Annotated in this window: 45 protein-coding genes (2 of these 45 running past the window's edge); 21 read left to right on the forward strand and 24 right to left on the reverse strand. The window is 35.0% G+C overall.

The features are described 5' to 3' along the window. From BAZ10_RS12325 to BAZ10_RS12335, 3 genes are all read left to right on the forward strand, one after another. Positions 1 to 46: the 3' end of a hydrogen peroxide-inducible genes activator gene (locus BAZ10_RS12325; protein WP_009086889.1), read on the forward strand. It extends 908 nt beyond the left edge of the window; only the last 46 of its 954 coding nucleotides appear in the window; its start codon lies off the left edge, out of view; its stop codon occupies positions 44 to 46. 202 nt (positions 47 to 248) lie between these two features. Beyond that, entirely contained in the window at positions 249 to 1,529 is a 1,281-nt protein-coding gene (metK, locus tag BAZ10_RS12330; RefSeq protein WP_078772298.1) for a methionine adenosyltransferase, read from the forward strand. A 126-nt stretch (positions 1,530 to 1,655) separates the two neighbouring features. Beyond that, positions 1,656 to 2,252: a superoxide dismutase gene (locus BAZ10_RS12335; protein WP_078772299.1), complete on the forward strand. Its 597-nt coding sequence runs from the start codon at positions 1,656 to 1,658 to the stop codon at positions 2,250 to 2,252. Between the two features lie 46 nt (positions 2,253 to 2,298). On the opposite strand, the gene BAZ10_RS12340 is transcribed toward BAZ10_RS12335, so the two are convergent. Then, positions 2,299 to 3,042 (reverse strand): NUDIX hydrolase, encoded by a 744-nt coding sequence (locus BAZ10_RS12340; RefSeq protein WP_078772300.1) that lies wholly within the window; start codon positions 3,040 to 3,042, stop codon positions 2,299 to 2,301. Positions 3,043 to 3,049: 7 nt separating this feature from the next. Beyond that, the gene (locus tag BAZ10_RS12345) at positions 3,050 to 4,180 is read right to left on the reverse strand and encodes an MFS transporter (protein WP_245803808.1); all 1,131 of its coding nucleotides are present in this window, start codon (positions 4,178 to 4,180) and stop codon (positions 3,050 to 3,052) included. 178 nt (positions 4,181 to 4,358) lie between these two features. Here BAZ10_RS12345 and BAZ10_RS12350 point away from each other — a divergent pair, with 178 nt between their 5' ends. The 4 genes from BAZ10_RS12350 to BAZ10_RS12365 all read left to right on the forward strand — a co-directional run bounded on the left by BAZ10_RS12350 (position 4,359) and on the right by BAZ10_RS12365 (position 13,808). Further along, positions 4,359 to 7,271 carry a SusC/RagA family TonB-linked outer membrane protein gene (locus BAZ10_RS12350; protein ID WP_078772302.1) on the forward strand — a complete coding sequence of 971 codons (2,913 nt, stop codon included), beginning with the start codon at positions 4,359 to 4,361 and terminating at the stop codon, positions 7,269 to 7,271. A gap of 10 nt (positions 7,272 to 7,281) precedes the next feature. Continuing rightward, entirely contained in the window at positions 7,282 to 8,820 is a 1,539-nt protein-coding gene (locus BAZ10_RS12355; protein ID WP_065083185.1) for a RagB/SusD family nutrient uptake outer membrane protein, read from the forward strand. A gap of 523 nt (positions 8,821 to 9,343) precedes the next feature. Continuing rightward, the gene (locus BAZ10_RS12360) at positions 9,344 to 12,262 is read left to right on the forward strand and encodes a SusC/RagA family TonB-linked outer membrane protein (protein ID WP_078772303.1); all 2,919 of its coding nucleotides are present in this window, start codon (positions 9,344 to 9,346) and stop codon (positions 12,260 to 12,262) included. Positions 12,263 to 12,272: 10 nt separating this feature from the next. Further along, positions 12,273 to 13,808 carry a RagB/SusD family nutrient uptake outer membrane protein gene (locus tag BAZ10_RS12365; protein ID WP_078772482.1) on the forward strand — a complete coding sequence of 512 codons (1,536 nt, stop codon included), beginning with the start codon at positions 12,273 to 12,275 and terminating at the stop codon, positions 13,806 to 13,808. A 99-nt stretch (positions 13,809 to 13,907) separates the two neighbouring features. On the opposite strand, the gene BAZ10_RS12370 is transcribed toward BAZ10_RS12365, so the two are convergent. Together BAZ10_RS12370 and BAZ10_RS12375 are read right to left on the reverse strand one after the other, a co-directional pair. Beyond that, a complete protein-coding gene (locus tag BAZ10_RS12370) occupies positions 13,908 to 14,330 on the reverse strand; it encodes a DUF6146 family protein (RefSeq protein ID WP_078772304.1) in 423 nt (140 codons plus the stop codon). 73 nt (positions 14,331 to 14,403) lie between these two features. Further along, the gene (locus BAZ10_RS12375) at positions 14,404 to 15,597 is read right to left on the reverse strand and encodes an endonuclease/exonuclease/phosphatase family protein (RefSeq protein WP_078772305.1); all 1,194 of its coding nucleotides are present in this window, start codon (positions 15,595 to 15,597) and stop codon (positions 14,404 to 14,406) included. 665 nt (positions 15,598 to 16,262) lie between these two features. Here BAZ10_RS12375 and bglX point away from each other — a divergent pair. The 5 genes from bglX (at position 16,263) to BAZ10_RS12395 (ending at position 25,933) form a co-directional block, all read left to right on the forward strand. Continuing rightward, positions 16,263 to 18,584, forward strand: coding sequence for a beta-glucosidase BglX (gene bglX, locus BAZ10_RS12380; RefSeq protein WP_078772306.1), 2,322 nt, complete (start codon positions 16,263 to 16,265; stop codon positions 18,582 to 18,584). Between the two features lie 160 nt (positions 18,585 to 18,744). Then, positions 18,745 to 18,867 (forward strand): glycoside hydrolase family 30 beta sandwich domain-containing protein, encoded by a 123-nt coding sequence (locus BAZ10_RS19485; RefSeq protein ID WP_394363738.1) that lies wholly within the window; start codon positions 18,745 to 18,747, stop codon positions 18,865 to 18,867. Between the two features lie 32 nt (positions 18,868 to 18,899). Further along, complete coding sequence (locus BAZ10_RS12385; protein WP_078772307.1) at positions 18,900 to 21,323, forward strand: beta-glucosidase; 2,424 nt, start codon at positions 18,900 to 18,902, stop codon at positions 21,321 to 21,323. A gap of 330 nt (positions 21,324 to 21,653) precedes the next feature. Continuing rightward, positions 21,654 to 24,500 carry a carboxypeptidase-like regulatory domain-containing protein gene (locus BAZ10_RS12390; protein ID WP_078772308.1) on the forward strand — a complete coding sequence of 949 codons (2,847 nt, stop codon included), beginning with the start codon at positions 21,654 to 21,656 and terminating at the stop codon, positions 24,498 to 24,500. Positions 24,501 to 24,526: 26 nt separating this feature from the next. Further along, the gene (locus tag BAZ10_RS12395; protein ID WP_078772309.1) at positions 24,527 to 25,933 is read left to right on the forward strand and encodes a DUF5689 domain-containing protein; all 1,407 of its coding nucleotides are present in this window, start codon (positions 24,527 to 24,529) and stop codon (positions 25,931 to 25,933) included. Positions 25,934 to 26,410: 477 nt separating this feature from the next. On the opposite strand, the gene BAZ10_RS12400 is transcribed toward BAZ10_RS12395, so the two are convergent. The 10 genes from BAZ10_RS12400 to BAZ10_RS12445 form a co-directional block, all read right to left on the reverse strand. Continuing rightward, on the reverse strand, positions 26,411 to 26,878 hold the full coding sequence (locus BAZ10_RS12400) for a DUF6702 family protein (protein WP_078772310.1): 468 nt from the start codon (positions 26,876 to 26,878) through the stop codon (positions 26,411 to 26,413). 59 nt (positions 26,879 to 26,937) lie between these two features. Beyond that, positions 26,938 to 27,669, reverse strand: a complete 732-nt coding sequence (locus BAZ10_RS12405) for an LOG family protein (protein WP_059325623.1) — start codon at positions 27,667 to 27,669, stop codon at positions 26,938 to 26,940. Between the two features lie 12 nt (positions 27,670 to 27,681). Beyond that, positions 27,682 to 28,395, reverse strand: a complete 714-nt coding sequence (locus tag BAZ10_RS12410) for a nucleotidyltransferase family protein (RefSeq protein WP_078772311.1) — start codon at positions 28,393 to 28,395, stop codon at positions 27,682 to 27,684. 3 nt (positions 28,396 to 28,398) lie between these two features. Further along, the gene (locus tag BAZ10_RS12415) at positions 28,399 to 28,800 is read right to left on the reverse strand and encodes a RapZ C-terminal domain-containing protein (protein WP_078403008.1); all 402 of its coding nucleotides are present in this window, start codon (positions 28,798 to 28,800) and stop codon (positions 28,399 to 28,401) included. Between the two features lie 75 nt (positions 28,801 to 28,875). Continuing rightward, positions 28,876 to 29,259 (reverse strand): GxxExxY protein, encoded by a 384-nt coding sequence (locus BAZ10_RS12420; protein WP_078772312.1) that lies wholly within the window; start codon positions 29,257 to 29,259, stop codon positions 28,876 to 28,878. Positions 29,260 to 29,277: 18 nt separating this feature from the next. Further along, entirely contained in the window at positions 29,278 to 30,297 is a 1,020-nt protein-coding gene (locus BAZ10_RS12425; RefSeq protein ID WP_078772313.1) for an aminoglycoside phosphotransferase family protein, read from the reverse strand. 122 nt (positions 30,298 to 30,419) lie between these two features. After that, the gene (locus tag BAZ10_RS12430; protein ID WP_078772314.1) at positions 30,420 to 31,418 is read right to left on the reverse strand and encodes a cation diffusion facilitator family transporter; all 999 of its coding nucleotides are present in this window, start codon (positions 31,416 to 31,418) and stop codon (positions 30,420 to 30,422) included. Between the two features lie 71 nt (positions 31,419 to 31,489). Continuing rightward, positions 31,490 to 32,479 carry an aspartate-semialdehyde dehydrogenase gene (locus BAZ10_RS12435; RefSeq protein ID WP_024563996.1) on the reverse strand — a complete coding sequence of 330 codons (990 nt, stop codon included), beginning with the start codon at positions 32,477 to 32,479 and terminating at the stop codon, positions 31,490 to 31,492. Between the two features lie 127 nt (positions 32,480 to 32,606). Beyond that, complete coding sequence (locus BAZ10_RS12440) at positions 32,607 to 33,047, reverse strand: hypothetical protein (protein ID WP_078772315.1); 441 nt, start codon at positions 33,045 to 33,047, stop codon at positions 32,607 to 32,609. An 89-nt stretch (positions 33,048 to 33,136) separates the two neighbouring features. Then, positions 33,137 to 35,746 (reverse strand): TonB-dependent receptor, encoded by a 2,610-nt coding sequence (locus BAZ10_RS12445; protein WP_078772316.1) that lies wholly within the window; start codon positions 35,744 to 35,746, stop codon positions 33,137 to 33,139. A 423-nt stretch (positions 35,747 to 36,169) separates the two neighbouring features. On the opposite strand from BAZ10_RS12445, the gene BAZ10_RS12450 reads away from it, so the two are divergent. The 8 genes from BAZ10_RS12450 (at position 36,170) to BAZ10_RS12485 (ending at position 44,271) form a co-directional block, all read left to right on the forward strand. Then, positions 36,170 to 36,466 (forward strand): class I lanthipeptide, encoded by a 297-nt coding sequence (locus BAZ10_RS12450; protein ID WP_078772317.1) that lies wholly within the window; start codon positions 36,170 to 36,172, stop codon positions 36,464 to 36,466. Positions 36,467 to 36,486: 20 nt separating this feature from the next. Then, positions 36,487 to 36,771: a class I lanthipeptide gene (locus BAZ10_RS12455; RefSeq protein WP_078772318.1), complete on the forward strand. Its 285-nt coding sequence runs from the start codon at positions 36,487 to 36,489 to the stop codon at positions 36,769 to 36,771. A gap of 22 nt (positions 36,772 to 36,793) precedes the next feature. Then, on the forward strand, positions 36,794 to 37,051 hold the full coding sequence (locus BAZ10_RS12460; RefSeq protein WP_078772319.1) for a class I lanthipeptide: 258 nt from the start codon (positions 36,794 to 36,796) through the stop codon (positions 37,049 to 37,051). Next, the gene (locus BAZ10_RS12465; protein WP_078772320.1) at positions 37,052 to 37,342 is read left to right on the forward strand and encodes a class I lanthipeptide; all 291 of its coding nucleotides are present in this window, start codon (positions 37,052 to 37,054) and stop codon (positions 37,340 to 37,342) included. It begins immediately after the preceding gene. A 22-nt stretch (positions 37,343 to 37,364) separates the two neighbouring features. Next, positions 37,365 to 37,640 carry a class I lanthipeptide gene (locus BAZ10_RS12470; protein WP_078772321.1) on the forward strand — a complete coding sequence of 92 codons (276 nt, stop codon included), beginning with the start codon at positions 37,365 to 37,367 and terminating at the stop codon, positions 37,638 to 37,640. A gap of 87 nt (positions 37,641 to 37,727) precedes the next feature. Beyond that, positions 37,728 to 38,933, forward strand: a complete 1,206-nt coding sequence (locus BAZ10_RS12475; RefSeq protein WP_078772322.1) for a lanthionine synthetase LanC family protein — start codon at positions 37,728 to 37,730, stop codon at positions 38,931 to 38,933. Between the two features lie 21 nt (positions 38,934 to 38,954). Then, the gene (locus BAZ10_RS12480) at positions 38,955 to 42,050 is read left to right on the forward strand and encodes a lantibiotic dehydratase (protein ID WP_078772323.1); all 3,096 of its coding nucleotides are present in this window, start codon (positions 38,955 to 38,957) and stop codon (positions 42,048 to 42,050) included. A gap of 19 nt (positions 42,051 to 42,069) precedes the next feature. Beyond that, positions 42,070 to 44,271, forward strand: a complete 2,202-nt coding sequence (locus BAZ10_RS12485; RefSeq protein WP_078772324.1) for a peptidase domain-containing ABC transporter — start codon at positions 42,070 to 42,072, stop codon at positions 44,269 to 44,271. Between the two features lie 31 nt (positions 44,272 to 44,302). Here the strand turns inward: BAZ10_RS12485 and BAZ10_RS12490 are convergent, their stop codons facing one another. The 10 genes from BAZ10_RS12490 to BAZ10_RS12535 form a co-directional block, all read right to left on the reverse strand. Further along, positions 44,303 to 45,055: a nucleotidyltransferase domain-containing protein gene (locus BAZ10_RS12490; RefSeq protein WP_078772325.1), complete on the reverse strand. Its 753-nt coding sequence runs from the start codon at positions 45,053 to 45,055 to the stop codon at positions 44,303 to 44,305. 58 nt (positions 45,056 to 45,113) lie between these two features. Continuing rightward, positions 45,114 to 47,753, reverse strand: a complete 2,640-nt coding sequence (locus tag BAZ10_RS12495) for a TonB-dependent receptor (RefSeq protein WP_078772326.1) — start codon at positions 47,751 to 47,753, stop codon at positions 45,114 to 45,116. 88 nt (positions 47,754 to 47,841) lie between these two features. Further along, complete coding sequence (gene nadC, locus BAZ10_RS12500) at positions 47,842 to 48,708, reverse strand: carboxylating nicotinate-nucleotide diphosphorylase (protein WP_059325615.1); 867 nt, start codon at positions 48,706 to 48,708, stop codon at positions 47,842 to 47,844. A 1-nt stretch (position 48,709) separates the two neighbouring features. Beyond that, complete coding sequence (locus BAZ10_RS12505; RefSeq protein ID WP_078772327.1) at positions 48,710 to 49,549, reverse strand: sulfurtransferase; 840 nt, start codon at positions 49,547 to 49,549, stop codon at positions 48,710 to 48,712. Between the two features lies 1 nt (position 49,550). Beyond that, positions 49,551 to 51,128, reverse strand: a complete 1,578-nt coding sequence (gene nadB, locus BAZ10_RS12510; RefSeq protein ID WP_078722462.1) for an L-aspartate oxidase — start codon at positions 51,126 to 51,128, stop codon at positions 49,551 to 49,553. Between the two features lie 50 nt (positions 51,129 to 51,178). After that, positions 51,179 to 51,646 (reverse strand): ribonuclease HI, encoded by a 468-nt coding sequence (rnhA, locus tag BAZ10_RS12515; protein WP_059155964.1) that lies wholly within the window; start codon positions 51,644 to 51,646, stop codon positions 51,179 to 51,181. After that, entirely contained in the window at positions 51,646 to 53,223 is a 1,578-nt protein-coding gene (dnaB, locus tag BAZ10_RS12520) for a replicative DNA helicase (RefSeq protein WP_078772328.1), read from the reverse strand. The genes rnhA and dnaB overlap by 1 nt, the downstream gene beginning before the upstream one ends. A gap of 214 nt (positions 53,224 to 53,437) precedes the next feature. Next, positions 53,438 to 54,673, reverse strand: a complete 1,236-nt coding sequence (locus tag BAZ10_RS12525; RefSeq protein ID WP_078772329.1) for an MFS transporter — start codon at positions 54,671 to 54,673, stop codon at positions 53,438 to 53,440. Between the two features lie 37 nt (positions 54,674 to 54,710). After that, positions 54,711 to 56,225, reverse strand: a complete 1,515-nt coding sequence (locus BAZ10_RS12530; protein WP_078772330.1) for a GH3 auxin-responsive promoter family protein — start codon at positions 56,223 to 56,225, stop codon at positions 54,711 to 54,713. A gap of 227 nt (positions 56,226 to 56,452) precedes the next feature. After that, positions 56,453 to 56,800 carry a hypothetical protein gene (locus BAZ10_RS12535; protein ID WP_059155960.1) on the reverse strand — a complete coding sequence of 116 codons (348 nt, stop codon included), beginning with the start codon at positions 56,798 to 56,800 and terminating at the stop codon, positions 56,453 to 56,455. Between the two features lie 314 nt (positions 56,801 to 57,114). Here BAZ10_RS12535 and mfd point away from each other — a divergent pair, with 314 nt between their 5' ends. Further along, positions 57,115 to 57,671 carry the beginning of a transcription-repair coupling factor gene (mfd, locus tag BAZ10_RS12540; protein ID WP_078772331.1) on the forward strand. The gene runs 2,800 nt beyond the window's last position, so 557 of the gene's 3,357 nt are visible here — the first part of the coding sequence; its start codon is at positions 57,115 to 57,117; its stop codon lies beyond the right edge, outside the window.

A 57,671-nucleotide genomic window follows, 5' to 3' on the forward strand; every position in this document is an offset into this window, starting at 1 on the left:
GTATGATGCCGCACCAGCGGATTTTGTGGGGGTTAAGCCGGAGTAGGCTAAACCTCTACTAACTTAGTATGATAAAAAGCATCTTTTGTTTAATTGTTTTTTAAATAAAAGATGTAAATTTGCAACCAAGTTATTGAGAGGAAAAATTTGTGCTGATTGCAACCTCATTAAAAAAATGCTAAAACGGTATTTCTTGTCTTTTCAATCAGTGCATATTCCAGTATTTTAACATAATAATATATTGTATTATGCCATATTTATTTACATCAGAATCTGTTTCTGAAGGACACCCGGATAAAATTGCAGATCAGATATCCGATGCCCTAATTGATAATTTCTTAGCTTATGATAAAGATTCCAAAGTAGCATGTGAAACTTTGGTAACGACTGGTCAGGTTGTATTAGCCGGAGAAGTAAAATCTTCAGCTTATTTAGATGTACAGCATATCGCCAGAGAAGTAATTAACGGAATTGGTTATACCAAAGGAGAGTACATGTTTAATGGTGATTCTTGTGGTGTAATTTCAGCAATTCACGAGCAGTCTCCGGATATCAATCAGGGAGTTGACAGGAAAGTTACTGATGAGAGCTTTGAGGCTAAAGCGAATGCACAGGGAGCAGGAGATCAGGGTATGATGTTTGGTTATGCAACCAATGAAACGGCTAATTATATGCCTTTAGCACTGGATTTAGCACACTCTATTCTAAGAGAATTATCAGCGATAAGAAGAGAAAGTAAAGAGATTACTTACCTTCGTCCGGATGCTAAAAGCCAGGTGACGATCGAATATTCAGATGATCATAAGCCAATCCGTATAGATTCTATCGTTGTTTCTACACAGCATGATGATTTTGCTTCTGAAGAAGAAATGTTGTCTAAAATCCGTGAGGATATCAAAAATATATTAATTCCGAGAGTTGTTGCAACTCAGCCAGAACATATTCAGGTATTATTCAACGATCAGATCAAATATCACATTAACCCGACAGGTAAATTTGTGATTGGTGGCCCTCATGGTGATACAGGTCTTACAGGAAGAAAAATTATCGTAGATACCTACGGTGGTAAAGGTGCACATGGTGGTGGTGCATTTTCTGGAAAAGATCCTTCTAAAGTTGACAGAAGTGCAGCTTATGCAACTCGTCATATTGCTAAAAATCTTGTTGCTGCAGGAGTTGCAGACGAAGTTTTAGTACAGGTTTCTTATGCAATTGGTGTTGCAGAACCTTGTGGTTTATTCATCAATACTTACGGAACTTCTAAAGTTGGTTTAACTGATGGTGACATCGCTAATAAAGTTTCAAAAGTATTTGACCTTCGTCCGTATGCTATTGAGCAGAACCTGAAACTTAGAAATCCTATTTATCAGGAAACGGCTTCTTACGGCCATATGGGGAAAGAATACTATATAGCAGACAAGACTTTTAACAGAGGATCTGCTAATGAACTTACACTAAAAGATCTTGAATTCTTCACATGGGAAAAGCTCGACAGAGTCGACGATATCAAAAAAGAATTTGGATTATAAATTATATCGAAGCCGTTTCTAGTAAACGGCTTTTTCTATGTTAAAGATTTATAAAATTTAAAAATCAAATTAGCTTTGCCGGGTTTTATTCCTTAATTTTGAGTATTAACTTTAAAATTATTAAAAATGTCATTTGAATTACCAAAACTAGGATATGCTTACGACGCATTAGAACCGACTATCGATGCTCAAACAATGGAAATACACTACACAAAGCACCACCAGGCTTATGTAGATAACCTTAATAAGGCAATTGCAGGAACTGATCTTGAAGGTAAAACTATCGAGGAAGTAATTAAAGAAGGTAGCGACAAACCAGCTGTTAGAAATAACGGTGGTGGTCACTTCAACCATACATTATTCTGGGAGATTTTAACTCCGGGCGGATCAAAAGAGCCGGTAGGAAAAATAAAAGAAGCTATCGAAAATTATGGAGGTCTTGAAAAATTCAAAACTGATTTCGCTGAAGCTGCTAAAACAAGATTTGGTTCAGGATGGGCTTGGTTAATTAAAAATGCAGACGGATCTGTATCTGTTGGATCAACTGCTAATCAGGACAGTCCAATCACTCCGGGAGCTGGCGTTGCAGGTACACCTGTATTGGGTATTGATGTATGGGAGCATGCTTACTACCTAAAATATCAGAACAAGAGACCTGATTATGTAACAGCTTTCTTTGATGTAATCAATTGGGATAAAGTAGAAGAGAATTATAACAAATAAGACTTTTCTTTAACATAAAAAAGGGAACAGATTCTGTTCCCTTTTTTTATTTTTTGAATTTGTAGTAGTACGGAGCTTTGTTTGCTGATCCATCGAATTTCTTTTCCAGTCGTTCCAGAAAATCCAGGCTGAGCATTTTTCTCTGAAAATTATTTCTTCTGAGAGGTTCTCCCAAAATGCATTCGTATAAATTTTGCAGCTCCTTCATGGTAAATTTTTCTGGTAACAGATTGCTTCCGTAGATTTTGTAGTCCAGATTTTTACGTAAAAATTCCATGCCTTTTTCAATAATCTCGCGGTGGTCAAATGCTATTTCCTTAGGAAGATTATGAACATCAAACCATTCACACTTTTCACTAAATGCATCCGGGAATGTAGAAGACAAAGTATAATCTATAAGTGCATAATAGCCGATACTAATGTGTCTCTCAAAAAGCCAGTGATCCTTCGGAAGATTTATCTCCTTGTTTTTTGTGAGCCGGTTATGGATATCCGATTCTGTACGGTTCTTGTTACCAAAAGTATAAAACTGTTCCAGAAATATTTCGTCCAGATGAGTTCTTTCATATAACAGTCTGTAAGCCGCATCATCTACATTTTCATCTCTAAAGATGAATCCACCGGGTAGCGCCCAAATGTCAAGATTGAAGTACTTAAGCATCAGTACCTTCAGGCTTTTATTATGAAAACCAAAAATCACGCAGTCTATCGAAAGCTGTCTGATAAAATCATTAGTTTCGACAAGGGTCTGCAGGTTATTATTGGTTTCATGAGTTTTATTTTTTTCCATATAGTATTTATGAGATTTGTTTTTGTTTGTAATTTAAAAATAGTGCAGATAATGCTATCGTTGGCAAAAATAGTAAAGTAAATGCATATTCTGGTTGGATATGATCCAGAGTAAGTCCAATAACCAAAGAACTTGTACACGATGCCAGAGACGAAAAGACAATAATAAGCCCCAAAAGAGTGCCTCTTTCCTGTTCATTTGGTAAGCTGTAAAGCTGATGGGCATTGATAATAGGGTATAACGGACCAATAAAAAAGCCCATACAGGGAATAAGATATAAAAATATCTGATGTGGTTTTTCGAATATGAGTATACCACTAATACAGGACACAATTATAAAAACTGAGACTAATAAGCCTGCAAAAAGCTTGCTCCAGGAGCGTTTAAGGATCAGCATACCATAAATAATTCTTCCCGCAAGTGCTGAAAAGGCAAATATTACGGTAGTTTGTGTGGCTGCGAACGGATCGGCATTGAAGATAGCCTTAGAATATGTTGGAAGCCAAGTTGTAAAACTTTGCTCAGTTATTATGATAAAAAAGACGATTGCCAGAAATAAGAAAGATTTTTTCATTACCTGCCAACTGCTTAATGCTATTGTGCTTTTCTGATCGGATGTGCTGGTGTATGCTTTCTGCCATACAGATTTTCCGGAGAAAAGAAAGCCTATTGTTAAAAGGCTGAAAAATGCAATTGCCCAGAAGCCATATTTCCATAGATATGGTGAAGAACTTCCCATAATAAGACCAAAAATAAGGTTTACTATAACAATTCCTGCCATAAAAGAGGCTTCGATAAACTGCATAAAACGGCTGCCATTTTCCTCTGCTTTACTCAGATTAATGGTAATGTAGAGTACAGAAATTTTCACTAGTATAAAACATAACCCGATTAACAAGAACCAGATTTTGAAAAACCAGAAATCATCAACAAAAGGTGTTATAATACATAGAATAAAGGCTATTGATAAACCTATTATAATTGAGTTGAGATGACCTATCCGTGGTATGTAGCGTGATATAAATGCCGCCAGAAAGGCAATAGGTAAATCTTTAAATACTTCTAATGAACCAAGAAGGACGAATTTTTTTTGTCCAAAATAATTAAGAATAACAATGCTCAAACAGTTCAAAAGCATTGAAAATGTAAAAAAACTCAGTGCGAGCCCTATTTTCAGTGAAGTTTTTTTGCCCAAAAAGGAATATTTAGTATTCAAAAATAAGCTTTTATAACCGATGAATATTAAGAAAAGTTAAATTTTTTGTTAACATATCATAAAATTTATTATTATTGTCTCTAAGAGAGATAATAATAATATGAAACAATCACCAATTCGTAATCTAAGCTTAATTGCTGTTTTATATTTTACAGCAAATATTAATGCACAGCAGTCGAAAAAGGATACGGCCGCTAATGAGAAAAAGATTGAAGAGGTAGTAGTCATTGGGTACGGAACACAGAAAAAAAGTAATGTTACCGGGGCTATTGCCAGTCTTAAGGCTAAAGAACTTGAAAATGTTCCAGCCGGAAGACCAGAACAGGTTTTGCAAGGTAGAGCTTCAGGGGTTTCTGTAGTATCCAATTCCGGACAACCCGGATCTGCAGCAACCATTAGAGTAAGAGGTATTACCAGTTTTGGTGCCGGAAACGATCCCTTGTGGATTGTAGATGGTATTGCTGTGGACAACATTGGTTTTCTAAATCAATCGGACATCGAGAGCATGGAAATTCTGAAAGATGGTGCTTCTGCTTCAATATACGGTGTTTCTGCTGCAAGAGGTGTTATTCTGGTTACAACTAAAAAAGGAAAACAAGGGAAGATATCTTTATCTTATAATGGATTTTATGGAGTTGGTAATGCTGCAAAAAAATTGGACTTACTGAATGCTTCTCAATATGCTATGTTGGCTAATGAAAAACGTATTAATGGAGGAGGCAGTGCATATTTTCCAAATCCTGATGCGCTGGGAGCTGGTACGGACTGGCAAAAATTAATATTCAATTCTGCTGCAAGAACATCTCATGATATTAGTGTAAGTGGGGGAAATGATAAATCGACATTCTTTAGCTCATTTGGGTATTATAATCAGGAGGGAATTGTAATGCGGGATATTTCAAATTATAAGAGGATTACAGCCAGATTGAATTCATCTCATAAAGTTTTTCCTTTCCTTACAGTTGGACAAACATTGAATTATACCCATGTTAAATCTCAGGGAATTAATTCGAACGGTGAGTTTGGTGGACCTTTAAGCTCTGCAATCAATTTAGATCCAACAACTCCTGTTATAGAAACAGATCCTGCGAAAATTAAATCCAGTGCGTATAATAATCCATATATTTTACGAGCTCCGGGGGGAAACCCTTATGGAATATCCAGTCTTGTTAATCAGGAAATGTCCAATCCATTGGCTTTTCAGCAAACGCAGCTTGGAAACTATAACTGGAGTGATGATTTCGTAGGGAACGTTTATGCTGAACTCAAGTTATTAAAAGACTTTACTTTTAAGACTACATTGAATGGCAAATTATCTTATTGGGGAAATCAGAGTTTTACACCGCTGTTTTATCTAAGTCCTACTTATAGTAATACCAATAAAAATAGTCTCTATAGAGAAACTCAGAGAAAATTTGAATGGAGTACAGAAAATACATTGAACTACCACAAGAAGCTTGGAAAACATACTTTTGATGCTTTACTGGGGCAAGGTTTTTATGTTTACAATATTGCTGAAGGACAAGGAACAACTTATACGGGTTTGCCTATAACCAGCTATAAAGATGCATCATTTAATTTTAGCATTCCTGATACTGACAAAAGAACATGGGCAACGGATGGAATACAAACCAAGAAGGCATCATACTTTGGAAGATTAATTTATGATTATGATGGGAAATATTTATTTACTGGTACAATAAGGAGAGATGGGTCGTCGAAATTTGGTCCTAACAAAGTCTGGGGAACATTCCCGGCAGCATCTGCAGGTTGGGTAATTTCTAAAGAAAACTTCTGGCCGGAAAACAAAGTTGTTAATATGCTGAAAATTCGAGGTGGATATGGTAAGACCGGAAATGATGCAATTGACAACTTCCTGTACAGAGCTACAATTATTGGAGGAAGTAATTATCCGTTCTATGATGGAAAAACTGAGTTTGTTGGCATTGGATATAGGCTGAAGACTTTAGAAAATAGAGATTTACATTGGGAACAGACTGCTCAAACTAATATTGGTGCTGATTTAAGATTGTTTAATGATTTCACCTTAGGGGTTGACTGGTTTAACAAGAAAACTACTGATATCTTAAGATATGTTGACCTTCCGGGTTATATTGGAGTAACAGATTCTCCGGCTGCGAATGTTGGGGATATGAGTAATAAAGGAATTGAGATTGAACTCGGCTATAAGAAGAATATTACAGAAGACTTCGGAATTTCAGTTAATGGGAACTTCTCATATATTAAAAATGAAATACTACGTTTGGAAAATGGTAAAAAATTTGTGTCTTTAGCAGGATTTCAATCCATGGGTGATGTATCCCGCTTACAGGTAGGGTCACCATATGGATCATTCTTTGGGTTAATGAGAAATGGTGTTTTTCAAAACCAGGCGGAAATTAACTCTTATGTAGACAAAAATGGTAATAAGATCCAGCCGGATGCTAAGCCAGGAGATTTCCGATGGGTAGATGCTAATGGAGATGGAAAGATTAATACCGATGATTATACTTATTTGGGAAATTCACTTCCTAAGTTTACATATGGCTTGACTGTTAATTTAAATTATAAGAATTTCGATTTGATGATATTTGGACAAGGTCAGGGTGGAAACAAAATTTTCCAGGGACTAAGACGACTGGACATGCAGGATGCAAACTATCAAACATCTGCATTAGAGCGTTGGCATGGTGAAGGAACATCAAACACCTATGCAAGGTTGACGACTAATGATACCAATAAAAATTTCTCATATATGTCTGATTTTTATTTACAAAAAGGAGACTATTTTAGATTAAAACTAATTCAGCTTGGGTATACTTTACCAATGGAGTTGACAAAAAAATTAGGAGGCAATAAATTCAGATTCTACATTACAGCTGAAAATTTATTTACAATTACCAAATATACGGGCTATGATCCGGAAATAGCTGCTGGAGATTCGTATGGTATAGACAGAGCCTATTATCCGCAGGCACGGACATTTATTTTTGGTGCTAATATTCAATTCTAAGATGAACAAAATGAAAACAAATAAAATATATAAGAGTACAGCCGTTCTATTCCTGTCGGTAATTACATTAGGTGTTTTAAACTCTTGTAACACAGATAATATTACAGATGTTCAGAATAAAGGGGCTTTTGACTCAGAAAGCTTTTATCAGAATAGAGATCAGGCATTTCAGGCGCTGGTAGCAACATATGATCCGATTGGTAAATATGCTGCTGGTTTTGAAAACATGCTTACCTTTTTTAATGCTGCTTCTGATGATTTTTACGCTGGTGGAGGAAGTAATTCAGATGGTGCAGGAATTCAGGGATTTTCTAACTATAGTATAGATCCTATAATTATGCCTCAAAGTTACTGGAATATATATTTTCAGGGAATTTCAAGAGCGAATACCCTTGTTGAAAAACTTCCTGCGGTGTCTATGGATACGAATGAAAAAGCGCGATTTAATGCAGAGGCTCTAACACTTAGGGCAATGTATTACTTTGAATTGTTAAGAATGTTTAAAAATATTCCATTAATTCTTAAACCGGTTCAGGCAACAGATAATTATTACAATATCCCTCAGGATGATCCCAAAAAGATCTATCAGCAGATAGAGACTGATCTATTGGCGGCAATTCCGGTTCTTCCTTCAATTGTTGCGGGTGGAGATAGAGGAAGGCTGACTCAGGGAGCGGCAAAAGCATTGTTAGGAAAAATTTACTTATACGATGGGAAAAAGGATCTCGCTGCAGCACAATTTGCTGATGTAAATGGTGCTCCGGGAGGGACAAGTCAGTACGGCTATAAACTTCTGGCTAATTATAATGATTTGTGGGATTTCAAAAATAAATTTAATTCAGAATCTGTTTTTGAACTTGTGTGTACAAGTAATGCAAATGTAGATTGGGGAGGCTGGGGCTCAGGAAGAGATAGAGGTAATTCTGTAAACCAAATGGTAGGGCCTCGTTCGTTTCAACGAACAACTGCCGGAATAGCTGCGAACGTTAAAGATGTTTATTCCGGAGGGTGGGCTTTTAATATAGTAACGGAAGATCTTTATAATTTTATGCTTGGAGATCCAAGGATGGATGCTACCATTTATAATGCTAAAAAATTGAAGGCAGATGGCTATGTAGATTATGCGCCGGCATATAAAGACACGGGTTACTTCCTGAATAAATTTTTACCAACGCAAGCTGACAGAACGACAGGGACCGGAAATACTGAACTGAATTTTTCACAAGATGTTTATATAATCCGTTTGGCGGATACCTATCTGATGGAGGCAGAAGCACTAAATGCTTCCGGAGCCAGAGCTCAGGCTCTCTTGGATGCTGTAAGACAAAGAGTAGGACTACCATCAGTACCTGTTTCTATGCAGGCGATAAAAGATGAAAGAAGAAGAGAACTTGCTGGTGAAGGACACCGTTGGTTTGACTTGGTAAGATGGGGAGATGCACCTGTAGTCCTTGGAAACAGAGGATTTAAGCCAAATAAAAATGAAATTCTTCCAATACCATATAAAGAGTTAATCAATACCGTAATTAAACAAAACCCAGGATACTAATTTCAATTTTAATATGAAAGTTTTTTCATATAGTTACTTTAACTTCAATGCAATTGCCGGATTATATCCGGCAATTGTTGTTATAATATGGCTGGAAAATTATTAATAATCACATTCTGAAAGTCAGGAGTTGTAAGCAAAAAAGTACTGAAATATATTGAGCGGAAGCTATAAAGGATTCTGTTATAATAGAGCTAATATATTCTACCAGATCAATGTAGTGGAATGTAAATAATATGAAAAAATGAATTGTTTAATTTTTAATACTCTTAACTAATAATTCAGAATATTTTTAATAAATAGTTTAGTATAATAATATTTGTTTTTACATTTTAATATTGAAAAAAATCAAAAAAATAAATGTTATGATTGTTTTTGGAGATTTTTTTTATTTAAAAAATAAATTTTTATTGCTTTAAATTGCTATTAATGGCCGATGGATAATGGAAAAAATATTTTTTCAAAAAAATATAATATATTTTACTATTATTGTTTTTAATGATGAAAAAAAACAATTAAAACTATGCAAAGAATACAAATTAATAATTTATGTTTTATTTCTGTTTTATATTTTACAGCAAATATTAATGCGCAGCAGTTGAAAAAGGATACGGCCGCTAGCGAGAAAAAGATTGAAGAGGTAGTAGTTATTGGATACGGAACACAGAAAAAAAGTAATGTTACCGGTGCTATTGCCAGTCTTAAGGCTAAGGAACTTGAAAATGTTCCTGCCGGAAGACCAGAACAGGTTCTCCAGGGAAGGGCATCAGGGGTTTCTGTAGTCTCTAATTCCGGACAGCCAGGATCTGCAGCAACCATTCGAGTAAGAGGTGTTACCAGTTTTGGTGCCGGAAACGATCCTTTGTGGATAGTAGACGGCATTCCTGTGGATAATATTGGTTTCCTAAATCAATCGGACATTGAGAGTATGGAAATTCTGAAAGACGGAGCTTCTGCTTCAATATACGGAGTTTCTGCCGCAAGAGGTGTTATTCTGGTTACAACTAAAAAAGGAAAACAAGGGAAAATATCTTTGTCTTATAATGGTTTCTACGGAGTTGGAAATGCTGCGAAAAAATTAGATCTTTTGAATGCTTCTCAGTATGCCATGCTAAATAACGAGATGCGCATCAATGGAGGATTAAATGCTACCTTTCCCAATCCTGATGCTTTGGGAATTGGTACGGACTGGCAAAAAGTAATATTCAATTCTGCTGCGAGAACATCTCATGATATAAATGTAAGCGGAGGAAATGATAAATCTACATTCTTTAGCTCATTCGGATATTATAATCAGGAAGGAATTGTACTGCGGGATATTTCAAATTACAAGAGGATTACAGCCAGACTGAATTCGTCTCATAAAGTTTTTCCTTTCCTTACAGTTGGGCAAACATTGAATTATACCCATGTTAAATCTCAGGGAGTTGACTCTAACAGAGAGTTTGGAGGACCTTTAAGTTCGGCTGTTAATATGGACCCTACAATACCTGTTATAGAAACTGATCCTGTAAAAATAGCATCCGGGATATATGGTAACCCATATATTTTGCGAGCCCCGGGAGGGAATCCATATGGAATATCAAACCTTACTAATCAGGAAATGTCCAATCCATTAGCTTTTAAGCAAACGCAACTTGGAAACTATAACTGGAGTGATGATTTTGTAGGAAATGTTTATGCTGAACTTAAATTATTAAAAGACTTTACTTTCAGAAGTACATTAAATGGTAAATTATCTTATTGGGGAAGTCAGAGCTTTACACCGCTGTTTTACTTGAGTCCGACGCTGAGTAACACTATTAAAAACAACTTTTACAGAGAGACTCAGAGAAAGTTTGAATGGAGCACGGAAAATACTTTGATGTATCGCAAAAAGTTGGGAAAACATAGTTTCGATGCTTTATTGGGGCAAGGATTTTATGTTTACAATATTGCTGAAGGGCAAGGGACAGTCTATGCAGGTTTACCTATTACCAATTATAAAGATGCCTCATTTAATTTTGATATTCCAGAGTCTGACAAAAGGACATGGGCAACGGATGGAATACAAACCAAGAAAGCATCCTATTTCGGAAGATTAATTTATGACTATGATGGTAAATATTTATTTACGGGTACTATAAGAAGAGATGGCTCTTCAAAATTTGGATCTAACAAGGTTTGGGGGGTGTTTCCTGCAGTATCTGCAGGTTGGGTAATCTCGAAAGAAAATTTCTGGCCGGAAAATAAAGTAGTTGGCATGCTGAAAATCCGCGGGGGATATGGTAGAACCGGAAATGATGCAATTGGTAACTTCCTGTACAGATCAACAGTTGTTGGGGGAAATAACTATCCGTTCTATAATGGAACAACCGAGGCTATTTTCAGTGGTTATAGACAAAAAACTTTGGAAAATAAGAATTTAGGTTGGGAGGAAACGGCGCAAACTAACATTGGAGCTGATTTAAGATTGTTCAATGACTTCACCTTAGGATTTGACTGGTTCAATAAGAAGACTATTGGTATTTTAAGGTATTTGGACATACCGGGCTATGTAGGTGTAACTGATCCACCGGCTGCCAATGTCGGGGATATGAGTAATAAAGGAATTGAAATTGAATTGGGATACAGAAAGAGTATTGCTAAAGATTTCGTAATAGCAGTTAATGGAAACTTTTCTTACATTAAGAATGAGATATTGAGTTTGGAGAACGCTAAAAAATTTGTAGGCTTACCAGATACTGCATTTAAGAGTCTTGATGAAGTATCGCGTTTACAAGTTGGATCACCGTATGGATCATTTTTTGGACTAATGAGAAATGGTATTTTCCAAAACCAATCGGAAATTAATGCTTATAAAAATGCTAATGGGCAACTAATTCAACCGAATGCTAAACCTGGAGATTTCCGTTGGGTAGATGCTAATGGTGATGGTAAGATTGATAGGGGGGATTATGCTTATCTTGGAAATTCACTTCCTAAGTTTACCTATGGTTTAACGGTTAATTTGAATTATAAGAATTTTGATCTGATGGTGTTTGGTCAGGGTCAAGGTGGAAATAAAATTTTCCAGGGACTAAGACGATTAGATATACCCGATTCAAATTATCAAACAGCTGCTTTGGGACGCTGGCATGGGGAGGGAACATCTGATACATATGCCAGATTAACGACTAATGACACCAATAAGAACTTTTCTTATATGTCCGATTTCTATTTACAGAAAGGAGATTATTTCAGATTAAAACTAATTCAGCTTGGATATACTTTACCCGTGGAGTTGACTAAAAAATTGGGTGGAAATAAATTCAGATTCTACATTACTGCAGAAAATTTATTTACTGTTACTAAATATACCGGTTACGATCCGGAAATAGCTGCAGGAGATTCATATGGTATAGACCGCGCGTATTATCCACAAGCAAGAACATTTATTTTTGGTGCTAATATTCAATTCTAAGATGAAAAAAATGAAAAAATATAAATTATATAAGAGTACTGCCGTTTTATTTTTATCAGTAATTACCTTAGGTACATTAAGCTCTTGTAATACAGAAAATATTGAAGACGTTCAGAATAAAGGAGCTTTTGATTCTGAAAACTTTTATCAAAACAGGGATCAGGCATTTCAGGCGCTGGTAGCAACATATGATCCGATTGGTAAATACGCTTCCAGTAGTGAGAATATGCTTGTTTTTCTCAATGCGGCATCGGATGATTTTTATTCGGGGGGAGGAAGTGGTTCAGATGGAATAGGGATTCAGGGATTTTCTAATTACAGTATAGATCCTATAATTATGCCCCAAAGTTACTGGAATATTTATTTTCAGGGAATTTCCAGAGCAAATGCCCTTATTGAAAAGCTTCCTGAAATATCCATGGATTCGAATGAGAAGGCAAGATTTAATGCAGAGTCTCTTGTGCTTAGATCTATGTATTATTTTGAATTATTGAGGATGTTTAAAAATATTCCATTAATTCTAAAGCCAGTTCAGGCTTCAGATAATTATTTTAATATGCCTCAGGAGGATCCCAAAAAGGTTTATCAACAAATTGAAAATGATATGTTGGCTGCTATTCCTATTCTTCCGGTAAGGGTTTCAGGTGTAGAGAATGGTAGACTTACTCAGGGAGCAGCAAAAGCATTATTAGGAAAGATTTATTTATATGATGGAAAAAAAGATCTCGCTGCAGTACAATTTGCAGATGTGAATGGAGTTCCTGGTGGAACTAGTCAATATGGTTATAAACTTCTGACTAATTTTAATAATTTGTGGGATTTTAAAAATAAATTTAATTCGGAATCTGTTTTCGAGTTGGTATGTACAAGTAATGTTAATGCAACGTGGACAATTACTGCTGGAAGGAGCAGGGGTAATATAGTTAATCAGATGGTGGGGCCTCGTTCTTTTAGAAGAACAGACGCAGGAATCGCTGCGAAAGTTAAAGATGTTTATACCGGAGGCTGGGGCTTTAATGCAGTGACAGAAGATCTCTTTAATTTTATGCAGGGAGATCCGAGAATGGATGCCACAATTTATAATGCAAAAAAGTTGAAAGAGGATGGTTATATTAATTATGTAAGTGGATATAAGGATACAGGTTATTTTCTGAATAAATTTTTGCCAACCCAGACTGATAGAAGTACCGGGGGTGGAAATGTAGAACTAAATTTTGCTCAGGATATTTATATTATCCGTTTGGCAGACACTTACCTGCTGGAAGCAGAATCACTAAATGCTTCCGGAGCCAGAGCTCAGGCACTGTTGGATGCTGTAAGGAAAAGGGTAGGGCTGCCATCAGTACCCGTTTCTATGCAGGCTATAAAAGATGAAAGAAGAAGAGAACTTGCTGGTGAAGGACACCGTTGGTTCGATTTGGTAAGATGGGGGGATGCGTCTTTAGTACTTGGTAACAGAGGATTTAAACCGAATAAAAATGAAGTTCTTCCGATACCCTATAAAGAACTAATTAATACTGTAATTAAGCAAAATCCAGGATACTGATTTCAATTTTAATATGAGATTTTTCATATTGTTACTTTAACTTCAATGAATTGCCGGATTATATCCGGCAATTGTTGTTATATAGGCAGCAGAAATATTCTATCTTAGTCCTTCTATATTACTCAGGCTGTAAAGTTTGAGACCATATTTCCAATTGACATAAACAAATACCTGATAGAGCCTGTACTCGAAGTCCATTCCGTACTTTTCGTTTGGATCATAATCAATCTGAGATTCTACAATGTTTCTGTATCTTCCGGACATATATAAACTGTTCCATTCGTTTACCAGAATCGAATTTCTACTTTTAAGATAAGATTCTGTATACATAGATTTAGGTCTTGCTCTGGAAAGCAGGAAATTTTCATAATCTGTGTCGAAAACAGTAAGTTCCCATTCTCCATCTTCACCTTTCTCTACTTTTGCAGGCTGATGAGAGCCTCCTGTTGGCGGTGTAGCATTTCTCGATGTACAGGAGAATGTTAATATACTAAGCATAATGATAAGAATAAAGTTTTTCATAATCAATATTTTTATAGATATATCAAATTTAATGCAAAAAAAATAACCGCTAATGAAGCGGTTATTAACTTTTTTACTGTGCAGATTTTTGCAGTATACTGAAAACGGGGAAATGGTCACTATATCCTCCAGTAAATCGATCTCCATCCCATGATCTGAATGGGTAACCTTTGTAGCTCCCTTCTTTGTTTATAAGGTATCCCGGAGCATATACTTCGGTTGTATATACAGTATAATTTTTTTGTGCAGATCTTTCTTTGTCTCCGATTAAATTCTTTGAATAAATAATCTGATCAAATAAATTTGGTGCATCCTGATATGCTAAAGAAGCTACACCGTTTTTAAACATTTTAAACATCGGATTAAAATAGGGCGTTTCATCGCTTACTTTATCGATATCACCAGTAGCTTTTACATAATTTTTGAAACTTGGACTAACCGGATCGTCGTTAAAGTCACCCATTGCCATTAATCTGTATTCAGGATTGCTGTTTCTTATACTGTCCATTTGCTGATTGAGTAATGCTGCGGCTGCATTTCTTTTCGGAAGCGAAATAGCTTCACCTCCTCTTCTGGAAGGCCAGTGATTTACAAAGAAGGCAAATTTTTCTCCGTCTAATTCTCCAAGAACAACTAATAAATCTCTCGTGTATTCACGCTTTCCGTTATCGAATATTTTCAGTTCTTTCTTCCATGCTTTTTCAAGTTTAAAACGGCCTTTTTGATAAATCAGTCCATTGTCAATACCCCGGGCATCATAAGAATTGAAATGAACAACACCATAATTGTATTTAGCAAGCTGGGGCTGTTTTACCAGATCCTCAATAACCTGTCTGTTTTCTACTTCAACAAGGCCTACAACTGCAGGAGCCGTTTTGGTATACTTACTACCAAGTTCTGAAATAACCTGAGCAATATTTCCAAGTTTTTGCTGATAAACTTTCTCTGTGTAATTTTTGGCGCTTTGTGGTGTGAATTCACCATTCGAGTATTGCTGTCTTACGGCTTTTTTGCCTTTTAAAAGAGCATCACTCCATTGTCCTTTATAAGGTTCGTGTTCCAGATACTGTATAGAATCTACTGGAATACTTCTGTGAAATGCAGGGTTGTTTATATCTTTTGTTCCATCAATATAATCTGCAGATTTATAAATGTCCCATAAATTTTCTACATTATAAAATCCTACAGCAGCAACTCTTCTTATATTACTTTGGGAAAAAAGTAATATATTCGTAAATAACAAGGCAATGAATAAAAATTTTCTCATGTCAGATTGGTTTGAAATTACAAAGATAATTGAAATAAATCTTTAATTTTGTATGACTACGCGTGTATCAGCCTTAAATACATCCAATTATTCAAAATTAGAAAGGCTTAAAAATACAAAAGTACAAATTGTTGCATTATAGGAAAGATTCTAAAACATGAGAAAAGTCGAATATTTTAAACCTTTCTAACATTATAAGTATTAGATTGTTACGATATAGTGTTGTGTTTATAAACATCATCTGCATTTTGTTTTCTTTAAGGTCTTGAAAGGTAAAAAAATTGTGTTTTCTGAGACGGGAAAAATAGACTACAGGAGACAAATTGTTCCATAATTACGTCTGAAATTCTTTATATGGTCTTTTAATGGACATCTTAATAATTTATATTTTTTATTAGTTCAAAATCTTCATAACAAGTGTTCTTATCTCATGGATTTTGGAAACTTATGTGATGAGCATAGCATTTTATTGATGAAAGCTTTTTACCATTCAATATGATCAAGAATAGCTTATGATCGGTATAAAATAGATTTCAAAGCGATGAATATTGTTTGTATAATTTTCATTTATTTAACATAATAATAGTAAATAAAATAAAAAAATAATTATTTTAAATAATAATTTGTAGATTTATTGTTGATGTGTAAAATAAAATAATTGAAATATGAAGAAAATAATAATTATAGCCGGGCTTATTCTTGCGCCTCTGTTTTCAGCACAGTTGGTACATCAGTTGGTACAAAGCTTTCAAACAACAGCTTATAATACTAAAAAGAAAACTTTTATTGACAAGCTTATTGCAGAAATGACACTGGATGAAAAGATAGGACAACTTAACTTATCTTCTTCCGGAGCCATCATTACTGGTCAGTTTGAAAGTAGTAGCCTTGGAAAAAAAATAGAAAAGGGTTCTATGGGCGGACTTTTTAACATTAAAGGTGTTGAAAAAATAAAAGCAGCTCAACGGTTAGCAGTAGAAAAAAGCCGTCTAAAGATTCCCATGATTTTTGGGATGGATGTTATTCATGGCTATGAAACAACATTCCCGATTCCGTTAGGACTTTCTGCTTCATGGGATATGGATCTTATTCAGAGGTCTGCACAGATTGCAGCACAGGAAGCCTCCGCAGGTGGTGTTAACTGGACGTTTTCACCAATGGTAGATGTTTCCAGAGAGCCAAGATGGGGCAGAGTTTCTGAAGGATCGGGAGAAGATCCATATCTTGGAAGCCAGATTGCAAAAGCCATGGTTTATGGTTATCAGGGAAAAGACCTTTCCTTTAAAAATACCATACTGGCATGCGTAAAACATTTTGCGTTGTATGGAGCTCCGGAAGGCGGTCGTGACTATAATACGGTTGATATGAGTCGTATAAGAATGTTCAACGAATATTTTCCTCCCTATAAAGCCGCTGTAGATGCCGGAGTAGGTTCTGTAATGGCTTCCTTTAATGAGGTTGACGGTATCCCGGCTACAGGTAACAAATGGTTGATGGATGATGTATTGCGTAAACAATGGGGCTTTAATGGTTTTATTGTAACGGATTTTACCGGAATCAATGAAATGGTACAACATGGAATGGGAGATCTGCAACAGGTCTCTGCTTTGGCAATGAATGCAGGTATTGATATGGATATGATTGGAGAAGGCTTCTTAACCACACTAAAAAAGTCTATAAGTGAAGGAAAAGTGACCGAACAGCAGATTACTACCGCAGCGAGAAGAATTCTGGAGGCTAAATATGATCTGGGACTTTTCGATGATCCTTACCGGTATATTGATGAAAAACGATCCGAGACCGAGATTTACACTAAGGCTAACCGTGAAGAAGCTAGAAATATAGCGGCTCAATCTATGGTTTTGCTTAAAAATGATAAGCAAATTCTGCCTCTGAAAACATCAGGAACGGTTGCTGTTATTGGACCTTTAGCCAATAATAATGAGAACATGACCGGAACCTGGAGTGTAATTTCCCGTATAAAAGAAGCGGTTTCTATGATGACAGGTCTTAAAGAAACGGTAAAAGGAGTTAATTTCATTTATGCAAAAGGAAGCAATGTTTTCTATGATGCTAAAATGGAAGCAAGGGCAACTATATTTGGAAAAACCGCTAACAGAGATAGCCGTTCCAAAGAAGAGTTGTTGAAAGAAGCCGTAGAAACGGCTAAAAAAGCAGATGTCGTGGTCTTGGCTATTGGAGAAACGGCAGAACTAAGCGGAGAATCTAGCTCCAGAACGAATATAGAGATTCCTCAGGCTCAGAAAGATTTATTGGCAGAGCTTAAAAAGACAGAAAAACCAATTGTGATGGTTCTTCTCACAGGACGTCCGTTGGTATTAAATGATGAAGCTAAACAAGCCGATGCCATCGTTAATGCATGGTTTGCGGGAAGTGAAGCCGGTTACGCAATTGCAGACGTATTGTATGGTAAAGTCAATCCATCCGGAAAATTACCAATGACATTTCCAAGGAGTGTAGGACAGATTCCAATCTATTACAATGCTAAAAATACAGGCCGCCCATTAAGCGATGATAAATCGGAAAAATGTGAGTTCGAGAAATTCAGATCTAACTATATAGATGAATGTAATACACCGCTTTTTCCGTTTGGTTATGGTCTTAGCTATACTTCGTTTGGATATTCAGATGTACAGTTGAGCAAGGCGCAACTAAGTGGTAACGATCAGTTAACCGCAAGTATAACATTGACGAATAATGGTAAATACGATGGAAATGAAGTGGTACAATTGTATATCCGTGATATGGTAGGCTCGGTGACACGTCCGGTAAAAGAGCTGAAAGGTTTCCAAAAAGTGTTTTTAAAGGCTGGAGAATCTAAAAAAGTAAGCTTTACAATTACACCGGAAGATCTGAAATTTTATAACTCGGAACTGAAGTATGATTGGGAGGCCGGAGAATTCGATATTATGATAGGAACAAACTCTCATGATGTAAAACATGCAAAAATAAACTGGAATAAATAGTAAGGAGCTTTTTCGTCAAAAATTATACGGATAGTAGTATTTTGAGAGTAATATGATCATTTTATTAAATAAATAAAGATGTGTTGTTGGTTTCAAAGTAAAAACAAAGCAAATGTTTTAGGTTTTTGTAAAGAAAACCTTAGTAGTAATTAGAGATAATATACTCGCATTCAGGAATCCCAATGGTCCCGTGGCAGTTATTACATATAATAATCAGGGTGACCCGAAACAATTTAATATAAAGGTTGGTCATCTTAATCCGAATCCTACATTAGAAAGTTAATCATTTAACAACATTTTAATTCAATATATAATATGAGAAAGAAAAATTTAAACTTTATTGAGCTTTTCAGGATAGCAAAAAATTTAGGACTACTTTTGGCTATTTTAGCTGGAGGAACCTATGCCACAGCGCAACATACGAAAGAAAAAGTAGCAAATAAAAAAATAAATCCATGGGAAGTTGCTAAGCTATCAGTGGATCAGCGTATAAACGAGATTGTTAAAGCAATGTCCAATGAGGACAAAGCAAATTTCCTTGTGGGAACCGGAATGCCGGGGCTTGGGGCATTTCTGGGACCTGTAGGTGATGTAAAAGAAGGTCGTGTTCCTGGAGCCGCTGGAGGGACTTATCCCATGGCTAAATTTGGAATTCCGACGGTAATAGTTGCGGATGGTCCTGCCGGTTTAAGAATTAATTCTAAAAGAGAAGGAGACAATAATACCTATTATGCTACCGCTTTTCCTGTAGGTACTGCATTAGCTTCTACATGGAATACCCAATTGCTTTACCAGGTGGGGAAAGCGATGGGGAACGAAACAAGAGAGTATGGGGTAGATGTTCTTTTAGCACCTGCACTCAATATACATAGAAACCCTCTGAACGGGCGTAATTTTGAATATTATTCCGAAGATCCTGTAGTTTCGGGTAAGGTTGCTGCAGCTGTTGTAAACGGAATCCAGTCTAATGGGGTAGGAACTTCTGTTAAACATTATGCTGCCAACAACGAAGAAACAAACAGATTAGCATTAAATGCACATATTTCTGAGAGAGCAATGCGTGAAATTTATCTAAAAGGTTTTGAAATTACAATTAAAGAATCCAAACCATGGACCGTAATGTCGGCTTATAACAAAATAAACGGTATTTATGCTTCTGAAAATAAAGATCTGTTAACTACAGTTTTGAGAGATGAATGGGGATATAAAGGAATTGTGATGACCGACTGGTTTGGTGGATTTAATGGGCTTGTGGATATACGGGATGGAAATTCTAACGTTGTTGCTCAGATGAATAGTGGAAACGACTTACTGATGCCAGGATTGCCCAAGCAAAAAAATGCTATTCTGGATGCTTTGAATTCTGGAAAAATAAGTCAGGAAACAGCAAACAGAAATGTGAGAAACATACTTCAATTGGTTTTTCGTTCACCATCATTTACAAATTACAAATATTCGAATAAACCAAACTCTGAAGCAAATGCAGAGATTACAAGAAATGCCGCAACAGAAGGCATGATACTTCTTAAAAATGATGAAAATACACTTCCTCATAATAATTCCTCAGGAAGTGTAGCATTATTCGGGGTTACATCTTATGCATGGATAACAGGAGGAACAGGTAGCGGAAGTGTAAACAACAAGCATACAGTTTCATTATTGGAAGGACTGAATAAAGCAGGATATAAGTTGGATGAAGAGTTAGTAACATTGTACAAACCTTTTGCTGAAAAAGAACTTGCAGCAGAAATGGAAAAACGAAAATCAAGAGGTATATTGGCGTTGCCTGGTAGGCTGAAAGAGATGGAATTTTCCGATGATGTTCTTCAGAAAAAAGCAGAAACAACTGATATTGCATTTCTTACTATTGGCAGGACTTCGGGCGAAGGAGGAGATAGAGCTGTAGATAATGATTTTAATCTTGCAGCAGATGAAGTTCAGCTTATTGATAAGGTAAGTAAAGCATTCCATGCAAAAGGGAAGAAAGTAGTTATTATTCTGAATATTGGTGGTGTTATTGAAACCGCATCGTGGAGAGATAAAGCAGATGCTATTTTATTAGCATGGCAGCCAGGGCAAGAGGGCGGACATTCTGTAGTCGACGTAGTTTCTGGTAAGGCAAATCCTTCAGGTAAACTTACGATGACTTTTCCTATTAAATATTCGGATATATCTTCTGCGAAAAACTTTCCGGGAACTCCTGTAGAAAAACCAACTGATGTTACATACGAAGAGGGAATATATGTTGGATACAGGTATTTTGATACTTTTAAAGTAAAGCCTTCCTACGAATTTGGGTATGGAAAATCTTATACAACTTTTGCATATTCTGATATTAAAGCAGATAAAAACGTTTTTAATAAAGAACTAACAGTAAAAGTTAAAATAACCAATACGGGAAAAGCTGCCGGAAAAGAAGTGGTACAACTATATCTTTCTGCTCCTGCAAAACAAATTGATAAACCGGTACAGGAACTAAAAGCATTTGCCAAGACTAAAAAATTAATGCCTGGCGAAAGCGAAGTATTAGAACTTAAATTAAGCACAAAAGATTTAGCTTCATTTGTCACATATAAAGGATCATGGATTGCCGAATCAGGAAATTATAAGGCATCTGTAGGAGCTTCGTCAGCAGATATTAAAGGTCAGGTTTTCTTTAGCCTTCCAAAAGAAATTGTTGTAGAAAAAGTAAAACGTGTATTCGCACCGGATTTGAAATTTGAAGATATGAAGCCCTGATGATAAAGATGTTGAAAAAATATTTTGTAAATGGAATTTGTAGATACTTTTCCATTATGAATATATTATGTTGACAGTTAGCTATCCTAAGAACTGTGTTGATTCTTAGGATGAGCAGATGAAATATGTAATGAAAGGAGGATGGTGTTTCATCCTCTTTGTATATATCGGAATATCGAGATTATTGATTCTTTAAACCGAACAATTTCATGTTAAATAAATCTTTAATTTTACATGACATCAATGGGGTGGCCTCATACCCTCCGCTAAATAAAATTACACTAAATTTGCGGAAAATGACCTCGATAATTACTAAACAATATTTAAGATATGATTAAAAAGCTATCATTGCTGTCATTGTTTACATTGCTGCCGGCATCTTTTTACTACGCACAAACTACTGCTTTTGCGTATATTAAAGATACTGCGGGGAAACCTGTAGAGAGTGCAGATGTAAGCATGAAAGGATCATCGTATAGTGTAACAGCGGACAAAATTGGATATTTCCAATTTGTAGGTCTGAAGCCGGGACACTATCAGATTACAGTTTCAAAGCCTCCTTTTGAATCTCAAATTGTAGAATTTGACGTTGAAGAAGGTAAAAAAAGACAGGATTTAGGTGTCATCAAATTATCCACTAATTTTAATGATATAGATCAGGGATTTACTATTCTTGATGACAGTGACCAGTCTGATGAGCTCAATAACCAGTCAACAGTTGGTTTGCTACAATCATCGAGAGATGTGTTTAGTAGTATCGCAGCATTTGATCTTGGATTTTACTGGTTCCGCCCGAGAGGGATTGATTCGAGGCTAGGGGAAAATATGATTAATGGTGTTTCTACCGCACGCCCGGATACGGGAATGGTAGATTTTAGTACGTGGGGTGGACTTAATGAAATTACACGTTATCCGGAAATCGCACTGAATCACAGTCCATCTGAATATGGTTTTGGTGGTGTTGGATCTGTATTTTATAAAAATACAAAGGCAAGTGACTACCGTAAAGGAAGCCAGTTAACTTATTCCCTGACCAACCGTAACTATAATAATAGATTATCATACAGGTTCTCTTCCGGAATGAATAAGAAAGGATGGGCCTTTACAGGTATGATTGCCAGAAGATGGGCACAGGAAGGTATACAGGATGGAACTTTCTACGATGCTATCAGTGGTTATCTTGGAGTTGAAAAGAAGATCAATGATAAACATACGGTAACACTTAATGCTATTGGCTCAGACTACAGAAGAAGTACATCCAGCCCGAATACTCAGGAAGTATATGATTACAGAGGTATTCATTATAATGCTTACTGGGGATGGCAAGATGGAAGAAAGCGTAGCGAAAGAGTAAAGACAGGATTTATGCCAATGATCCAGTTAACAGATTACTGGAAGATTAATAAAAAATCTGATTTATGGACAACTGTTTCTTACCAGTTCGGAAAAGAAAAAAGTTCCAGATTGGATTGGTATAAGGCCAATAATCCGTCTCCAATTTACTACAGAAATCTTCCAAGCTATTGGGAGAATTTAGATAAACCGAGTCTTTCGCAGCAGGAAAATCTTGCATTAACCAAAGACTGGTGGACGAATAACGATCAGGATCATACACAGATCAATTGGAACTCATTGTATAATGCTAATCTAAATGGACCGGTAGGAGAGAATGGAAGAAGAGCATTCTACTTTCTTGAGAATGATGTGAAGAACAACAAAATTTGGAATGTATCAACACATTATACCAATAATCTTACGGACAGAATGAAGTTAGTACTTAATCTGACCTATCAGAATTATTATTCTGAACAATATAGAGAGATTAAGGATTTATTAGGTGCTGACTATGCACTTAATATGGACCCTTTTGCTAAAACGGCCAGAGGAGGCAGCTTTAATACATTGGATTCAAATGTTAACAAAAAAGTAGGAGATAAATTCGGGTATGATTATATCTACAGACGTCAGGATATTAATTTCAATGCCGGACTGAAATTTTCAACGCCGAGAATCGATGGATTTGTTTCTGCTTTAGTAGGTTATTCAACAAATAACAGAGAAGGTCTTTTCCAACATTACTTATATAAGGATTCTTATGGTAAAGGCGCGGATCAAAATTTCTGGAATTTTGGTTTGAAAGGACAATTGACTTATAAGTTGAACGGAAGAATGTTCCTGATGTACAACGGAGCATACTATTCTCAGGCACCTTTCCTTAATGATATTTTTATCAACGCAAGAAATAGCAATGCCGTTTCTCCAAATATTCAGAGTACTATCATTAACGCAAATGATTTAAGTTATATAATTTCAGCGCCAAGCTTTAAATTAAGATTAACAGGTTATTTGATTAATACAATGAATGACACCAATGTACAGCGTTATTTTGCAAATGGAATAAGCTTTAATACATTGGACGATGCAGGACAGGAGATACAAGGTGACAATCAGGCAATGGTTACCCAAGTATTATCTAATGTGAATACAAGAAATATGGGTGTAGAATTGGGTATTCAGGTAAAGATTACCCCAACTCTTACAGCTAGTGGTTTGGCAAGTATTGGACAGTATACTTATACAAACAATCCAAAGCTTTATTTTGCCTCCGATGCAATGGGAGTTTTCTATGATTATAACAAACAAGGTGAACTTGTGAGATCTGAATATAAAAATCTTGGAGAATCTTATCTTAAAGATTATAAAGTAGGAGGAACACCGCAACAGGCATTCTCGGTAGGTTTAAGATACAGTAGTCCAAAATACTGGTGGATTAGCGGTAACTGGAATTATCTACGTGATGGTTATTTAGATCCATCTCCTGCAACCAGAACAGATTCATTTATCTATAATCCGAATACACCAGGAGTACCATATGATGATGTTAATGAAGTAGAGCTAAGACGAGTGCTGAAGCAGGTACAACTACCAGATGCATTTTTCCTGAACGCAAGTGCTGGGAAATCCTGGATTATAGGGAAATATTATTTTGTAATTTCTGGAACCGTTAATAATATTCTAAATAACCATAAATATATTACAGGCGGTTTTGAACAGACAAGGTACATTAATTATAAAGATTATGTTGCTGATTTTGATAGAAATACTTCAAACTTTGCTCCTAAGTATTTCTACTCACAGGGAAGATCTTATTTCTTCAATGTCCAGTTACGTTTCTAATTTCTAATCAATTTAAATAAAAAAAAATGAACCATATATCATATTTTAAATCATTTATTATCGCGACTTTAGGCATAACAGCTCTTAATTCGTGTGTTAAGAGTGATGATTATTCAGTTCCTACAATTGCTTGTACAGATAGATTTCCAGCAACTAATCATGCATTGTCCGATCTGCCAGCTATTGCAAAAGTGAAGCCTGCACAAGCAGATATTATTAAGGAAGATTATATTGTAGAAGCTTATGTATCCTCTTCAGACCAATCCGGGAATATTTACAAAGCATTGTATGTTCAGGACAAGCCTGAAAATCCTACACAAGCAGTTGAAATAGACATTGATGGATCAAATCAGTATGTTAATTACCCATTAGGCTCTAAAATAAGACTTAATCTTAAAGGGTTAGTGGTGCAGGCGACTAGTAATAATGTTAAAATTGGGACTTATGATCCCGATTATGCTATTGGAAGAATTAATCCAAATAGATTATCAGATTATATTGCGCGAGTTTGTGGAACTGAAGGGAAGGCTGTAATTAGTCAGATGGTGCCAGTAGTATTTGATAATATTACCGATGCTTTGCAACCTCAGAATGTCAATAAATTGATTACGATTAAAGGAGTGCAATTTGATGATGCTGAGTTGTCTAAGACCTTTAGTGATGCTGATAAAACTGGAGACAGATATATTGTAGATCCTAAAGGCAACAAATTAGATCTTAGATTTAGTAATTATGCCAATTTCTCAACAGAGAAAATTTCTCCTAATTATGTGAAGAGTGGTGATATTACGATGATTCTTAGCAGATATAATACAACATATCAGGCATATCTTAGAGATCTTAAAGATCTTAACCTTACAAAAGACAGATTCACTGTTGAAGTAACTCCTCCTGATACAGTAACTCCTCCGGCAGCTAATGCAGCATGGCTATTTAAAGGAGCAGATTTTGAAAACTGGAATGATTTCATTGCTGCTTTGGATGGTAATGGCGTAAAACCATATGTTTCTCAAGCAGTAGGTAAAGGGATGAATGGAGGTAATGCTTTATTAATCAATACACCGGCAACAGGAAGCAATGATTATGTATTTACAGTTAGATCTGGAGCAGGGTATCCTGCTGCACCAAAAAGAATTACTTTCTATATGAATGGTACAGCTGCGGGTAATGGATTATCCTTCAATGTATACGATGCGGCGAGTAAGTATACGCCATTTAATTCCGGAGATGTAACAGGAAGTGTACAGCTTACAGCTGCAATAACTAACGGTTATGGCGGGAGTGTCGATACAAAAGGTAAATGGATTCTAGTAGCATTAGATCTAAGTACAATGCCAAGTGTTAATACGAAAGCCGGATCAAATATATTTGCATTTAAAATAGGAAAATCAGGAACTTATAATCTACTTATAGATAACCTTAAAATAGAATAATATATCTGATTATATAAAGAGTAAAACCGGAAGAAAAATGTCTTCCGGTTTTTTATTTTAATATTTAATGTTAAAGAGTTCTCATATTGTTAGGAACAGCTATAGATCTAAGAAAGATATAGAACAAATTTTACTATTATGAGATAGCATTCCTCCCGTAGCTTTAGTCTAATTTTCTGGCTTTTAATATAGTTCATCGTAATGAATAAGGAGCTCCGTTAGGAGCTTGACCTCTATAGGCTATAATTATGAAAATACAAAGCGTTCCGGAGGAACGCTATATGAAATCAGAAATTAAAAAATCATTCAGAATAAAAAATAAAACCTTCAGATTATAACTGAGAGAAGGATAATAACTTTTATTTTCATATTAGCTCCCACAATAAAATTATCAGAGCAGAATGTTAAGTTGGTAAATGGATATAAAAATACCCGAACCAAAAAGTTCGGGTGTTTGTTATTATAGTTCTTTTAATTTTAGAAAGCAGCTTCATTTACTTCTTTACCTCTTTGAAAAGTCATTGTTTTCTGCTTACCTTTATAAGAAACGGTTACCAGATTCATCTGGCTGGAAAACTCATTCAGAAGTATTGTGTTTTTAATTTTTATAGTACTTATATTTCCTATGCCTGAAGCCTCAAAATATACCCAAACTGCTTCACCATTTACCTGGCTTCCGGTATATGTAAGCCTAACAGGAGCTCCGTTTACACTAGTACTAAAGTTAGCGTTTACATAATTTTTAGCAGCGTTATCAAAACTCCCGCTTTTAGAATCCATTTTAAGAGCCTGCTCTAAATCTGAAGCGTTCATTTTGGTAGTGAACTTCAGAACTCCGTTCGCTTCATTATAATCTACTTTGGTCATAGAAGAATGGAATTCCATAAAACTAAATGCGAAAATTAGCAATGATAATATGCCTAATGTTCCTAATAACTTTTTCATTTTAAGAGAATTAATTTCATTTCCAAATAATAAGAGTCAAAATATATGCCACAAATTAACTAAAAATTAACACTAATTGCATATTTTTCGTAGAATGCCTTGATATGGGCAACAGCGTCATCCGCATTGTCTACAATTCTGTAAAGATTAAGATCTTCTTCTGAAATAAGGCCGTTTTTAAGCAATGAACTTTTAAACCAGTCTATTAAGCCTCCCCAGAACTCGCTTCCAACCAATACAATAGGGAATCGTCCGATTTTATTGGTCTGAATAAGAGTAAGGGCTTCCATTAGCTCATCTAGTGTTCCAAAACCTCCAGGCATAACAATGAATCCCTGAGAGTATTTTACGAACATTACTTTTCTTACAAAGAAATAATCGTAATCCATATTATAACCATTGTCAATGTATGGATTAAAATGCTGTTCAAAAGGGAGGTCTATATTCAGCCCGATAGATTTTCCATGCCCGAATGCACCACGATTTCCTGCTTCCATAATTCCGGGGCCACCACCAGTGATAACTCCAAATCCTAATTCGGTTATTTTTTCGGCTATTTCAGTAGCCATTTGATAATATTTGTGGTCTTCCTTCAGCCTTGCAGAGCCGAAGATAGAAACACATGGACCTATTTCCGTCATTTTTTCAAATCCGGAAACAAATTCAGCCATGATTTTAAAAACCATCCAGCTGTCCTTAGTTAGTTTCTCGTCCCAGCTTTTCTGGCGAAAACTTTCTTTTACTCTTTCGTCTAAAATAATATCGTTTTTAGGTGTATCTTTCTTTTTCATGTGTCTACATTTTTATTTAAAATATTCTTCCGCCAACAGAATACTCTCCGGCTTTCCAACATCTACAAGATATGCATCGTGAATATAACCATTGATTCTTTCTGTCATCATAAAGTCCAGGTATTCCTCCATAATGGAGAATTTTCCGGTACGTTTTATTTTATCAAAAATAAGAGAATTAATGCAATGGATTCCACTGAATGCTAAGGGGCGGAAGCCTTTGTTGAATTCTGCAAGCTTTTGTTCTCCGGTATTGGTGTTCATCCAGCCTTTTAATACCATAGAATCGTCGAAAAGTAATTTTCTGCTACTTTCTCTGTCTGAAACAGCAAGAGTAACAAAATCTTCGTGCTCTTTGTGGAAGTTAATAAATTCTGTAATATTCAGATCAGTTAAAATATCCACATTCATAATAAGAAAACATTCTTCCTTTTCCAGAAAAGGTTTTGCAAACATTAAGCCACCTCCGGTTTCTAATAATAGTTCGCTTTCATCGGATATTTCTATCTGTGCTCCAAAGTTATTTTTTTCTTTCAGAAAATCAACAATTTGTTCTCCAAAATGGTGAATATTAATTACAAAATTATTGATACCAAAAGACTGTAGATAATTGATGTTACGTTCTAATAATGTAATTCCGTTTACCTTGGCCAAAGCTTTCGGATGTGCATCCGTAAATGGCTTTAGACGAGTGCCTTTTCCTGCCGCAAAAAGTAAAGCTTTCATAGTTTAGTTCAATTGAGGTTGCTCATCATGATGCAGGATAACATTTGCCTGTGGGTATTTTTCACGTATAAATGCAGCTGTTTTTATAGCTGAATATACGGATCTGTGCTGCCCGCCAGTACAGCCGAAGTTGATTTGCAGATTCTCGAATCCACGTGCCAGGTAATCATCGATATTAATAGAAACAATGCTAAAAACTGAATTCAGAAAATCCTGAATCTTGGTTTTTTCTTCCAAATATTCCTGTACAGGAATATCGTTTCCGGTTTGTTGTTTGTATTCTTCAATTCTGCCCGGATTTAGTATTCCGCGGCAATCGAATACGAAACCACCTCCGTTACCGGAATTGTCTTTCGGAATACCTCCTTTTTTATATGAAAAACTATGTACTTCGATATTTAACATTTTATAATATATTATTTTTAATCATTAAGATATTTAGAGAATTAAGCTTTATTAATCAGGTAATGCCGTGAAATATTAATTAACCATTGGGATTGCTGACTTTGTTATATTATCTGTATAAAAATTAATAAGTAGTCCCTGAGGCTTTTGAAGGATTTTCATATAATAGAGCAACTGTGCCTGATGTACAGGCTTAATCTCATCAACAGTTTTTAATTCAATACAAATTAAATCATTTACAAGTAAATCTAACCTTAGTTCTGTGTCAAAATATAAATCGTCATAAATAATAGGTGCAATAATTTGTTGCTTTACCTCATATCCATTTTTTTCCAATTCGTATTTCAGACATTTTTCATAAATGCTTTCTAATAAACCAGGTCCCAAATTCTTATGCACCTTGATTGCACAACCAAGGATATCGTAAGAGAGTGTAGTTATATCTTTTTTTGTTAGCATCTAAATTTTCTTAATTACTTAATGGTTAGATAACTTAATGATTTTCTGATTTATAATTGGCGATGAAAGCTGCATTATTATTTTTTGTAATTCCGGATATTTTTGAAGCTCTGTCCAGTTTTCAGAAAGATAAGTAACGTTTTCTATTCCGCGTGGAATACTCTCTATAAAGTGTTTTTTCCGTTGAATAATGCCACGGAAACCATATGCTCCTAATACCTGAAGGAAACGCATGAGTTTGCAGTAGTTTACGGCCTCTTTGAAAGAATCTTCAGAATAGGAATCTTTGTTCGAAGCTAAATATTCGGAAAGAAACTCATTTTTCCATTCTGCAGAAAAGTTTGCTTTGGCCTGAAAAAGAAATGAAACAAGATCATAAGTAGCAGGTCCCAACATTGCTGCCTGGTAATCGATAAAATAAATTTCTTCCTGATCATCGACCATAATATTCCTGGCCTGGAAATCCCGCATCATAACCGTGTGTGGCTGAAGTGACTGAACTTTGTCAGAAATGTGTTTGAACTCCTTTAATATTTTTCCTTTATGGTAGTCGATTTCCAGTACATCAACCAGAAAGTTTTTGAAGTAATAAAGATCATGGGTTATAGGAAAACTATCATATGCCTCATATTCGTAGGCATGTGAGAAGTCTATATTTCCTGATGTTTTCTGTTGAAAATTGCTTAATGCTTTAATTGTCTTACCAACTAAATTTTTTACCCTTTCGCTGTGTCCTTCTTTTGTGATAACTTCGGATAAAGTATTGGAGCCAACATATTGTTGAAGATAAAGATTTCTCTCAGCGTTGATTGCATAAATTTCCGGTACGCGAAGCTGTAAATTGCGAAAGGCATTTGTCAGATAGAAGAAACTCTCATTCTCATCAATTTTCTCGTTGAAAGTAAGGATATACTTTTTATCAGATGTTTCAACAATTAGATTCTGGCGGGCAGAGCCACTCTGTTGAAGAGGGGTTATTGTAAAGTCCGAATGTCCAAAATAATCTTCTAAAAATTTCTGAAATAGTTCTTCTCGCATAGTCTGATCTCCTTACAAATATACTAAATGATATTTATAGAAGCGGAAGCAGAGCGATATAGATGTATTAAATAATGTTTTTAAAAGCTTTTTGTTATCAGTAATTAATAGTTATTATTGGTTTAGACGGTATGTTTTTGTATTTGGCTGATGTTTTTAATAGTCCATTCGATTTTTTTCTCAAATGGAAACTCACGAACAGGACAATTACTAATTTGGCATACAGAGCAGGAAATAGGCTTACAATCGTCCATATGGAAATTGAATTCTATTTGTCGATCCAAATTTTTGGCAAGTAAGACGAGTACTTTTTCCATTTCGTTATGAGCCTCCCTTAGACTGTAATACCACGGCAAAGTAATATGAGCATCGATATGAAGATTGGCTCCATATTGCTGAATTTTCATATTATGAATATCTATCCACTGTGGTTGTCGGTTGGCTAGTAATATTGCAGTGATTTCTTTTAAAAGCTTATCATCAGTCTCGTCCATAATTCCGCTTAGCGCTTTACGGACAATCTGATAACCAATAAAAATAATATAAGACCCGAATATTAGTGCTACAGCACTGTCTATCCAGTACCAGTGTGTAAAGTGTACAATGACTAAACTTATAACAACTCCCAGAGTAGTAATAGTATCGGATTGTAAATGTTTCCCGGATGCAATAAGTACCAGAGAATTTTCTCTCTTTCCTTTTATCAAAGAATACCAACCAAGTCCATAATTAATAAGTCCGGTTATAAGTACTATGAAGATTCCCCAGTCGAGATCTTTTACGTGATTTCCTTTAATTAAGCTATTACTGGACTGAACGATAATTAGTATGCCGGCAATAATAATGAGTAATCCTTCCACACCGGAGGTTATAAATTCTACTTTTCCGTGTCCGTAAGGGTGTTCTTTATCTTTTGGTTTTGCGGCTAAATATAATGAGTACAGGCCTAAAAATGCACTCACAATATTAACTATACTTTCCATGGCATCGGAAAATACAGCGTCTGAGTTTGTTAGTTGCCAAGCAACTAGTTTGCCTATAAATAATATAATTCCGGCGAAAGCAATAGCCCGCTGAAAAGCAAGCTTACTAATATCTTTATTGACTGTCTCCTCTTTCATCAATTGATATATTATGGTAAAAAATATATTACAAAAATAAGGCATCTTAAGAAGATGCCTTGGTTTTTATTTTATACTAGCTCGTTTGCCACCAGATACTCTGCTATCTGTACAGCATTTGTAGCTGCACCTTTTCTGAGATTGTCTGCAACAATCCACAGATTTAGCGTTTTAGGCTGAGAAAGGTCTCTTCTGATTCTTCCTACGAAAACTTCATCTTTTCCTTCAGCTTCCAATGGCATTGGGTAGACTTTGTTTTGTACATCGTCTAACACAACAACTCCCGGAGTTTCTGAAAGAATCTGACGAACTTCCTGAAGATCGAATTCGTTTTCGAACTCGATGTTTACACTTTCAGAGTGTCCACCTTGTACTGGTACTCTTACCGCAGTAGCTGTTAGACTGAAAGTATCGTCACCCATGATTTTCTTAGGCTCTTTCATTAACTTGATCTCCTCCTTTGTATAATCATCATCAGCGAATACATCACAATGAGGTAAAGCATTTTTGAAAATCTGATAAGGGTAAACCATTTGTGGAGTTTCACCTTTAATTTCAGCGTTTAACTGGTCTACAGCATCTTTACCAGTTCCGGTTACAGATTGGTAAGTAGATACAATAACTCTTCTGATATCGTATTTTTTATTCAGTGGAGCTAATACCATTACTAACTGAATTGTAGAGCAGTTAGGGTTAGCAATAATTTTGTCTTCTTTCGTCAATACATTAGCATTGATTTCCGGAACAACTAATTTTTTATCAACTTCCATTCTCCATGCTGAAGAATTGTCAATTACTGTTGTGCCTGCCTCAGCAAACTTAGGTGCAAACTGTTTGGATGTTTCTCCCCCTGCTGAAAACAGAGCGATCTCAGGTTTTCGGTCAATAGCTTCCTGCATGCTTACAATAGCATATTCCTGACCTTTGAAAGTAATTTTCTTTCCTACAGATCTCTCAGATGCTACAGGAATCAATTCAGTTATCGGAAGATTTCTCTCTTCCAAAACTTTCAGCATAACCTGGCCAACCATCCCGGTTGCGCCGACAACAGCGATTTTCATTTTAAAGTATGATATATTGGTTAAATAATTGTCAAAATTAAGAAATAAAAGCTTAATACTTAATATATGACAGTAAATAGGCGATAGTTTTTAGCTATCGGCATTCTTTGCTGCTGATAAGTTATAGTTAAGCTCCCATTAATTTTGCCCATGGTAAAGCAAACGCAAAAAGCGCAATTGCAAGGACTGCTAATACGACCATTCCCATGGTAATTGTATCGTTTGCTTTAACTTTCTTATTCAGAATAGTCATCAGTACAGCAGCAATAAGCATAGAGAACGGGTGTTCTATATAAGTGAATCTTAATGCCGAGTTTTTCATCAATCCGCCCATACCCATCGCTTTGATGGTATCCATAAAGCCGGAGGTTCCAACAAGCATAATAATACCGATAAGAAACTGAATGTGGAAGAAGATCATTACGAATAGAGTTGATTTTCTCAGTAATTTGGAGATTTTACCAGAGTATCCAAGTATCACCGTAAGTAATGCAATGATAAAAAGAAGCACTAATAGCAACTCCAGATAAGCGAAGCCTTTGTGTGCGTTTAAAAAAATATTGTGCATAATCTAAATTTAAATGTGAACAAATATAACAAAACCCGCCGAGATTGGCGGGTTTAATTGATTATCATTCAGATGATTTTTAACCAATGTTAGAATCTGAAAGTAGCTGCGGCTGACCAGGTTCTTCCGAAACCTAAGAATCCTGTATTGCCATCTGCAACACCTTGATATACTCTTCCTGCTTCCTGATATGTTTTACCAGCATCCGGACCATTTGCAATTTTATCAGTCGTGTAGATGTTAGAGCTTAGCTCAGAGATATAATACTTATTGAATAAGTTGTATACATTAACTCTTAAAGTTAAAGATCTTTTCTGATCGATAGTAAACTTATAAGCAGCACCTACATCGAATAAATTATAGCTTGGTAATTTTACAACGCCTTTGTCTCTTGCAGCTGCTGTAAGGAAGTTAATCGGATTAAACTGTGCATATAATTTGTCATAATATTCCCAGTTTGCATCAATACTAAATGCCTTGGTAATGTTATAATCAGCTCCGATGCTTGCTGTTGTTTGTGCAGCATCACCCACTTTTAGGTCTTTGATGTTTATTGTTCCTGTTGCTCCCGGAACTTCCTGGTTGCTTAGGACATCGATGATGTTGAAGTTTGCATTTCCTTTGTACTTCCAGTTACCAACAGAAAGCATACCCCTAAGTCTAAGGTTAGAAAATGGTCTTGCTTTAGCCTCTAATTCAACTCCCTGGTGAAGTTGTCCCACGTTCAAAGCGTTATAGAAATAAGAGTTTCCTAACTGTAACTGAGAGAAGTTTGCAACATCTCCAGCAGTAGCATTGAATGTTCTTGTAATAAATCTGTCATCCCACTGTGTTCTGTAAGCATTAATGTTAATATCTACATAACGGGATTTGAATCCGTAACCTAGTTCTATTGAGAAAATTCTTTCGTTTTTTACATCTTTATAGACATTCTGGTTAGTCGGGAATAAAGCACTAAATAGTGGTTGTTTGGAAATAATACCTGTATTGAAGAATACGTTATGATGCTCATCTATATTATAGTTAGCTCCACCTTTTACGATATAACCAGTTTTGTTATACCATTTCGTTTCCTGGCTTTCCGGTGTGTACAACATATAATCTCTTCGCTTATAATATTGCTTGGAAACGGAACCTTGAAGTGATGCACTTAGTTTTTCATCAGAATACTCAACCATTCCATATGCTCCAGCCCATCTTACCAATCCTTCATTGTATATGGATACCTTTTGAACATTGTTTAGGTTTGTGATAGCTTCCGGTTTTACTATTTTATTAATATAATAACCATTAGGAGAGTTAACAGTCTTTGGAACAAAGAATGCATCAGAACCTAACATGTCTGTAACGATATCATATAGAGCTCCTTTGTAAGTTTTAAGATCTATACCTCCGTTGAATGTCCAGTTGTTTTTCTTATAATTAAGGTCTGCAATAGCACCATACCAATCGTGTGCATTGATACTTTGTTTTCTTACAATGCCACTTGTACCATTTAATGTTGCTACGTATTTTCCGTTATAATCAGTTGGTTGTCCTGGTTGTGCAGTGAAGGTTCCCTTTTGGAATGTATTTCCGTTGTAATCAGTTACCATACCTCCTCTGTTGTAACGATAGATCATATCCCAGTTGATTGTACCATCACCGCCCGGACCATAGTTCATGAAATTCATGGTCTGGTTATTGCCATTCTTAATATTACCGTTCAATCCGGTACCACCACCACCGCGGCCCCAAGAAGCATAAACTACTGTTGAAAGTTTTAATGCATCATTAATAGTCCAGTCCCAGTTAATTGAAGCGATTGGTTTGTGGTAGAAATTAGGTGCTAAATTGAATTGAGATCCATTTAGTATTCCTGTTTGTGGATTGTATCTTCTTCCGTATGTATCTAATTGACGTAATGTCGCTACATTAGCTCCTGTTGCAGAAGATCTTCTGGTATCGTGTACCTGTGGTGCTCCTGTTGCAATAATATTGAAAGCATGTTTTTCATTTGGCTTGTAACCTACAGAGAAAAACCATGAATAACCTTCTCCTTTTGTCCCGTTAATATAACCGTCACCTTGCCAACGAGAAAGTAATACAGTCGTTCCCCACTTGTTTTTTAAGCCTGAAGAATACATGGCTGATAATCTTGAATAGCTATCATTACCTACTTCTGCTTTTACCATTGCCTTTTGCTCCGAATCTGTAGCTTTAGTTACAATGTTAATGGTTCCTCCTACGGATGGAACCACAAATTTAGATGCTCCAAGACCTCTCTGAATCTGAATAGAGCTGGCAATATCTGCTAAACCAGTCCAGTTGGACCAGTATACAGCACCACTCTGCATATCATTTACAGGTTGTCCATTGATGATTACCGCAATGTTGGTAGCATCAAAACCTCTCATGTTAATTCTGCTGTCGCCGAATCCACCACCTACTTTGGTTACATAAACAGATGGCGTTGACTTCATAATTTCAGGAAACTCTCTGTTTCCCAATTTTTCCTGAATTTCCGTTGCCTTAATTGTGGAAACTGCAACAGGTGTTTTTCTTTCTTTAGCAACCTGTGTAAGGTTTCTTCCTACTAAAACTACCTCGTCAATAGACTTAGATTTTTCTAGAGAATCCTTAGTTTTTTGTGCGTAATACACACTGGCTGTGGATAATACAAGAGCCGTAATTAATGGCTTTTTGAAATTAATGTTCATAAATAACAGTGTTGATTTTTAACGCTGCAAATATGAGTATTTATTCTTTAACATTCTTTAACACGATGTTAAAATTTTTGTGAAATTGATTTTAGGTCTTGAACTAAAACATACGATATAGTGAGTACATAATAATTAGTTAAATATCATTGTGTTAATTAAAATTAACATGCATTATTTATCTATAAAAAATGTATATTTGAAATGAAAACACCTTAAATCAAAAAAATAGTGAAAAAATGTAACTCTCAGATTTAGAATTTCTTCTTAATCTATTTCAAAAGAATCATAAAAGTTGTATAGGCAACAGCTTACTATATCAATAGTAAAACTTTCAGTGCATATAATTTGTTTTAATTTTAATATTGGAATGTTTTGATAAGTAGTTGTTTGAATGCTAATTGAAATCCAAATATTAAAAATATGAAAAAGAAAAAAATCACCAAATTAGAGATAAGAAAAGAAGATATTCTTAATCTCTCACAAGATGAATCTCAACAAATAATTGGTGGCGGTGGAAGTATTCTTACTGTAGACTTTAGCCAATGCCCGGGAAATGTATGTGATGAAACAGAACGTTGTAATACAAATGAATGTACAGAGGAAGATTGCACGTATGGTGATTGTACAATGAATCCAACAGATGATACAGGTTGTATTACAGATATTACAAGAGACTGCACCAACGGAGATATATGGGCATGTGGTACCAGAACTTAAATGAACTAAATAATTAAAATATGAAAAAGAAAAAGATTACCAAATTAGAGATTAATAAGGAGGATATTCTTAATTTATCTCAAGCTAATGCTTCAGCTATTGTAGGTGGAGCATGGTCAGAAGAATGCCAATCAGTAAAAGTAGGAGAAATATATGTGTGTGATACTGAAACAGGAAGTGATGGTGGTGGTACAAATTTGCCTTCTGAAGGTATTTTTTGTGTTGCAAGCCAAACTTGTTGGAATGAGTGCAATGGAGGTGATGATTATCAAACATTAGATGGATGGTTTGCTTGTAGAACTTGATTAAAAGCTAAATAATTAAAATATGAAAAAGAAAAAGATTACCAAATTAGAGATTAATAAGGAAGATATTCTAGATTTATCACAAGATGAATCTCAAAAAATTATAGGAGGGGCTGCTGTTCAGACTATAGATTTTGGAGATACATGCCCAGAAACATTTCCAGCAAACTGCCCGGATAGATCAGAAGATTGTACAGGAATGTGTACCGCATTTGAAGGTTGTCAAACGGATGATTGTATGCCAGGCTATACAGAGGGATGGGAATGTGAAAGAACTTAAATGAACCAGAATATGAAAAAGAAAAAGATTACCAAATTAGAGATTAAGAAAGAAGATATTCTTAATTTAACTCAAAATGATTCTCAGAAAATAATAGGAGGGGGTGACATTTTGTTAACAGTGGATTACGGAAATGATTGTCCTGCTTCACAGCCTGCAAATTGTGATACGGATTATAGTAAAGATTGCTCGGAACGATTAGGACAAGGGTGTCAAAGTTATACCGATGGTATACCAAGCTGTACACCAGGATGTGGTGTAACGGTCGTGTGGACATGTACTAGAACCTAATTAGGAATCAAATACTAAAAATATGAAAAAGAAAAAGATTACCAAATTAGAGATAAGAAAAGAAGATATTCTTAATTTGTCGCAAGATGAATCTCAGCAAATAATAGGGGGAGGAGGAAGTATTCTTACCGTAGATTTTAGCCAATGCCCAGGAAATGCATGTGATGAAACAGAACGTTGTAATACAAATGAATGTACGGAGGAAGATTGTACGTATGGTGACTGTACCGGATCAATGCTTGATTGTCTGCCGGATTTTACATCAGATTGTTTTACACAGGATTGTGATCGTACATAATATTTCTATTTGTATAACAAAATAAAACACGGATGACTTTACAAAGAGTTGTCCGTGTTTATATTTATATAAAATTCATGTTAATCTATGACAGAGAACCTAATAAAGGAGATAACCGATATAGAAAATAAATTAGATCAGTTATATCAGCAGCGCTATACATATGCTCCAGGATTATTAAGTGAATTAGGAGGTATTTGCCTTTTTTATTTTTATTATGGGAGGATTTTTAATGATGAAAAAAGTTCAGAAAAAGGGAGTGTACTGGTCGATCACATTTTGGATAGTATAAAAATTAATGTAAAGTATAATAACTATAGATATAGTACAGGCATTTCAGGCTTGGCTTGGTTATTAAAATTTCTTAATAAAGAAGAGTTTATCGATTTTGAAGCAGAAGATGCTTTATCAGATTTGGACGAGTATATTTATAATTATGCAGTAGAAGAAATAGATAGAGGCAATTATGACTTTTTGCATGGTGCTACCGGAGCTTTGTATTATTTTACTGAGGGAAGAAGTATAACTAATGACTATATAGAAAACATTGTTTCAAGATTAATGTCCATTACTGAAAGTACAATGTATAGTAAGCCTTACTGGCATTCTTATAATTTGACAGAACATAAAATGAATAATGAAATATTGAATTTTGGACTCTCTCATGGACAACCTGCTATTATATCTGTTTTATCTAAAGTTTATGAACTGAATTCTGATGAGAAACTGAAAGTTTTGCTAAATGATGCGACATATGCAATGTTGGATTTTAAATTTAAAACAAAAAGAAATTCACTTTTTCCTACAATGACTTCTGTAAATGAGGATATCGAAAAAAATACGAGTAAAGGATCACGTTTGGGGTGGTGCTATGGAGATTTAGGAATGGGAGTTTTTCTATGGAATATTGGAGAAAAGATTCAAAATGAAGATTTTAAAAAGGAGGCTTTAAACTGTATTAATTTTTCAGCTTCTAAAAGAAGCCTTAACGATAATTTTATTAGAGATGCTGGAGTTTGTCATGGGGCGGGGGGAGTAATGTATATTTTTAATAAATTTTCTCATTTAACAAATGAATTTGATTATTCTGAGACAATTGAATACTGGAAGAATATAACTATTGAAATGATTAACTCTGAAAAAGGAAAATTTATAACCGGACATTGTGCATGGAATAATGAGAGGGGGTACTACAACGATTTTGGATTTTTACAGGGACTTAGTGGTATCGGATTATCTTTCCTTTCTTTGATCGATACGGATATTAAATGGGGAAATGTGTTATTAATGTAGTGTTATATAATTAAACAGTATATGTACGAAAGCAATTTTTATGCAATACGGAAGCCTCTTCTTTCATTAGGGAAGCTTTTTGAGTTTTATGAATTTACCAAAACAAATGATGATAAAGAGATTCTTAACTATCTTATAAAACAGTTTTTAGAAAACTATCAGCTAAAAGAAGCCTTGTACTTGGCTTCCAATATTCTATATAGTGAAACTATAAAATTCTCTGAGACACCAGGTAATTTCTCAGATAAGGACAGGAAAAAATTATTGCATTCTCTTACTAAATATTATATAAGATCGGCGAGTCGTTGTACCCCTTTTGGCTTGTTTGCTAATTTTGGTCAGGGCATTTATGAAGAACCAGCTGAAGATAAAGAAACGCCAGGTAGATTACAATATTTTCCGCGTATTGATATGGAAGTACAATATCAGATTGGAGACTATATTTCTAAGCTTGAAGGTATTGATAAATTTCTGACCTATCAGATAAACAATAGTTTGTATAAAGCCGGAGGCGCATATAGGTATGTGGAGTACAGATTGAAAAAAACGATACGAACGCATCATCTGGTATCTTTGGAATATAATGAAGTATTAGCTTTTATTATTAAAGAGTCCCGAACGGCTATTAAATACGATTTATTGATTGAAAAATTATTTAATAAATATGAAGCTTCAAAAGAAGACTTAGAGCATTATGTAAATGGGCTGATCCTTAATAAACTTTTGATAAGTAATCTTGATATAAATGTTTCAGGTACTGATTATTACGATCTACTTATAAAATTCCTAACAAGTATTTCTAAAGAAGAAATGAGTGATAAGGTAAGTGAGGCTAGAGATATCTTATTGAAAATAAAAGACTTGTTACTTAAAGTAAGTGACCAACAGTCTAATATAGAATTTTATAAAGAAATACATACACATATTACAAGTATATTGCCTGGAATACCAGAAAAAAATCTAATACAATTAGATGTAATAAATCCAGAGGACGATAATACTATAAGTATTGATAAAAAAAATGAATTGGAGTCTTTGACTAATATTGTTTCTAAATTCGCAATATTACCTTCTCAAAACTCACAATTTGAAGTTTTTAAAAGAGCATTCAAAGAACGATATGATAATAAGAAAGTTAAATTAGCGGAGGCGCTGGATGGAGAACTAGGATTAGGATATAAAAGTGCTAGGAGTCTTAGAGATTTTTATGATAATGGAAAAAAGAATGATAAAAATAAATTAACAACTTTTGTTTTATATAAGTATCATGAATATTTAAAACTAAATAAAGATCAGATTAATATTGATGAAGCTGATGTAAAAAAACATTTTGATAGCATAGAATCTGCAAATATTCCTCATATTAATTTTTTTTTGAAAGTATACCCAACTAAAGATGAAGATCTTATTTATATTTCATCACTTTCAAGCTCATTAGGTAATAATCTTATGGGGCGCTTCTGTTCATCTCATAATGGAGCTTATGATAACTTAAGTAAATTAATATATGAATACGAAGAGCAGAATAAAGATTATATTTATGCTGAGATAGTTCATTTACCACAAGCAAGAGCCGGAAATGTTATTGCAAGACCTCATTTTGGGCAATATGAGATTCCATATCTATCTAATTCATTACTTTCAGAGAAACAAAAAATCTATATTGACGATCTTTATATTCAGATCATAAATAATGAATTATTCTTATTTTCTTCTAAACTGAAAAAACCGATAAAGCCACGTTTGTCCAACGCTCACAACTTTAGTGGGAATAGTTTACCTATATATAATTTCTTATGTGATGTGCAGTTTCAGAATTCTCATTTTATAAGAATGTGGGATTGGGGAATTATTGAGGAGGTTGAAGAGTTTTTTCCCAGGGTGGTTTTCAAAAATTATGTTTTAGAGCCGGCAAAGTGGATCATTAAAAATGAAAAATTTGCTGAGCTAAAAAAATGTAAAAAAGATTATGAATTCAAACAGAAATTACAAACTATAAAGAATGATCTTGGTATTTCGGACTTAGTTATTCAAAAAGAAGGTGATAATACTATTTGTTTGGATATATCAACATCTTTGGGAGTTGATATGCTGTGGAATCTTATTGATAAAAGAGATAGTTATATTGTTTTGTATGAAAGTTTATTCGAGAATATAGATTCTTTGGGGAGTACATTACATCATAAAGAAATTATATTACCTTTTATCAGAAAAAATAAAAAGGATATAAGCTCAAAAATTATTTCAAAAAATATTTTAAACACAAAAAGAGATTACAATAAAAGAATTTTTACTCCTGGTTCTAATTGGATTTACTTTAAAGTTTATACTGATTTTAAGTTTGTTAATAAAGTTCTTCTTAAATTAGGGAATTGTATTGAGCATAAATTTATAAAAAATGGAATTGTTGAGAAATGGTTCTTTATCAGATATTCGGATCCTAAACAACATTTAAGGTTCCGTATTTATATAAATGATATAAAATCTCTTTCATTGATTATGGAAGAATGTAATAGGGCATTGGAGCCCTTTATTAAAAGTGGTGGTGTTTCCAATATTATTCAGGATACATATGTTAGAGAATTAGAAAGATATGGTGATAAAAATATTATATCTTCTGAGACTTTATTTTATTATGATTCTGCATTAATTTATAGAATATATAAATATGGTAAAAATCTAGGGACTTCAGATTTGTTTTTTATTGGCTACTATCTCACAGAAAATTATCTTCATCTTTCAGAACTTAATGAGGAGGTCCTGCTGAGCTTTCTTGAAAAGCAATTTAACTATTATGCTAAAGAATTTGATTATCTTAAAGATAAGGCTTTAAGAAATGCATTGCATGATGAGCAACGGCGAATTAAAGACATCATTATTGAAGAAAAAATTAATGAAAATATTCTGAAACTGATTAAAAATTCTAATATGAAAGAAGTTATTGATCAGGTGCAAGGCAATGGTCAATATAATTATCTTAGTCTTCTGTCAAGTTATATTCATATGACCGTGAACCGGTTTTTTATAGAAAATCAACGATTTAATGAGTTTAAGATTTACTTTTTTTTATTAAAAAAATACCAGTCTGTTAAAGCAAGGAAATTGGCTAAAGTTTAAGTTTGTTATTTAAGTAATTGTGAGAAAATTTCCCTTTTATCGCCAACCCGATGCCAAGGATTGTGGGCCAACCTGTCTGCGTATAATTAGTAAGTATTATGGTAAGTTAGTAAGTCTGCAATATATCAGGACGCTTTCTGAAACGACCAGAATAGGAAGTAGTTTATTGAATCTAAGTAATGCTGCAGAAAGAATAGGATTTAAAACTAATGGTGTAAAGATAAATTTTGATATCCTTACAAAAGGGATACCCCTGCCATGTATTGTACATTGGGATAAAAAACATTTCGTAGTTGTATATGATATAAAGAAAAAATCTAAGGATTATATAGTTTACATTTCTGATCCGGCATATGGTCTTATTTCTTACAGGAAGGATGAATTTATAAAACACTGGATAGGTAACAATGCTGACGATACTTCAAAAGAAGGAGTTGCATTGGTCGTAGAAACAACACCTGCTTTTTATAATTCAGAATGGGAAGGTGAGGGAAAGAAGTTAAACTTAAAATTCTTAAGCCGCTATGCTATAAAATATAAATCGCTAATTATTCAATTGGCGATAGGTCTTCTTGCAGGAAGTTTACTTTCACTAATTCTCCCTTTTCTCACACAAAGTGTAGTGGATATAGGTATCCAGAATAAGGACATTAATTTTATTTATTTAGTTCTTATTGCCCAATTTATGTTATATCTGGGAAGGATGGGGATTGAAATAGTCAGAAGCTGGATACTATTGCATTTAAGTACACGAATTAATATTTCTTTGATCTCTGATTTTTTTATCAAATTAATGAAATTGCCCATTAGCTTTTTTGATACAAGAATGACAGGGGATATTTTACAAAGAATAGGCGATCATTCCAGAATAGAACAATTGCTGACAACCTCTACACTTAGTACACTATTTTCTATAGTTAATTTTTTGGTATACAGTATTATCCTTTTGTTCTATGATTATAGACTTTTCCTAGTATTTATTGTTGGAGCTTCACTATATACAATTTGGATTCTTTTTTTCCTTAAAAGACGAAAAGATTTGGACTATAAAAATTTTTCCCAAGTGTCTCAGACCCAAAGTAAAGTTATTGAGTTAATCAATGGTATGCAGGAAATAAAGATGCAGAATGCTGAGAAGAAGAAAAGATGGGGATGGGAGTCATTACAGGTTAAAATTTTCAGGATAAGAATAGAAAGCCTAGCATTGGATCAGTGGCAATCTATAGGAGGTGGATTTATTAATCAAATCAAAGATATGGTTATAAGTTTTCTTTCTGCAAAATTGGTTATTGATGGAAACATTACACTGGGAATGATGATGTCTATACAATACATAATAGGACAGTTAAATGGGCCTATAACACAGGTTATAGGATTTATTAAACAGTTGCAAGATGCTAGCATTTCTTTAGAAAGACTTAATGAAATTCACGAAAAAGAAGAGGAGGAAAATGAAAAAGAGCAATATGCACCAGAAATTTCAACTGGTGATATATATATAAATAATCTAAGTTTTAGATATACAGGATCTAATCAAAACATTTTTGAAAATCTAAATCTTGTAATCCCTTATCAAAAAACTACAGCAATTGTTGGGATTAGTGGTAGTGGTAAAACTACATTAGTCAAATTATTATTGAAGTTTTATGAACCGTTCGAAGGGGATATAAAACTAGGTAATCAAAATTTTAAAAATATATCTCCTAAAATGTGGCGTGACCATGTAGGGGTTGTTATGCAGGACGGATATGTTTTTAATGATACTATTGCTGATAATATAGCTGTAGGAGATGATGATATAGATAAGACCAGGTTAAAAAATGCTGTACATATAGCTAATATTAAAGAATTTATTGAAACTCTTCCACTAACTTATAATACTAAAATAGGTAATGAAGGTATTGGAATTAGTGGTGGGCAAAGACAACGATTATTTATTGCCCGAGCTGTATATAAGTCCCCGGAATACATTTTTTTCGATGAAGCTACGAGTGCACTGGATGCCAATAATGAAAGAACTATAATTGAAAATCTTGAACATTTTTTTAAAGGTCGTACAGCAGTCATTGTTGCACACCGATTGTCTACTGTTAAGCATGCTGATAAAATTATTGTTTTAGATAAAGGAAAAGTTGTAGAAGAAGGAACTCATACTGAATTGGTAAGTGTAAAAGGTGCTTATTATCAGCTTGTTAAAAATCAGCTAGACTTAGGGAATTAACTGTGTAATTTGTTCAGAATTTTGAAATAAACTAAAAGAAATTTTCTTCTCGTATTACTTCAAAATCTTTTCCTTCAATTTCAATCATTTTTGATTGTAAATAGTTGTAAATATTTTCTACCTTTTCATTATTATATTCAGCTTCCATACAGTTTGTCCAAAGCTCAATAAAAGTTCTATCTGGGTAATCTTGCCATAAGTTAACCTCTCTATATTGAGCATTATTTAAAATTAAATCAGTTTTTATATCAATGAAAGATTCATAGCCTAAAAACCATGAATAAATATGTAATGCTAGCTTCATGAAAGTCATATAATTATAGACGTAAAGCTTTGAAGATTCATTTTGTGCCAGATATTTATAATTAACGGATAATGAATATAATCTTAATATAATGACATCTCTGTTGTATTGAATATTCCTAAATGGAGCAGTCATAAATTTCTGAGCAATTATAATTAACTCATCAATTGTATTGTCTTTTTTATATAAAACCTTTCCAATACTAAAAAGCCTTGCCTCAAATTTCATGTTGCGTATAAAATCCTGCTGCATTCTCTTTTTTACAAATTCAATACTCTCTGCAAAGTATGAAATTTTGCCTTTTATACCCTTTAATGTGCCTTGCTGGGTATTATTGAATATAATTCTGATGTCAATATCAGAATTCTCATTTTGTAGCCCCAAAGCATGACTACCTGTTAATAATATCCCAAGAACATAATCTTTAGATTTCCAATAATCAACAAATTCCTTTAGAGAGTTCTCCATTCTTTTTTTCATAAATATAATAAATAAACCCCGCTAATAGCGGGGTTTATTTATTAATATTTTTTTAATATTAGAATTTAAATGCAATAGATGCTGACCATGTCGTTCCAGCTCCAAAATACACTTGGTTGGATGGGTCTATACCCCTGTAAAGCGTTTTTTGGTATGCATCAAATTGTTGTTGAGCAGATTGTCCACCTTGAATATCTTTGAAATCAGATAATTGCTTAGCGAAGGTAGATGTTCTTGCATCTGAAATATAATATTTGTTAAAAATATTATATACATTTACTCCAAATACAAAGCTTTGTTTTTCATTTAGTTTTAAATTATATGACGTACCTACATCAAATAAGCTAAAGCTAGGGTATTTCAATGCTCCTTTTTTCGCAGCTTCTGTTACTTCTCCATTTGGACCAACTAAATAATCCTGATTAAAGCTAACGCCTCCATAATATCTGTCAGCGTAAGTCCATGTTCCATATACAGAAAGTGCTTTTACAGGGCGAAGTGTTACTCCTAATGAAGCTGTTGTCTGTGCAGCATCAGATACTTTGACTTTATCAAGAGCAAAGGTTCTTCTGCTTTCTTGACCCGCTGCTAACTGTACAGGCTGATCATTAATATCAAAAATTTCTCCGGATGCATTTCCTTTATAATACCAATCTCCAATTGAGAACATACCGTTAATACTTATGTATTCATTGATCTTATATGTCCCTTCAAATTCAACTCCCATATGAATTTCTTGAATTCCATCCATGTTGGCATATGGTTGTTGTACCTTATTTCCATTTATGTCTGTAAGATTTGGAAGATTAGTAAATCTTTGGAATCTATCTTTCCATGATGTATAATAAAGATTTACATTCATGTTAAGTTTACTACTTCTATAACCATAACCTAACTCTCCACTAAAGATTTTTTCATTAGTTAAATTTGGGTTAATATTTTGGTTATTACTAGGATAAACACCATAATTATTTGGTTGTTTAGAGTAGTAGCCAATATTTGCAAAAATGTTGTGGTTTTCATCCACGTTATAGTTTACACCACCTTTTGCATTATATCCAAAGATATATTTAAAACCTGTTTTAGTGTTTTGTATTTGCTTATTCTTAACCGTTACACCATCTACAACCCAATTGTCAATTCTTTGGAATCCTTGTTCAGAAGCTGAAGCTTGAACAAAAGCCGAGAATTTCTCACTAGAATATTCTAATTGTCCAAAGAATCCACCCCAAAGAACCTCGCCATTATAGTTTCTGTAAACATATTGTGTATTGTCTTTAGTCGCTTTGGCAAATGGATTGGCAGAAGGGACAGGTTTAAAAGAATCTCTTACTATATAACCATTTGGATAATTTAGATCTCCTTTTTCGAGATAGCCAGAAGCGCCTAAGAAATCAGTTACATATCCTGGATGATACCCATAGTAATATCTACCGTCTAAACCTACAGAGAAATTCCAGTTATCATTAATTTTATGTTGGAAGTCAGTTCGGAATCCATACCAGTTGTGCGAGTTTACACTAGCTCTTTTAGTGATACCAATATTTGAAGTATTAAGACCTATTTCTCCATTTGTTGCTGTTTTATTTGCCCCAAAATCGGCAACACGACCACCTTGATTCCATCTTACAATATCATCCCATCTAAGAATTCCGTCAGCATCTCTTAAAGGTGATTTGTCAGAATAATTGGTATTATTACCATTTATATTTCCCAATGTAGCGGTACCACCACCTCTACCCCAAGAACCATATAATACTGTAGATAGTTTGGATTTTGAGTTCATGGTCCAATCCCAGTTCAACATAGCGACAGGCTTGGTATACCAGTTTGTATTAGTTGAAAATTCTTGACCATTTAGGTATCCCCAGTTTGGATTATATCTCCTGTTAGGATTTCCATCCTTTCCATATTTTTGCAAAGTAGCAATTGAAGAATAGAAATTCTGATTATGCCATTGTGGTGCACCTGTAAATGTAAACTGGAAATCGTGTTTCTGATTAGGTTTATAACCTAAAGCAAAATAATAGTTATAAGCTTCACCTTTTCCCCCGTCAATATAACCATTGGTATATGTTCTTCCCATTAAGAAAGAAGAGGACCAGCCTTTTGCAGATCTACCAGTGTTATATGAAAACATTGTTTTCATATAACCATTATTACCTAGCCCAACAGAAACGTTACCTCCTTCTTTCATATCTGAAGATTTAGTAAGGATATTAACGGTCCCTCCTACAGAAGCAATTGCTAGTTTTGAAGAACCAAGACCTCTTTGTATCTGCATAAAAGAAGTTACATCAGAAAGCCCTTGCCAGTTAGACCAGTAAACGGTACCACCTTCCATGTCATTAACAGGCATACCATTAACCATTACAGCTGTATTTTTGGTGTCAAAACCTCTAATATTTAAGCGTCCATCACCTAAACCTCCACCACCTCTTGTAGCGTATACAGATGGGGTTGTCTTAAGGATTTCTGGGAATTCCTGATTCCCTAATCGCTCCACAATTTGTGCAGCTTTTACAGTAGAAACAGCTACAGGAGTTTTTCTGTCTTTAGCGACATCAGTCACGCCTCTTAAAACAACTTCCTGAATGTTCTTCGAACTGTCTAAGGTGTCTTTTGTTTGCTGTGCATAATACACGCTGGCTGTAGATAATACAGCTGCAAGTATTGGCTTTCTAAAATTGATCTTCATATTATTGATTTACTTTACTTTTTATATAAGTAGATAGTTTCAGATTGCAAAAATGCACTTTTTTTTTTTAACGTAGTTTAACAAAATGTTAAATTTTCAATGCTTTGAGACTCAGGTCAATATTTTTAGCGGAATGGGTTAATGCACCTACTGAGATATAGTCTACGCCGGTTTTTGCAATATCCTTAAGTCTTTCTCTTGTAACGTTGCCAGAAGCCTCGGTTTCACAAATTTTGTTAATAAGAATTACTGCTTCTGCCATGGTTTCGTTGTCCATATTGTCCAGCATAATACGGTCTATTCCTGGAGTATTGATAGCTTCCTGAACCTCTTTTAAGTTTCTGGTTTCAACTTCAATTTTCAGATTGAGCTTATTTTTTTCTACATATTCTCTGGCCATTTTCACAGCATTGGAAATACTGCCATTATAATCAATGTGATTATCTTTCAGCATAATCATATCATATAATCCAAATCTATGGTTGGTTCCGCCGCCAATGGCTACTGCCCATTTTTCGCACAGACGGAAATTAGGTGTAGTTTTACGGGTATCCAGAAGTTTAGTTTTTGTTCCTACCAATCGGGAATCCCAATCATGGGTAAGAGTTGCAATACCACTCATTCGCTGCATACAGTTTAATACAAATCTTTCTGTAGATAATATAGACTGAGCAGAACCGGTTACAATAAATGCTACATCACCAACTTTGGCTTGTTCACCATCTTTGATCTTAACATCAACAGTAAGATCTTTATCATAATATTTAAAAATGTATTCTGCCAGTTCTACACCTGCAAGAATACAGTCTTCTTTTACCAATAATTTTGCAGACTGTTGCAATGTGGCAGGAATAGTTGCCAATGTAGAATGATCTCCTTTCTGAAGATCTTCTGCCAGAGCATTTTTAATAAAAGTATTTAGTGCTTTTTCTGTAATATAACTTGGACGGTTCATTTTATACTGTTCTTGTTGTTTCAATTGGTTTATCGTTTCTGGACCATTCGCTCCAGGAACCTACATAAAGTTTTGGGACATTGAGTCCGGCATAGTCTATTGCCAATAACGTGTGGCAAGCTGTAACACCAGAACCGCAATGTACTATAATATTTTCAGGTTCATAACCTTCGAATATTTTTGTGAAATATTGTTTTAACTCTTCAGGATCTTTATAAGTTCCGTCTGAATTAAGATTGTTGGCAAAAGGGTAGTTCTTTGCTGTTGGAATATGCCCTGCAACGGTATCTATAGGTTCTGTTTCTCCATTGTAGCGAGGCGTTTCTCTAACATCGATAATTAGAGTTTTATCCTGTTGGGTGAATGTTTCAGCTTCCTGAATATCTGCAATGGGAAGTTGCCATTCTGTAAAAGTATAATTTCCAGGTGTTCTTTCCGGGGAAGCTTCTGTTGTTATAGGAATAGCATTACTGATAGCTGCTTGCAAGCCTCCGTTCAATACCTGTACATTTTTTAGTCCCGCAGAACGAAGCATCCACCATAATCGGGCTGCAGCGTTCGATGCGTTTTTATCATCATAAATAATAACATGAGAGTCTTTTTCTATACCAGTTTGTTGCAGTACTTTTATAAAGTTTTCTATTTTTGGCAGTGGATGGCGACCTCCATTTTTATAATCCTGAGGAACATCGGACATATCAGTGTTTAGTTCCAGGTAACAGGCATTAGTTATGTGTCCGTTATCGTATATATTCCTTGCATTATTTCCAGCATGGATAATGATGATTTCTGGTTGACGCAGAATATTCACTAACTCATTGGAATTAATAATAGGATTCATTTTACTTTACTAAATCTTTATTAAAAAAGGCACCTTTATTTTCTTTCATCTCCATAGAATGTTTGATGATAAGATAAGAAACATTTACAAGATTCCTAAGTTCCGATAGCTGCGGCGAAAGAATAGAGTTGTTATAAAGAGCTGTAACAGCTTCATAAATCTCTCTCTGTTTTTGCTGTGCTATTTTTAAGCGGGAATTGCTTCTCACGATTCCTACAAGATCACTCATCATTTCCTGTAACTGTTTTCTGAAATAAGAGACCATTACCATTTCATCCATTAGCTTCATCCCTTCCTGGTTCCATTCAGGAATAGCCTTTAGATCATTGAAATTAAATTCATTCTGTTTTAGCAACTCTACTGTTTTTACAGCAGCTTCATGTCCAAATACTAAACCTTCCAGTAAAGAGTTGGATGCTAATCGATTGGCTCCGTGTAATCCTGAATTGGTACATTCGCCTACAGCAAAAAGATTCTTAATAGAAGACTGTCCATCTATGTCCACATCAATTCCGCCCATTAAATAATGACAGGCAGGTACAACGGGAATAAGTTGCTCGAAAGGATCTATACCTTCTTCAAGACATTTTTTATAAATATTCGGGAAGTGTTCTTTGAATTTTTCCTGATCCATATGGCGACAATCCAAACCAACGTAGTCATCTCCGGAAATTTTCATTTCATTATCTATAGCTCTGGCTACAATGTCACGGGAAGCTAATTCTTCACGTTCGTCATATTTTTGCATAAAGGGCTGACCATCTTTAGTCCTCAGCTTTGCGCCATCACCACGTACAGCTTCCGAGATCAGAAACAGCATACCACTTCTTTTTGAGAACATAGCAGTAGGGTGGAACTGGTAATACTGCATATTGGAAACCTTGCCGCGTGCTCTGTGAACAAAGGCAATTCCGTCTCCGGTTGCAATAATAGGATTTGTGGTATTTTTATAAACATGCCCCGCACCACCCGTTGCAACAAGGGTGATCTTGGCTGTAATTTTCTTTATTTTTTTATTTTTCTGATCCAGAATATAAGCACCGTAACAATGGATGTTATCATGATTCAGTTCCTTGCCGGGAACATGGTGCTGGGTAAGCAAGTCAATCACATAATGGTGATCCAGAACTTCGATATTTGGAAGTTTATTAACTGTCTCCAGGAGAGCACGTTCAATTTCGAAACCAGTAATGTCTTTGTGGTGAACAATCCTGTTTTCGGTATGTCCGCCTTCTCTTCCCAGTTTGAAGTCACCGTCTTTTTCTTTATCAAAACGAGTTCCCCATTCTACAAGTTCTTTGAAGCGGTGTGGACCTTCTTTTACTACCATTTCTACCACATTGCGTTTATTTTCTCCGTCTCCGGCACGCATGGTGTCTTCTATGTGCTTTTCGAAATTATCTTTTGAAAAATCAGTGACAACGGCTAGCCCGCCCTGTGCATATTTGGTATTGCTTTCATCTTCATCCGACTTGGTGACAATAGTAATTTGTGCATCCGGCAGGGTCTCTGCAATCTTAATAGCATAAGACAGACCTGATATTCCGGAACCAATAACTAAAACATCCGCTTTAATCATAGCTTATAAAATTTGAAGTCTATATTCCTTCTCGTTAATAAAGTATAAACTTACGAATTTTGTAGCTGTTCAAAGACAACATCAACAGATAATTGCTGAGATTGAGCAGCTTTTACAGCTAACTGATCACAACGTTCATTCTCCGGATGTCCGGCATGTCCTTTTATCCAGTGGAATTGGAGCTTGTGCATCCTCATTAAAGGGATGAATCTGCGCCAAAGATCATCATTCTTTACTTTTTTGAAATCTTTCTTAATCCATCCGAATATCCAGTTCTGATTGATAGCATCCGAAACATATTTTGAATCGGTGTAAATGTGAACATTACTTTGTGGAGTATTGAGTTTTTCCAATGCAACGATAACAGCTAAAAGCTCCATACGGTTGTTGGTTGTAAGACGAAAACCTTCAGAAAATTGTTTTTCATATTTCTTTTCAACAACCTTCATTACGATTCCGTATCCGCCCTTTCCGGGATTACCGCTGCATGCTCCGTCTGTATAGATGTCTATTTTCATTAGAAAGGCATCATTTCATCTTCATCATCATCGTTCATTGCCGAACCAGAAACTTTATTACTACTAGGAGGAGTAGGAGGCATTCCAAATGCCGAACCTGGATCCATTGTCGTTTTTATCTTATCGTAGAAATTGTCATTGTTGGCTTGTGAAGGGCTTCCCATACCGCCACCGAAGGTATCTTCACCTAAATCTCCGAACCTTGCCATAGAACCATGGAATGCTAAACGGACATCTTCAGTAGAACCATTCCTGTGCTTCGCAATAATTAATTCGGCCTGATTTGCAGAAGGAGTTTCATCCTCCCAATATTCAATTTTATAGTATTCCGGACGGTAGATAAAGGATACAATATCAGCATCCTGCTCAATTGCTCCGGATTCCCTAAGGTCAGATAATTGTGGCCTTTTACCCGGTCTGTTTTCTACGGAACGCGATAACTGCGAAAGAGCAATTACCGGAACATTCAATTCTTTTGCAATGGCTTTAAGGGAACGGGAAATAGTTGAAATTTCCTGTTCACGGTTTCCACCGCCTTTTCCGCTTTGGGCTGTCATCAGCTGAAGGTAGTCGACCATAATAATCCTTACACCATGCTGCATCACTAATCTTCGGCATTTTGCCCTGAAGTCAAATATTGAAAGAGCCGGAGTCTCGTCAATATATAAAGGTGCTTTCTCCAGATTGGAAACGTTACTGAAAAGTCTTTCCCATTCCTCATCTGTTAGTGTTCCTTTTCTAAGCTTCTCAGAAGAAATTCCGGTTTCGGAGGATATCATCCTCATAATTAATTGTACTGATGCCATCTCCAGAGAGAATAAAGCAAGGGGTATATTTTGATCTACAGCAATATTTCTGGCCATAGAAAGGATGAAAGCCGTTTTTCCCATTGCCGGACGTGCAGCAATAATAATAAGATCAGAAGGCTGCCAGCCTCCGGTTTCTTTATCTACAGCTTTGAAACCTGAAGGTACACCGGAAAGTCCCTGTTTCCCTCTTAGCGATTTTACTTTGTCCAAGGCTTCCTTTACTAAGGAATTTGCAGTATCAAAGCCCTTTTTAATGGTACCATTCGTAATTTCGAAAAAGCTTTTTTCAGCTTCATCCAAAAGTTCGAATACATCGGTAGATTCTTTATAAGATTGGTCTATTACATTTCCGGATACATTGATAAGGGACCTCAGAATGAATTTTTCCAGAACAATTCTTACATGGTATTCTATATGTGCAGAAGAAGATACTCCAAGGGTAAGCTCAATAATATAAGAGTCTCCGCCCGCCAGATTTAATCTGTCTTCTCGTTTCAGTTCCTGAATGACGGTCATCATATCTACAGGATGGTTGTCCTGGTATAATTTTAGAATGGCAGCATAGATCTCCTGATGGCGGGGATCATAAAAAACCTTCTCGGTGAGAAGGTCAATAGAAAAGTCTAAAGCCTTCTTGTCTATGAGAAAAGTTCCGATAACCAGCTTTTCAAATTCTACTGCATTAGGAGGCATTTTACCTTGTGAAATAGATAATTCCTTGGCAAAATTCCCTTGCGTTAATGATGATAATGTTTCCTTTTGAGCCATGAGGCAAAGATAAATTTTAAAAAACTAAAAGCACAATTGCTTTATTCACAAATAAATTTTAAGTAACGATTTCTTCTCTAAATTAGGAAAAAATCATGTTAAGAAATATAAATATTTATGTATTAAAATGCTGAACATGATATTTATATTGTCCTAACTGTATAATATAATTTTTAAGTTTTTTTAATTAATATTCGATGATGTGAGATTGATATTAATATTCCATTTTACGGAGTTTTGGTGCAAATGTTCCTACCATTAAAGCAACCAAAAGAGTCATACTTCCGCCAAAGACAACAGAACGGATTACGCCCATCATTTTTGCGGCAAGACCACTTTCAAACTGGCCAAGTTCATTGCTGGAAGTTATAAATATAGTATTGACACTCAATACACGGCCGCGGATTTTATCAGGCGTTTTCAACTGGACAATGGTACCACGAATAACAACGCTAATGCCATCCAGCATACCACTTAGAACAAGGAACCCAAAAGATAACCAATATAAATGAGACAATCCGAAGCCTATGATACAAAGCCCAAATCCACTTACAGCGGCAATAAGGATTTTTCCCTGATTCTTTTTAAGCTGAATAAATGACAGTGTAATAATAATACACATAGAACCTATATCTGATGCTGCATTTAGTAGTCCAAATCCTTCGGATCCTACTTTTAGAATGTCTGTAGCATAAACCGGGATCATTGCTACGGCACCTCCAAATAAAACTGCAAAAAGATCGAGTGTAAGAGCGCCAAGAATTTCTTTCGTTTTATAGATATAAGCTACACCTTCGCGCATACTTTCCCATACGTTTACCTCTTGCCCTTCATATTCAGATCTATGCTTGTTAAGTGTCCAGAAAAATAATGATCCGATGAATAAAAAACATAATATAACGATAAGAGTACCACTAATACCAAGCCATGCAATTAAAAATCCTCCGAATGCGTGTCCAGATACTGATGCTGTAAGAAATGTTGCCTGATTAAGTGTAATGGCATTAGGTAGTTCTTCTCTTTTAACAATATTAGGAATTAGAGCAGGAACCAAGGGCGATAAAAATGCTCTGCAGATTCCGGAAAGAAAAATAATACCATAGATATAATAAGTAATCTGATGGTTGCTAAAGCTAAGTTTATGTCCCCAGAATGCAGGTATTAATAAACAACATAGAAGGAAAAAATAAGCATAGTTACAGATTAGTAATAATTTTTTCTTTTCACTCATATCTATAATGTGCCCGGCGTATAAAGCGCAACCAACTGCGGGGATTACTTCGGATAAACCAATAAGTCCAATAGAGAAAGGATCTTTGGTTAGGTGATATACCCACCAGCCAAGTAAGGTTGCAAGCATTCGGAAAGCAATAATCAGAAAGAACCGTCCAATAAGAAGATTTCTGTATTCAGTATTTCTTAGTGTCTGGAGAGGAGCCAGTGATATCATAATATAGAGAAAATATAGAGGAAATTAGTTTTGATAATTATTTTATGATGAGATTTAAATCTGGCCGATGAAAGAAGTCCGCAATATCACGGTTATTTGCTAAACGTGGAATCTTATTCTGTCCCCCTAGCTTACCTTGTGATTTTGCATATTCAAGGAAACTATCTTTTTTCAGTCGCGATATAATAAGTGTCTGCAGAATATTACCTGTAATTAGATCGTTGTAATAAGTGTTTTTATTTCTTAGTGCTAAATCCAGACTCTGTCGGAATGCTTCCATATTTTCAGGCTCTTTTTCAAATTCTATAAACCATTCATGATAAGGGAGACCGTTTTCCGGGTTTACCTGTGGTGCCAAATGAAACTCGGAAACTTGTGCCGGATACTCCAGAATAGCTTTTTTCATAGCTTCCTCTACTTCATAGGCAATAACATGTTCACCAAATGCTGAAGTGAAATGTTTGGTTCTTCCACTTACCAGAATTTTATACGGATCTTTAGAGATAAATCTTATCATATCACCAATCATATATGCCCAAAGCCCGGAATTAGTTGTAATGACGAGAGCATAATCTTTATGAAGCTCTATTTCACCAAGGGTTAATCTTCTTGGATTTTTCTTTCCAAGATCTTCCTGAGGAACGAACTCGTAGAATATACCATGATTGGTTAATAAAAGAAGTCCATCTTCTTTATAATTATTCTGGTATGCAAAGAATCCCTCTGATGCGGGGAAAGTCTGGACAATATCTACAGTGCCACCCAAAAGACTGTTCATCTTTTCCCGATAAGGCTCATAATTGACCCCGCCGGTAACAATAAGCTGAAGGTTTGGGAATATTTGTTTAATTTTTTTGCCAGATTTTTCTGTAAGTTTTTCAAAATACATAATTAACCAAGGTGGTATACCGGAAATAAGTGTCATATTCTCTTTTTCCGTTTCGGCGATTATTTTGTCAACTTTGGTTTCCCAATCTTCTATTGTATTGGTTTCCCAGCTTGGTAGTCTGTTCTTTTGCAGATAATTTGGAATGTGATGAGCTACAATTCCGGAAAGGCGGCCTGTTTTTATTCCATGCAGATCTGTGAGCTCAGGGGATCCCTGTAAGAAAATCATTTTTCCATTTACAAAATCAGCATTGTCCTTCTGGGCAATATAGAAAAATAGTGCACTTCTTGCAGCGTCAACCTGATAAGGCATTCCTTCTTTAGAAATTGGGATATATTTGCTTCCGGATGTTGTTCCGGATGTTTTTGCAAAATATTCTGGCTGTCCTGGCCACAAGATATCCTTTTTCCCTTCTTTTATTTCTTCAATATAATTTTTCAGATCTTCATAATCAGCTAAAGGAACTTTTTTCTGAAAATCCTGAATATTGCAGATGCTTCCGAAATAATGCTCTTTTCCGAATTTTGTGTTTTCAGCATTTGTAATCAGGTCTTTTAATAAGTTTTCCTGATCAGAAACTGCATTTCGGGTGAACTTTTCCGATGATTTTACATATCGCTTTGCCCAGATTTTGGCAATAGCTTTCTTTAAGATGTTCAACATAATCGTGGGCAAAATTACGTAATTCCACTTGAAACCAATGTTGTAAAAGTGAGAATGATCAGAAGATATTTTCTATCGGAAAAGCAAAAGTTTATTTTGAATTCTGTTTAGTAATGATATGAGGATACATAAGACCGAATAGGATTGAAGTTTTATAGATTAACAAAAAAACGCAGCTTAGCATTTTAATGCTAAGCTGCGTTATAGAGAATTTGGATTGATTATTATTACTTTTTGTTTTCTTTATATCTCATATCAGGAGTTCCGTCTTTTTTAAGATGCTGTGAAGATTTATATCTTTTGTCAGGAGTTCCGTCTTTTTTTAGTTTTACACCTTGTGTAGTTGTTGTAGATTTTACCTCCTTCACTGCTCCTTTAGCATCTTTAGAAGTTGTTTTTACTTCTTTTACCGCTGTTGTCTTGCCATCTTTTGCAGTTGACTTAACTTCTTTCACCGAAGATTTAACTTCTTTTTTTACCGGTGTAACAGGTGTAGTCTGACGTGGTGTAGTTGTCTGAGCAGTTGCAAATCCTAGTCCTAAAGCCAGAGATAATGCTGATAATAGATTTTTCATTTTTTAATGGTTTTTTGTATGTGTAATTTAAATTTTTACTTCTGTGAAGTTACACTAAAAAACTATCAAGATGTGTGCTAAAAATTTCGGTAACAATTAATTTAACAAAACTTTATCACAGTTTAAAACGGGCTTAAACGGAATAAACCACAAATAGTAGGTTTTCTTGTTATGTAACTGTGGATATTGGCTTATAGCCTCATTTTCAATTATCTGTTACAGAATAACTATATTATTTGTAAATTTGCAGTTCGATAACGGTTTCAGGAAGTACTGAATCCGTTTTTCGTCGTTTAAATGAAATTTGATACCAGGTGCAATTAGCTTCTATAAAAAATACACTGTTACCCGATTTGTTAAAGAAACAATGGGGTAAAGAAATATTCGATACACTACGTGAAAAGCAAAAGATTAGTATAAAAGGTGCTGCAGGCTCTTCTCTGAGTTTGCTTGCTGCAGAATACTTTGTGTCTTTTCATCAGCCTGTGTTGGTAATTCTGGATGATAAGGAGGATGCTCTATACACGACTGCAGAACTGGAAGAACTTTGTGGGAAAGAGCATGTATTGTATTTTCCGGCAACTTTTCTGGAACCTTATCAGATAGAAAAAACTCAGAACGCCAATAGAGTATTGAGGACAGAGGTTATCAATCAGTTGAATTCGTCTAAAAAACCTAAAGTAATTGTAGCTTATGCAGCGGCACTTTCGGAAAAGGTAATTAAGAAAGAAGAATTTGGAAAGTTCTCTCATACTATAAAAGTGGGTGAACAATTGGATTTTGATTTTATAGATGAATTACTGAATCACTATAAATTCAACAGGACAGATTTTGTATCAGAGCCTGGTGAATTTTCTGTACGAGGAGGTAT

The sequence above is a fragment of the Elizabethkingia occulta genome (genome assembly GCF_002023715.1).
In the GTDB taxonomy this organism is placed as follows: domain Bacteria; phylum Bacteroidota; class Bacteroidia; order Flavobacteriales; family Weeksellaceae; genus Elizabethkingia; species Elizabethkingia occulta.

Coding starts and splice junctions, on each gene's coding strand:
- metK (WP_078772298.1), top strand. CDS start 249: ATGCCATATTTATTTACATCAGAATCTGTTTCTGAAGGACACCCGGAT.
- BAZ10_RS12335 (WP_078772299.1), top strand. CDS start 1,656: ATGTCATTTGAATTACCAAAACTAGGATATGCTTACGACGCATTAGAA.
- BAZ10_RS12340 (WP_078772300.1), bottom strand. CDS start 3,042: ATGGAAAAAAATAAAACTCATGAAACCAATAATAACCTGCAGACCCTT.
- BAZ10_RS12345 (WP_245803808.1), bottom strand. CDS start 4,180: ATGCTTTTGAACTGTTTGAGCATTGTTATTCTTAATTATTTTGGACAA.
- BAZ10_RS12350 (WP_078772302.1), top strand. CDS start 4,359: ATGAAACAATCACCAATTCGTAATCTAAGCTTAATTGCTGTTTTATAT.
- BAZ10_RS12355 (WP_065083185.1), top strand. CDS start 7,282: ATGAAAACAAATAAAATATATAAGAGTACAGCCGTTCTATTCCTGTCG.
- BAZ10_RS12360 (WP_078772303.1), top strand. CDS start 9,344: ATGCAAAGAATACAAATTAATAATTTATGTTTTATTTCTGTTTTATAT.
- BAZ10_RS12365 (WP_078772482.1), top strand. CDS start 12,273: ATGAAAAAATATAAATTATATAAGAGTACTGCCGTTTTATTTTTATCA.
- BAZ10_RS12370 (WP_078772304.1), bottom strand. CDS start 14,330: ATGAAAAACTTTATTCTTATCATTATGCTTAGTATATTAACATTCTCC.
- BAZ10_RS12375 (WP_078772305.1), bottom strand. CDS start 15,597: ATGAGAAAATTTTTATTCATTGCCTTGTTATTTACGAATATATTACTT.
- bglX (WP_078772306.1), top strand. CDS start 16,263: ATGAAGAAAATAATAATTATAGCCGGGCTTATTCTTGCGCCTCTGTTT.
- BAZ10_RS12385 (WP_078772307.1), top strand. CDS start 18,900: ATGAGAAAGAAAAATTTAAACTTTATTGAGCTTTTCAGGATAGCAAAA.
- BAZ10_RS12390 (WP_078772308.1), top strand. CDS start 21,654: ATGATTAAAAAGCTATCATTGCTGTCATTGTTTACATTGCTGCCGGCA.
- BAZ10_RS12395 (WP_078772309.1), top strand. CDS start 24,527: ATGAACCATATATCATATTTTAAATCATTTATTATCGCGACTTTAGGC.
- BAZ10_RS12400 (WP_078772310.1), bottom strand. CDS start 26,878: ATGAAAAAGTTATTAGGAACATTAGGCATATTATCATTGCTAATTTTC.
- BAZ10_RS12405 (WP_059325623.1), bottom strand. CDS start 27,669: ATGAAAAAGAAAGATACACCTAAAAACGATATTATTTTAGACGAAAGA.
- BAZ10_RS12410 (WP_078772311.1), bottom strand. CDS start 28,395: ATGAAAGCTTTACTTTTTGCGGCAGGAAAAGGCACTCGTCTAAAGCCA.
- BAZ10_RS12415 (WP_078403008.1), bottom strand. CDS start 28,800: ATGTTAAATATCGAAGTACATAGTTTTTCATATAAAAAAGGAGGTATT.
- BAZ10_RS12420 (WP_078772312.1), bottom strand. CDS start 29,259: ATGCTAACAAAAAAAGATATAACTACACTCTCTTACGATATCCTTGGT.
- BAZ10_RS12425 (WP_078772313.1), bottom strand. CDS start 30,297: ATGCGAGAAGAACTATTTCAGAAATTTTTAGAAGATTATTTTGGACAT.
- BAZ10_RS12430 (WP_078772314.1), bottom strand. CDS start 31,418: ATGAAAGAGGAGACAGTCAATAAAGATATTAGTAAGCTTGCTTTTCAG.
- BAZ10_RS12435 (WP_024563996.1), bottom strand. CDS start 32,479: ATGAAAATCGCTGTTGTCGGCGCAACCGGGATGGTTGGCCAGGTTATG.
- BAZ10_RS12440 (WP_078772315.1), bottom strand. CDS start 33,047: ATGCACAATATTTTTTTAAACGCACACAAAGGCTTCGCTTATCTGGAG.
- BAZ10_RS12445 (WP_078772316.1), bottom strand. CDS start 35,746: ATGAACATTAATTTCAAAAAGCCATTAATTACGGCTCTTGTATTATCC.
- BAZ10_RS12450 (WP_078772317.1), top strand. CDS start 36,170: ATGAAAAAGAAAAAAATCACCAAATTAGAGATAAGAAAAGAAGATATT.
- BAZ10_RS12455 (WP_078772318.1), top strand. CDS start 36,487: ATGAAAAAGAAAAAGATTACCAAATTAGAGATTAATAAGGAGGATATT.
- BAZ10_RS12460 (WP_078772319.1), top strand. CDS start 36,794: ATGAAAAAGAAAAAGATTACCAAATTAGAGATTAATAAGGAAGATATT.
- BAZ10_RS12465 (WP_078772320.1), top strand. CDS start 37,052: ATGAACCAGAATATGAAAAAGAAAAAGATTACCAAATTAGAGATTAAG.
- BAZ10_RS12470 (WP_078772321.1), top strand. CDS start 37,365: ATGAAAAAGAAAAAGATTACCAAATTAGAGATAAGAAAAGAAGATATT.
- BAZ10_RS12475 (WP_078772322.1), top strand. CDS start 37,728: ATGACAGAGAACCTAATAAAGGAGATAACCGATATAGAAAATAAATTA.
- BAZ10_RS12480 (WP_078772323.1), top strand. CDS start 38,955: ATGTACGAAAGCAATTTTTATGCAATACGGAAGCCTCTTCTTTCATTA.
- BAZ10_RS12490 (WP_078772325.1), bottom strand. CDS start 45,055: ATGAAAAAAAGAATGGAGAACTCTCTAAAGGAATTTGTTGATTATTGG.
- BAZ10_RS12495 (WP_078772326.1), bottom strand. CDS start 47,753: ATGAAGATCAATTTTAGAAAGCCAATACTTGCAGCTGTATTATCTACA.
- nadC (WP_059325615.1), bottom strand. CDS start 48,708: ATGAACCGTCCAAGTTATATTACAGAAAAAGCACTAAATACTTTTATT.
- BAZ10_RS12505 (WP_078772327.1), bottom strand. CDS start 49,549: ATGAATCCTATTATTAATTCCAATGAGTTAGTGAATATTCTGCGTCAA.
- nadB (WP_078722462.1), bottom strand. CDS start 51,128: ATGATTAAAGCGGATGTTTTAGTTATTGGTTCCGGAATATCAGGTCTG.
- rnhA (WP_059155964.1), bottom strand. CDS start 51,646: ATGAAAATAGACATCTATACAGACGGAGCATGCAGCGGTAATCCCGGA.
- dnaB (WP_078772328.1), bottom strand. CDS start 53,223: ATGGCTCAAAAGGAAACATTATCATCATTAACGCAAGGGAATTTTGCC.
- BAZ10_RS12525 (WP_078772329.1), bottom strand. CDS start 54,673: ATGATATCACTGGCTCCTCTCCAGACACTAAGAAATACTGAATACAGA.
- BAZ10_RS12530 (WP_078772330.1), bottom strand. CDS start 56,225: ATGTTGAACATCTTAAAGAAAGCTATTGCCAAAATCTGGGCAAAGCGA.
- BAZ10_RS12535 (WP_059155960.1), bottom strand. CDS start 56,800: ATGAAAAATCTATTATCAGCATTATCTCTGGCTTTAGGACTAGGATTT.